This window comes from Prosthecobacter fluviatilis (genome assembly GCF_042655725.1).
Classification (GTDB): Bacteria; Verrucomicrobiota; Verrucomicrobiia; order Verrucomicrobiales; family Verrucomicrobiaceae; genus Prosthecobacter; species Prosthecobacter fluviatilis.
This window is the reverse complement of sequence record NZ_JBHSMQ010000007.1, coordinates 57,672-115,342: the sequence shown is the minus strand read 5'-3', so window position 1 is coordinate 115,342 and position 57,671 is coordinate 57,672. Positions and strand designations below refer to the sequence as shown.

At 60.8% G+C, this 57,671-nt stretch carries 44 protein-coding genes (1 of these 44 only partly in view); 24 read left to right on the top strand and 20 right to left on the bottom strand.

Annotated features, from left to right (window positions below):
• Positions 1-1,820: the 5' portion of an arylsulfatase gene (locus ACFQDI_RS18130; RefSeq protein WP_377169407.1), read on the bottom strand. Its footprint begins 10 nt before the window's first position; the window shows 1,820 of its 1,830 coding nt (coding positions 1-1,820); it begins with the start codon at positions 1,818-1,820; the stop codon falls past the left edge of the window.
• Positions 1,821-1,986: 166 nt separating this feature from the next.
• Between ACFQDI_RS18130 and rpmE the strand changes: the two genes are divergently transcribed.
• Together rpmE and prfA are read left to right on the top strand one after the other, a co-directional pair.
• Positions 1,987-2,247: a 50S ribosomal protein L31 gene (gene rpmE, locus ACFQDI_RS18125; RefSeq protein ID WP_377169405.1), complete on the top strand. Its 261-nt coding sequence runs from the start codon at positions 1,987-1,989 to the stop codon at positions 2,245-2,247.
• 99 nt (positions 2,248-2,346) lie between these two features.
• Complete coding sequence (gene prfA / locus ACFQDI_RS18120; protein ID WP_377169403.1) at positions 2,347-3,426, top strand: peptide chain release factor 1; 1,080 nt, start codon at positions 2,347-2,349, stop codon at positions 3,424-3,426.
• Between the two features lie 23 nt (positions 3,427-3,449).
• Here prfA and ACFQDI_RS18115 read toward each other — a convergent pair whose 3' ends face one another.
• From ACFQDI_RS18115 to ACFQDI_RS18085, 7 genes are all read right to left on the bottom strand, one after another.
• Positions 3,450-4,049 carry a hypothetical protein gene (locus ACFQDI_RS18115; RefSeq protein ID WP_377169401.1) on the bottom strand — a complete coding sequence of 200 codons (600 nt, stop codon included), beginning with the start codon at positions 4,047-4,049 and terminating at the stop codon, positions 3,450-3,452.
• A 25-nt stretch (positions 4,050-4,074) separates the two neighbouring features.
• The gene (locus ACFQDI_RS18110; protein ID WP_377169399.1) at positions 4,075-4,557 is read right to left on the bottom strand and encodes a hypothetical protein; all 483 of its coding nucleotides are present in this window, start codon (positions 4,555-4,557) and stop codon (positions 4,075-4,077) included.
• A 57-nt stretch (positions 4,558-4,614) separates the two neighbouring features.
• Complete coding sequence (locus ACFQDI_RS18105) at positions 4,615-6,861, bottom strand: S9 family peptidase (protein WP_377169397.1); 2,247 nt, start codon at positions 6,859-6,861, stop codon at positions 4,615-4,617.
• 84 nt (positions 6,862-6,945) lie between these two features.
• Complete coding sequence (locus ACFQDI_RS18100) at positions 6,946-7,263, bottom strand: DUF2149 domain-containing protein (RefSeq protein ID WP_377169395.1); 318 nt, start codon at positions 7,261-7,263, stop codon at positions 6,946-6,948.
• Complete coding sequence (locus tag ACFQDI_RS18095; RefSeq protein WP_377169393.1) at positions 7,260-7,859, bottom strand: MotA/TolQ/ExbB proton channel family protein; 600 nt, start codon at positions 7,857-7,859, stop codon at positions 7,260-7,262. Before ACFQDI_RS18095 ends, ACFQDI_RS18100 begins: the two co-directional genes overlap by 4 nt.
• Entirely contained in the window at positions 7,856-11,806 is a 3,951-nt protein-coding gene (locus ACFQDI_RS18090) for a cobaltochelatase subunit CobN (RefSeq protein ID WP_377169391.1), read from the bottom strand. Before ACFQDI_RS18090 ends, ACFQDI_RS18095 begins: the two co-directional genes overlap by 4 nt.
• A 7-nt stretch (positions 11,807-11,813) precedes the next feature.
• Positions 11,814-13,985, bottom strand: a complete 2,172-nt coding sequence (locus ACFQDI_RS18085) for a TonB-dependent receptor (protein WP_377169388.1) — start codon at positions 13,983-13,985, stop codon at positions 11,814-11,816.
• Between the two features lie 217 nt (positions 13,986-14,202).
• Here ACFQDI_RS18085 and ACFQDI_RS18080 point away from each other — a divergent pair, with 217 nt between their 5' ends.
• The 7 genes from ACFQDI_RS18080 (at position 14,203) to ACFQDI_RS18050 (ending at position 23,432) form a co-directional block, all read left to right on the top strand.
• On the top strand, positions 14,203-16,644 hold the full coding sequence (locus ACFQDI_RS18080) for a DUF1592 domain-containing protein (RefSeq protein WP_377169386.1): 2,442 nt from the start codon (positions 14,203-14,205) through the stop codon (positions 16,642-16,644).
• A gap of 84 nt (positions 16,645-16,728) precedes the next feature.
• Positions 16,729-17,103, top strand: coding sequence for a four helix bundle protein (locus ACFQDI_RS18075; protein ID WP_377169384.1), 375 nt, complete (start codon positions 16,729-16,731; stop codon positions 17,101-17,103).
• A gap of 43 nt (positions 17,104-17,146) precedes the next feature.
• Positions 17,147-18,529, top strand: coding sequence for a DUF1552 domain-containing protein (locus tag ACFQDI_RS18070; RefSeq protein ID WP_377169382.1), 1,383 nt, complete (start codon positions 17,147-17,149; stop codon positions 18,527-18,529).
• Positions 18,529-19,794 carry a hypothetical protein gene (locus ACFQDI_RS18065; RefSeq protein ID WP_377169380.1) on the top strand — a complete coding sequence of 422 codons (1,266 nt, stop codon included), beginning with the start codon at positions 18,529-18,531 and terminating at the stop codon, positions 19,792-19,794. Before ACFQDI_RS18070 ends, ACFQDI_RS18065 begins: the two co-directional genes overlap by 1 nt.
• A gap of 56 nt (positions 19,795-19,850) precedes the next feature.
• Entirely contained in the window at positions 19,851-21,110 is a 1,260-nt protein-coding gene (locus tag ACFQDI_RS18060) for a hypothetical protein (RefSeq protein ID WP_377169378.1), read from the top strand.
• Positions 21,111-21,151: 41 nt separating this feature from the next.
• A complete protein-coding gene (locus ACFQDI_RS18055; RefSeq protein ID WP_377169376.1) occupies positions 21,152-22,591 on the top strand; it encodes a Gfo/Idh/MocA family oxidoreductase in 1,440 nt (479 codons plus the stop codon).
• A gap of 211 nt (positions 22,592-22,802) precedes the next feature.
• Positions 22,803-23,432, top strand: coding sequence for a hypothetical protein (locus tag ACFQDI_RS18050; protein ID WP_377169374.1), 630 nt, complete (start codon positions 22,803-22,805; stop codon positions 23,430-23,432).
• Positions 23,433-23,574: 142 nt separating this feature from the next.
• Here ACFQDI_RS18050 and ACFQDI_RS18045 read toward each other — a convergent pair whose 3' ends face one another.
• Complete coding sequence (locus ACFQDI_RS18045; RefSeq protein ID WP_377169372.1) at positions 23,575-24,072, bottom strand: phosphatase domain-containing putative toxin; 498 nt, start codon at positions 24,070-24,072, stop codon at positions 23,575-23,577.
• Positions 24,073-24,206: 134 nt separating this feature from the next.
• Here ACFQDI_RS18045 and ACFQDI_RS18040 point away from each other — a divergent pair, with 134 nt between their 5' ends.
• The 5 genes from ACFQDI_RS18040 (at position 24,207) to ACFQDI_RS18020 (ending at position 30,073) form a co-directional block, all read left to right on the top strand.
• The gene (locus ACFQDI_RS18040; protein WP_377169370.1) at positions 24,207-24,737 is read left to right on the top strand and encodes a sigma-70 family RNA polymerase sigma factor; all 531 of its coding nucleotides are present in this window, start codon (positions 24,207-24,209) and stop codon (positions 24,735-24,737) included.
• On the top strand, positions 24,698-26,014 hold the full coding sequence (locus tag ACFQDI_RS18035) for a FecR domain-containing protein (RefSeq protein ID WP_377169368.1): 1,317 nt from the start codon (positions 24,698-24,700) through the stop codon (positions 26,012-26,014). The genes ACFQDI_RS18040 and ACFQDI_RS18035 overlap by 40 nt, the downstream gene beginning before the upstream one ends.
• Before the next feature lie 53 nt (positions 26,015-26,067).
• On the top strand, positions 26,068-27,792 hold the full coding sequence (locus ACFQDI_RS18030; RefSeq protein ID WP_377169366.1) for a sulfatase-like hydrolase/transferase: 1,725 nt from the start codon (positions 26,068-26,070) through the stop codon (positions 27,790-27,792).
• 77 nt (positions 27,793-27,869) lie between these two features.
• Entirely contained in the window at positions 27,870-28,649 is a 780-nt protein-coding gene (locus tag ACFQDI_RS18025; protein ID WP_377169361.1) for a PEP-CTERM sorting domain-containing protein, read from the top strand.
• A complete protein-coding gene (locus tag ACFQDI_RS18020; protein WP_377169359.1) occupies positions 28,646-30,073 on the top strand; it encodes a sulfatase in 1,428 nt (475 codons plus the stop codon). The genes ACFQDI_RS18025 and ACFQDI_RS18020 overlap by 4 nt, the downstream gene beginning before the upstream one ends.
• A gap of 26 nt (positions 30,074-30,099) precedes the next feature.
• On the opposite strand, the gene ACFQDI_RS18015 is transcribed toward ACFQDI_RS18020, so the two are convergent.
• The 3 genes from ACFQDI_RS18015 to ACFQDI_RS18005 all read right to left on the bottom strand — a co-directional run bounded on the left by ACFQDI_RS18015 (position 30,100) and on the right by ACFQDI_RS18005 (position 34,816).
• The gene (locus tag ACFQDI_RS18015) at positions 30,100-30,453 is read right to left on the bottom strand and encodes a cupin domain-containing protein (protein ID WP_377169357.1); all 354 of its coding nucleotides are present in this window, start codon (positions 30,451-30,453) and stop codon (positions 30,100-30,102) included.
• Positions 30,454-30,687: 234 nt separating this feature from the next.
• The gene (locus ACFQDI_RS18010) at positions 30,688-33,261 is read right to left on the bottom strand and encodes a PAS domain S-box protein (protein WP_377169355.1); all 2,574 of its coding nucleotides are present in this window, start codon (positions 33,259-33,261) and stop codon (positions 30,688-30,690) included.
• Positions 33,251-34,816, bottom strand: a complete 1,566-nt coding sequence (locus tag ACFQDI_RS18005; RefSeq protein WP_377169353.1) for a sensor histidine kinase — start codon at positions 34,814-34,816, stop codon at positions 33,251-33,253. Before ACFQDI_RS18005 ends, ACFQDI_RS18010 begins: the two co-directional genes overlap by 11 nt.
• A gap of 244 nt (positions 34,817-35,060) precedes the next feature.
• Here ACFQDI_RS18005 and ACFQDI_RS18000 point away from each other — a divergent pair, with 244 nt between their 5' ends.
• The 4 genes from ACFQDI_RS18000 to ACFQDI_RS17985 all read left to right on the top strand — a co-directional run bounded on the left by ACFQDI_RS18000 (position 35,061) and on the right by ACFQDI_RS17985 (position 39,518).
• Entirely contained in the window at positions 35,061-35,864 is an 804-nt protein-coding gene (locus ACFQDI_RS18000; protein WP_377169351.1) for an SDR family NAD(P)-dependent oxidoreductase, read from the top strand.
• Between the two features lie 282 nt (positions 35,865-36,146).
• Positions 36,147-36,740, top strand: a complete 594-nt coding sequence (locus ACFQDI_RS17995; protein ID WP_377169349.1) for a TPM domain-containing protein — start codon at positions 36,147-36,149, stop codon at positions 36,738-36,740.
• A 105-nt stretch (positions 36,741-36,845) separates the two neighbouring features.
• A complete protein-coding gene (locus ACFQDI_RS17990) occupies positions 36,846-37,736 on the top strand; it encodes an N-acetylmuramoyl-L-alanine amidase-like domain-containing protein (protein ID WP_377169347.1) in 891 nt (296 codons plus the stop codon).
• Between the two features lie 888 nt (positions 37,737-38,624).
• The gene (locus ACFQDI_RS17985; protein ID WP_377169345.1) at positions 38,625-39,518 is read left to right on the top strand and encodes a nuclease-related domain-containing protein; all 894 of its coding nucleotides are present in this window, start codon (positions 38,625-38,627) and stop codon (positions 39,516-39,518) included.
• Positions 39,519-39,731: 213 nt separating this feature from the next.
• Here ACFQDI_RS17985 and ACFQDI_RS17980 read toward each other — a convergent pair whose 3' ends face one another.
• The 6 genes from ACFQDI_RS17980 to ACFQDI_RS17955 all read right to left on the bottom strand — a co-directional run bounded on the left by ACFQDI_RS17980 (position 39,732) and on the right by ACFQDI_RS17955 (position 47,671).
• A complete protein-coding gene (locus ACFQDI_RS17980) occupies positions 39,732-41,732 on the bottom strand; it encodes a prenyltransferase/squalene oxidase repeat-containing protein (protein ID WP_377169343.1) in 2,001 nt (666 codons plus the stop codon).
• Between the two features lie 207 nt (positions 41,733-41,939).
• Positions 41,940-42,419 carry an ExbD/TolR family protein gene (locus ACFQDI_RS17975; protein ID WP_377169341.1) on the bottom strand — a complete coding sequence of 160 codons (480 nt, stop codon included), beginning with the start codon at positions 42,417-42,419 and terminating at the stop codon, positions 41,940-41,942.
• A gap of 12 nt (positions 42,420-42,431) precedes the next feature.
• A complete protein-coding gene (locus tag ACFQDI_RS17970) occupies positions 42,432-42,860 on the bottom strand; it encodes an ExbD/TolR family protein (protein ID WP_377169339.1) in 429 nt (142 codons plus the stop codon).
• A gap of 53 nt (positions 42,861-42,913) precedes the next feature.
• Positions 42,914-43,771 carry a MotA/TolQ/ExbB proton channel family protein gene (locus ACFQDI_RS17965; RefSeq protein WP_377169336.1) on the bottom strand — a complete coding sequence of 286 codons (858 nt, stop codon included), beginning with the start codon at positions 43,769-43,771 and terminating at the stop codon, positions 42,914-42,916.
• A gap of 47 nt (positions 43,772-43,818) precedes the next feature.
• Complete coding sequence (locus ACFQDI_RS17960; protein ID WP_377169334.1) at positions 43,819-44,757, bottom strand: tetratricopeptide repeat protein; 939 nt, start codon at positions 44,755-44,757, stop codon at positions 43,819-43,821.
• Positions 44,758-44,788: 31 nt separating this feature from the next.
• A complete protein-coding gene (locus tag ACFQDI_RS17955; protein ID WP_377169332.1) occupies positions 44,789-47,671 on the bottom strand; it encodes a tetratricopeptide repeat protein in 2,883 nt (960 codons plus the stop codon).
• Between the two features lie 334 nt (positions 47,672-48,005).
• Here ACFQDI_RS17955 and ACFQDI_RS17950 point away from each other — a divergent pair, with 334 nt between their 5' ends.
• From ACFQDI_RS17950 to ACFQDI_RS17930, 5 genes are all read left to right on the top strand, one after another.
• The gene (locus ACFQDI_RS17950; RefSeq protein ID WP_377169330.1) at positions 48,006-48,785 is read left to right on the top strand and encodes an ABC transporter ATP-binding protein; all 780 of its coding nucleotides are present in this window, start codon (positions 48,006-48,008) and stop codon (positions 48,783-48,785) included.
• Positions 48,786-48,793: 8 nt separating this feature from the next.
• The gene (locus tag ACFQDI_RS17945) at positions 48,794-49,900 is read left to right on the top strand and encodes a sialidase family protein (RefSeq protein ID WP_377169328.1); all 1,107 of its coding nucleotides are present in this window, start codon (positions 48,794-48,796) and stop codon (positions 49,898-49,900) included.
• Between the two features lie 12 nt (positions 49,901-49,912).
• Positions 49,913-51,886 (top strand): hypothetical protein, encoded by a 1,974-nt coding sequence (locus ACFQDI_RS17940; protein WP_377169326.1) that lies wholly within the window; start codon positions 49,913-49,915, stop codon positions 51,884-51,886.
• A gap of 76 nt (positions 51,887-51,962) precedes the next feature.
• Positions 51,963-52,880 (top strand): hypothetical protein, encoded by a 918-nt coding sequence (locus ACFQDI_RS17935; protein ID WP_377169324.1) that lies wholly within the window; start codon positions 51,963-51,965, stop codon positions 52,878-52,880.
• Positions 52,881-53,562: 682 nt separating this feature from the next.
• Positions 53,563-54,831, top strand: a complete 1,269-nt coding sequence (locus tag ACFQDI_RS17930) for a right-handed parallel beta-helix repeat-containing protein (protein ID WP_377169322.1) — start codon at positions 53,563-53,565, stop codon at positions 54,829-54,831.
• A gap of 304 nt (positions 54,832-55,135) precedes the next feature.
• Here the strand turns inward: ACFQDI_RS17930 and ACFQDI_RS17925 are convergent, their stop codons facing one another.
• Complete coding sequence (locus ACFQDI_RS17925) at positions 55,136-55,798, bottom strand: hypothetical protein (protein WP_377169320.1); 663 nt, start codon at positions 55,796-55,798, stop codon at positions 55,136-55,138.
• 225 nt (positions 55,799-56,023) lie between these two features.
• Here ACFQDI_RS17925 and ACFQDI_RS17920 point away from each other — a divergent pair, with 225 nt between their 5' ends.
• A complete protein-coding gene (locus ACFQDI_RS17920; RefSeq protein ID WP_377169318.1) occupies positions 56,024-56,527 on the top strand; it encodes a hypothetical protein in 504 nt (167 codons plus the stop codon).
• Positions 56,528-56,808: 281 nt separating this feature from the next.
• Here ACFQDI_RS17920 and ACFQDI_RS17915 read toward each other — a convergent pair whose 3' ends face one another.
• A complete protein-coding gene (locus tag ACFQDI_RS17915; RefSeq protein WP_377169316.1) occupies positions 56,809-57,267 on the bottom strand; it encodes a hypothetical protein in 459 nt (152 codons plus the stop codon).
• Positions 57,268-57,671 lie beyond the last annotated feature (404 nt).

The following is a 57,671-nucleotide window of genomic DNA, read 5'->3' as shown; positions in this document are numbered from 1 at the left end:
TTCAGGGTCAGCGTCACACGCCGCACCTCCATGACCGTCTGGCCGGGGATCTCCAAGGCACGCAGCGTGAGAAGTCCGCGCTTGGCGGAAAGATTGATCGTGCCCAGCGGCAGGCTGTGAAAGTCGCGCATGTAGCTCTCCCCTTTGCGCGGCGCGCGGTCCTGATCATCCTCCAGCGGCGGGTACCAGCCGGGGCCGACTTTGCCCGTCGCCAGCGCCCCCTCAAAGCTCAGCTCCACCAGCGCCCCCGCATCCGCCTCCGGGCAGGCGTAGTCGATGTTCACCTCATACTCCCCGGCGGTGTGCACCTCGATATCCCACGTCATGCTGTCCTCCTTCGTCCTCCAGTTCACAAAGTAGGAGCAGTTGGGCGCGTTGGAGCTGCGTTTCACCTCACCATGCGGGACGCCATCGCGCGCAGGCAGCATGGTGATGGGGAACTCCGTGTAGCCCACCGGGTAGGGCCGATCATCCTCAAAGGGCTCCGCGCCGGGGTTTTTTCCTTTCGGCTTCGCCTTCCCCTGCCCTTTGCCTTTGCCACCACCGGCTGCGGGCACGTAGGGCTTTCCAAACACCTCCTGGTGCCAGGCCGTCGCCTTGGCAGCGAGCTCGGCGGCGATCTGCGGCTGCTCCGCTGTCACGTCCTTGGTCTGGTTCGGATCCGCCACCATGTCGTAGAGCACGCCGCTCGCATCCAGCCGATGAGTCTCCGACCGCACGCTGAGCCTGCCGCCGTTGTAGTTCATGAGCTCACGCGGCCCGCGCTTCCACTCGCCGCCGAGCAGCAGAGTGGAAAAATCCCAGCCGTCCAGCGGCTTGGTGCTCACCGGTTTCACCCCGGCCAGCGCCGTCAGCGTCGGCAGCAGATCGATCGCCCCCGAGATCCGCGTGACCCTGCTGCCCTCCTTGATTTTCCCCGGCCAGCGCATGAACAGCGCCGAGCGCACCCCGCCCTCATCCGTGGTGCCCTTTTTCCCCTTCATGCCGCCGTTCCAGCGGAAGCTGTTGGGGCCGTTGTCACTGAAATAGACCACGATGGTGTTTTCGCTCAGCTTCAGGTCATCGAGCTTCTTGAGCACACGGCCCACGTTCACGTCGATGTTGTCCATCATCGCCAGCACGGTGCGGCTCACGGCCAGGTCTTCCTTTTCCCCCTCCTCGCCGCGCATCGTCACCGGGGAGTCTTTGAACTTGTCCCAGTGCTCGTCAGGCACGCTGAAAGGCGAGTGCGGCGTCGTCAGCGGGATGTAGCAAAAGAAGGGCTTCTCGCGGTTCGCCTCGATGAACTCCATCGCCTTTCCCACCAGCACGTCCACGATGAACCCCTTGGCGCGGAACATCCTGCCGTTGTGCTCCAGCGGCGGGTCAAAGTACTCGCCCCAGTGGCCCGCCGTGTAGCCCACGTATTCCTGAAAGCCGCGCGCATTGGGGTGGTAGGGCCACTGGCTGCCATTGTGCCACTTCCCAAACGCCCCCGTCGAATAGCCCGCAGCCAGAAAGGCGTCCGCGATGGTCTTCTCATCCGTGTTCAGCCGCTCCAGCCCGGTGGACACGCCCTTCACCCCGCCACGCGAATGGTAGCGCCCCGTGAGAAACTCCCCCCGCGTGGGCGCGCACAGCGCACAGACAAAAAACCGGTCAAACTGCGCCCCCGACTGCGCCAGCTTGTCGATGTTCGGTGTTTTCAGGTTTGTATTCCCATGGATCGAGTAATCCCCCCAGCCCGAATCATCCGCCAGCATCACCACCACATTGGGCGCCGCCGCGTGGAGGTGGGTGCAGACAAGGAGGGAGACCAGAAGGCAGAATCGGTGGAGCATGGTTGGGCGCGGAAACGGAGCCGGAGAGGTAATGCTATCAACTCCTTGCCGTTCCTGGCATTACTCCTCTCTTGACCAAACCCCGAAATCCACTACCATGCCCGTCCCCACGCCCCGGCGAAAGCTGCGTACCGCGCCTCGCCGAACCACGTGGAGCCCCACCACCATGAAAGAAAACATCCATCCCAAGACCACCGAGACGACCATCACCTGCACCTGCGGTGCCGTGTACAACACGATCTCGACCGTGCCGAACCTCCGTATCGGCATCTGCTCCGCCTGCCATCCTTACTTCACCGGTGAGCAGCGCTTCATCGACACCGCCGGCCGCGTGGACAAGTTCGCCCAGCGCTACGGCTCCATCCGCGCCCGCCGCACCGCTCCGAAGCTCGCAGCCGCCGAAGCAGCCCCTGCTGCCGAAGCCTAGCTCTCAGCCCCCGCTATTTAGTCAAACGGTGTCCATGCCTCGCGCTGGGCACCGTTTTCTTTTTGTCTCCGCTCTCCGCTTCCCCTTCCCCCCGCCACCATGGACTACTCAGGCGTCATCGCCGGTAAACGCACCCGCTTCGCCGACCTCGAAGACATCATCGGCCGCCCGAACTTCTACGACGATGCCAAGAAGGCCGGGGAACTGCTGCGCGAGCACCGCAGCCTGCAGAACCTCCTCACCCACTGGGCGGATTTTGAAAAAACGCAGGTCGAGCTGGCCGACAGCCGCGTGATGGCCAAATCCCAGGAGGACAAGGAATTCGCCGAGATGGCCGCTGCGGAAATCCCCGTGCTGGAGCAGCGCCTCGTCGATCTGGAAAAGTCCATCCAGGAATCCATCCTGCCTCCTGATCCGCTGGAAGGCCGCGACATCATCCTCGAAATCCGTGCAGGCACCGGCGGCGATGAAGCATCCCTCTTTGCCGCCGATCTGCTGCGCATGTACACGCGCTTTGCGGAAGGCCGTGGCTGGAAGATCGAGCCTCTGGACAGCAGCCCCTCCGAAGTGGGCGGCCTGAAGGAAGTCATCGTCAAAATCAGCGGCGAGGACGTGTACCGCGTGATGAAATACGAAAGCGGTGTGCACCGCGTGCAGCGCGTGCCCGCCACGGAGGCGCAGGGCCGCATCCACACCTCCGCCGCCACCGTGGCCGTGCTGCCCGAGGCCGAGGAAGTGGACTTTGAGCTCAAGCCTGATGAAGTCCGCATCGAAGTCTGCCGCTCATCCGGCGCAGGCGGCCAGGGCGTGAACACCACCGACTCCGCCGTGCAGGTGCTGCACATCCCCACCGGCACCATCGTCCGCTGCCAGGACGGACGCAGCCAGATCAAAAACAAGGAAAAGGCCCTCAGCATCCTGCGCTCGCGCCTGCTGGAAAAGAAGCAGCAGGAAGAGGCCGCCAAGTACTCCGCCAACCGCAAAAGCCTCATCGGCAGCGGCGGGCGCGAAGAAAAAATCCGCACCTACAACTACCCGCAGAACCGCGTGACCGATCACCGCATCGAGCTCACGCTCTACAATCTCGACCAGTTCATGGAGGGCCGCATCGAAGGCATCCTCCAGGCCCTGCTGGCCAGCGATCTGAAGGAGCGTCTGGCCGAGGCCGGGCTGGCGTGATGGGACAGGCGCTCAAACCCTGATCAGGAAACCCAGCTCTCGAAGGCTTCTTCGATGAGCTTGGGGCCGTCCTCGGTGAAGGCCCACAGGTGAAGACCGCCCCGGGCAAACAGCGGCCCCAGGGTGGAGCAGTCATAGTGCACGCCGATGGGGGTGTCCGCGTCCAGGTTAAACCGCTCGCGCAGCGCCGTGAAATCCACGCCTTGCTCACCTTCCTCCAAGAAGCGCGACTGCAGCACGCAGTGGCACACATACCCAGGGTCGGGGTTGATCGCCATGCAGAAGTCAAAATCCGTCTTCCGGACATAGACCAACCTTCCGCTGGTGTCCCGGATGATCTCCCGGGCGGCCACCAGGCCAGGCTCGTCCATGACAAAAACAATGATGGGTTCCTTGTCCTCCGGCCTTTCTTCAGGAGGACGCATGTGCGCAAGAACATTCCGCTCCATAATGAGCTGAGGCCCCCAGTTTTCGAGCCAGCTCAAAAGATGCCCGCCGAGAATGCGGCACTGCATCTCCTGCAACGGCGTGAGGCTCTTCCGTGCGGGGATCGGCTCTTTCTCGAAACACTCCTTCACGAGGTTCCGCAATTCGTTCGCCCAAATTTCTTTGTAGGTGCTCATGAGTGATCTCCGTCCTTGCCTGCTTTCAGCGGTGGTAGTGCGGCACAGCTGGCAGCGTGCGGGCATAATTAAACACTCCGGTTCCTGCAGCCGGGCGGAAGACAAAGCCGTCCACCGCGTGCTTGCGCGAAAACCATGCCGCCTTGGGGTGAAACGGCGCCACGGGCAGGCCGATGTATTTGCCATGCTCAGTCTCCGCAGTCGCACACTGCACCACCACCAGATTTCCCCGGTGCGTATAGACCTTGAGCGGTTGCAGCTTCTGAATGCCCGGGTCCCAGTAGGCCGCAGGCACCTCGCGCCGAAAGGTCTCGCGGTGTTTCAGCAAGGCTTCATCATACGAGGCCAGCGTGCGCCACGCATCCCTCTGCAGGCCCTTGTGAAAGGTAGAGCCCGGATCTGCATGCTGCTCCTGCATGCAACTGCTTAAAAAGACCAGCAGCGCCACCATGAAGCCCGCACTCATCCGAGTCAGCAGAGTGCTGCGTGAAGGGATCTCATTCATCATTCACATTCAGCATTGCCCCCTGAACATTCAACCTTCTTCTGAAATGCGACCGCGAGCTCATTTCACAGGCAGATGCTGATGCAGGTAGTTCGTCATCAGTTCATACAGATGACGCTGGGTGCCTTTGCCGCTGTTGATGGCGTGATCACGGTTCGGATAAGGCATGACGGTGAAGTGTTTGTTTTTCGCCACGAGTTCATTGATCAGCTTCTCCGTGCCCTGGTAGTGCACATTGTCATCACCCGTGCCGTGCACGATGAGCAGATTCCCCTTCAAAGCTGCGGCATGAGTGATGGGAGAGCCGAGCCGATAGCCTTCTGCATTTCCTTTGGGCAGCCCCATGTAGCGCTCCTCATAAATGGTGTCATAGAGGCTGCGGTCGGGCACCGGTGCCACGGCCATGGCCGTTTGATAAAGATCGGGGTAGCGAAAGATGGCGTCCAGGCTGCTGCTGCCTCCGCCACTCCAGCCCCAGATGCCCACACGCTGCGGATCGAGGAAGGTGAAGCGCTGCAGCAAAGCCTGCGTGGCCGCCGCCTGCTCCTGGGAATTGATGACACCGAGCTTGAGATAGATGCCCTTGCGCCAGTCACGTCCGTGCGGGCCGGGCGTGCCGCGTGTGTCCACACTGGCCACCACATAGCCCTGCTGCGCCAGCATCCAGTGCCAGAGCCCGCGCTGCCCACTCCAGACATCCTTCACCGTCTGCCCGGCGGGCTCGCCATAAACATGCATCAGCAGCGGATGCGTTCGCGAATTGTCCAGATCCTGCGCGGTGATGCAAAAGGCATCGCATGAGATACCGCCGCCGATGTCCACGCGCATAAAATCGACCTTCGGCAGCTTGAGCGCCGCGAGCTTTTCACGCAGCCGCTTCTGCGATCTGAGCACGCTCTTCGTTTTGTGGTCGGGAAGCGAGACCAGCTGAATCACAGGCGGCGTGGTCGCCGTCGAATATGTGTGCACGGCCCACTGTGTATCCTCGCTCAGGCTGTAGGTGTGTGTCCCCGGCTGGTCCGCAGGCGAGAGCCGCTGCGGCTCGCCATCTTTGAGACCGATGCGATAGAGATACCGCTGCGTGGCGTTCGTGGGAGAGGCGTCATAGTACAGCCAGCCGCCTTTGGCATCGACCTGCCTGACATCCATGACATCAAACTCCCCCTGTGTGATGGGTGTCACCTCACCCGCCAGGGTGGCGCGGTAGGCATGGCGCCAGCCGCTGCGCTCGCTGAGCCAGAGGAAGTCATCCCCGATCCAGCGGACGGGGTTCATGTTGTCCACCCAGGCTTTGTCCGTCTCCGTAAGCACCACCTGCGTGGCCCCCGTGGCAGGATCTGCACGCATGACATGCAGCGTGTTTTGCAGGCGGTTGAACTGCTGCAGCAGCACCGCCTTGCCATCCGGCGTCCACTCGGCATGCGGCAGGTAATGCTCACGCGGATCTCCGGGCACGGCCAGCCAGGTGATGCCACCGCCTGCGGCAGAGACCACCCCGAGGCGCGTGGCTGAGTTCTTTTCGCCTGCCTTGGGATACGGAAATGTGGTGATGCGCGGATAGCGGCCATCGGCCTGGTTCACCAGCGTGAAGAGCTTCACATCGCGGGTATCAAACTGCCAGAACAGCAGGCGCGCGCCATCCGGGCTCCAGCGAAAGCAGTCGCGCAGCTCCAGCTCTTCTTCGTTCACCCAGTCGGAAGCGCCGTTGATCAGTGTGGCGGAGCCATCCGCCGTCACAGCGGTGATCTTCATGTCCGCCAGGCTTTGCACGTACAGGTTGTTCTTCTGCACGTAGGCCACGCGGCTGCCGTCGGGTGAAAACTTGGCAAACATCAGCGTCGCGGGCGCGGCATCTCCGCCGACCTTGCGCAAAGCTCCGGTGGCCACGTTCAGCACCCAGTAGTCGCCCCGTGTGTTCTTGCGCCACACCTTGCGCGTGTTGGCAAACAGCAGCACCTGCGACTCGTCCTCAGAGAACTCAAAGCTGTCCACGCTCAGCGGCTTCTTTTCGCCAGGAGCCGTCAGCGTTTTCGCCGAGGCGATGACCGTCTGCAGGCCCGTGGCCACCTCATGGCGCACGAGATCTTTGCCGGGAATGTCTTTGCCCTCCTTGTCCTTGCCCAGCGGTTCGAGGGAAAAGTAACACGCCCCCTTCTTGCTCCAGTGCAGCGCTTCCATTTTCTCCTCCTTGTACTCTTCGTCGGTGAAGATGGAGGCCAGCGTCAACTGCGCGGGATCACCTGCAGCATGCGTGAATGTTGCCCCTTGGAGGGCGGCCAGCAGAAAACAAAGCAGGCGGAATTTCATAAAGCCGCCATTTAGCGACATTGCATGCCGCGCTTCAATCCTTGAGTTGCGCCCGTGCAGCGGAAGCAGGAGCTCCCCGCCGCTTCACTTCTGCTTGTCCTTCACGTAGATGATCTCGCCGGACTTCAGCCTGTAAGCCGTGCCCAGCCGCTCCCCTTCACCGCTCTTGCTGGCCTTGCTTTCCTGAAAGCGGTCGATCTTGGTGCGTGCGGCATCAATGCTCTCCGCCGTGGGCGACTTGTCCGCCTGAGCCTCTGACGCGGCGGTGGGCTTGGGCAGGTTGAAGTAACTCACCACGGCCAGCAGCAGAGCGGCGGCAAAGGCGATCCACACATCAAAGAGATTGATGAGACCGGTGGCGGGGTCATCCCCTTCGGAGTCGTCCCACAGGCGCTTCTTCATGGCAGGGCTGGTTTGCTGGCATTGGCGAAGAGGTGCTCCAGCGTGCTCAGATCCCGCTGATACCAGTTCTTGCGCACGAGATTCATCGTGTAGGAGCAGCAGCCCAGCAGCACGCCTACCACAGTGGCGGTGAAGGCGACCACGAGATTGCTAGAAAGCGTGGCCAGATCTCCGGAGGCCAGCCCCGTCAGCGCAGGCCCCAGCGGGATGAGCGTGCCCATGAGCCCGAGCATCGGCGCGATGCGAGTCATCCAGGTGAGGCGTGACAAGGAAGACGCAACCTCAATCTCAAGATCCACCAGACAGTGCGCCAGATCCCCCGCCCCGCCCCATTGTGAAAGGAGCTGATGCAGCCGCGCGGGCAGGCCCGTGGTGGCGGTGCTGAGAATGCTCAGCATCCGCACCTGGTCCGCGCCCTCCACGTGCGCGCGACGCAAGGCGGTGATGACGGCTCCAACCTGCCGACGCCCCAGCCACTCGCGCAGCAGACCGCCCAGCAGCATGGCGCTCCAGGCCACGAGGATGATGATGGCCGCCAGCGTGGGCAGCAGCACGGCCTCGGAGATCAGGGAAAGGAGTTGTTCGAGCAGCTTCATGAAGTGGAACCGGACTTCCTGAAGAAGCCGAAGAGCATCAAAAGCACAGCTGCGGCTCCGATCAACCAGGCGAATGAATTCCACGTCGGTTCCAGCACCGGCCCCGCAGGCTGCGGCTTGCTTTCAGCGGGCGGCGTCTGCGGCTGCGCCTGCTCTTTCGCCTCGCCGATTTGCGGTCCGCTCACTTTCTCCACCTTCGCATCCGGTGCGGCGGCGCTCTCTTGCAGCTTGGCCTTCATGGCCTGCGCCAGCGCGGCAGATTCCTGGTCTCCCGGCGCATTGAGCTTGGCGCTGACAAAATCCGCCATGCGTGTGTTCCCGCCGCTGACGAGGCCGCCGGAGTCGCCATGCACCTTCACCGAAGTGGCATAAAGCTTCGTCAAAATCTGCAACTGCTCCGGCGTGGCCTTCCACAGGTCTTTGCGCGCAGCCTCGATCAGCGTGGCGCTGATCTCCTGCATGGCGTGCGGAGACACGCGCTCAAACCATTCGGGCAAATTGAGCTTGTGCTTGTCCTTCACGAGCACGTCATAAACCTCATCCCACGTCTCCTGCGTGACGCTCTCACGCCGCGTGACGGACCAGCCAAAGGTGTTCTTGACCAGTTCGGCGATGTGCCCTGCCCCGGCGTAGTCGTGGGATTTCATTCCTTCCAGCCAGCGGCGGTTCAGCAGCTCAGATTTCAGATTGGCCGCCAGCACTTCCTCAAAGTCGCGCACCCGCGCACCGCTGGGATCGCGCACATCGGAGATGACTGCGGCGGGAGATTTGCCAGTGACCTTCTTCACCGCCATGCTCAGACCGCCGAGATACTCGTACGCGTGATGATTCGAGAGCTGGCTGGTCATGTTCGAAGCCCACACGCGCAGCACGGTGTCGGTGTTTTGCAGCGCCTCTTCATAGAGGCCGTCCACCTTCTCGCCCCACGTGTCCTGGGTGTACACAAAGCTCATGTTGTCCGTGTACACATCGGTGATCTCATCGTCCTTGTCCCACACGCCCGAGCGCGGCACGAGGTAGAGGATGTGCGTGCCGCTCATGTTTCCCGGCTTGGTGCCAAAGATGCGCGCCGCAGCATACTGCTCTGCACGCGCGGCGGAGTAGCCGCGCGTGAGCAGGCGCTCCTTGGTGGCCGCCACCGCCTCGCGCACCGGATTCACACTCTCAGCAGCCGATGCAGCCAGACGCACGGCCTTGTCCAGCAGCGCCACACGCGTGGGAAAGTTTTCTTTATACTGCCCGCCCATGGCGACGAAGACCTCCACACGCGGCCTCCCCAGTTCCTCCGCAGGGATCAGCTCCACATCGATGACGAGATTGTTCTGGTTCCAAATCGGGCGCACGCCGAGCAGCGCGAGCACCTGCCCCTCCATCACGCCAAAGTCGCGCATCGTTTCCATGCCGTTCAGATCCATCGCAATCTTCTTCGGCTTGCGTGTGCGCAGCAGTTCATCCACCAGCTTGCGCGCGGTCTCCCACGCGGGGCGCGTCGGGATTTCCTCAGGGTTGAGCGAGTACAAATTACGTCCGCCCGGTGCCGTCGCCGGATTACGAATGGGGTCCGGCCCCGGTCCCGGCTCGATGTAATGTCCACCCAGCGCCGTGAGCAAACCGGCGTGCTCCTTGCCGGCGTCCAGCAGGCGTGCGCGCACATCCCGTGCAAAGGCCACATCCTTCTCCAGGTCCGTCGTCATCCGCACATCGGCGGGCGGTGCGCCATCCAGCACGGCGCGCAGAAATGCCTCGGCTGCAGCGCGATCCTGCTGTTTGTGCTCCAAAGCCGCACGATGAATCCCGCGCGTGGAGGCCAGATGATCCAGCAGCGGCTCGCCAAGAATCTGCGCCAGATACGGCACCATCTCGGCCTCATGCGGCCCCTCACCCAGCACATGCAGGCGCAGCGGCGTGCGTGACTCCAGCAGATTGTGCAGATGCTCGTCCAGCCGCGTGACGGCGGCGTCATCCAGCACCTCGGCACCAGCGCCATGCAGCTTGGCGTCGCGTGCCTGCTGGCTCACACGCTTGCGGTACTCCTCCTTGAGCAGTCCATCTTCCAGCGTGCTGAATTTGTGAATGTCCTCGTGCAGGTTTTTGAAATCGCCATCCAGCCCGGCGGCGAGGGTAGGCGGCGGCAGGTGGTCCACCAGCGCAGCGTAGGAGCGGCGGCGCGAAAGCGTGGCCTCGCCCAGGTTGTCCGTGATCCACAGGTTCACCACCGGCATGTGACCCACGCAGATGTCGCTCCAGCAGTCTTTGGAAAGCCCCGCCTCCTTGCCCGGCAGCAGCTCCAGAGTGCCGTGCGTGCCCCAGTGTACAATGGCGTCCGCATGATACTGCTCCTCCAGCCACCAGTAGAAGGCCAGATAGTTGTGCGGGGGCGGCACATCGCGGTTGTGCAGCAGGTTTTCATCCTGCTTCTCGCCGCGCTCCGGCTGCGGCATGAGGATGAGATTTCCCATCTCCAGCTTCGGCAAAACAATGTGCGGCTCACCGTTGCGCTTCACCACCATGATGCGTCCGGGTGGCGGTCCAAATTTCTCCACCACCGTCTTCCGCGCCGCTTCGCTCAGCTTCGTGTTGAACCACTCCTCATACTGATGCAGCGGCACCAGCACCGGCTGCGATTCATCCACCAGCTTCTCCAGATCTCCCTGCACCCACGGCCCAATGTTCCGCCCACCGCGCTTCATCGCCTCGATCAGCGCTGGGGTGTTTGCCGGAGTGTCTTTCAGCGTGAACCCGGCCTCCTTCATTTTCGGCAGGAAGCGCATGAAACTCTCCGGTGCGTCAAGGAATCCGCCCGTGGGGCTGCCGCGCATCAGGTCATCCTGGCCCAGCCCTTTGTTGTAATAGATGAGTGCGATTTTCTTCTCCGCATTGCTCTTGCGCTTCAGCGAAGCCCAGCGCGCAGCACGCGCAGCGAAGGCCTCGATGCGGTCCGGGATCGGCTCATGCAGGCGGAAGCCCTGGATGTTTTCCTTCAATCCACCCACCACCACCGGCTCCAACGTGCCCCAGGACTCCTGCAGCGCCATGAACATGCCTACATCCCGGTGCGAGAGGCCGCGCGGATCCTTCAGCCATTCTTCATTCGTGGTGGCCAGCATGGAGATGGGCCGCAGGTAAGGTGCATCCAGTTCCTTCAGCAGCGCCGTGCTCTGCCACATCGCACCGTGGCGATCCTCAATGAGAATCGTCGGTGCCGCCGCACGCGTCAGCTTGGTCACGTTCTCTTCGCGATCGCCAAACACCGGCACCACATTCAGCCCCCGCTTTTCCAGCGCGGCGATCTGCGCATCGATCACCCGTAGATCATGCGTGATCCAGAATGACTGCTGCAGGATGAGCACCGCCACCGAAGCTCCCTCCACCCAACGCTGCTTGCCGCGTTTGAAGGCGATGAACTCGTTGATGTCTGAAAAGGACTCCTCCCGCGCCGGATCATAGTAACCCGAGTCCGGGATGAGCACCGGAGGCTCGATCTCCCCCGGCTGGCCGCAGTGCTTTACCATGCAGTAGCGGATCAGCCGCCGCACATTCACCGTGCCATTCGGCCGCCAGTAGGTCGGCACCGCTTCGTCCTTGAGAAGCAGCCCCGCTTTTTCGATGTCCATCTGGCTTCCGCGCGCATCCAGCGGGATCACCCGCTGCTCCGGATTCAGCGCCCGTGCCTCCTTCAGCCGCTGCGTGAGCGCAGGCGCCTGCTCCGCCTCCAGGTTCAGCACAAACACCAGCCGAAACTGTGCAGCCAGCTCCGCCTTCTGCGTCTCATTGAAGGCCTTCCCTTTGAAAAACTCCACCTGCACGCCGCTCTCACGGCAGGCTGCCTCCACCTGCGGCATCGAGCGATCCCACACGCCGATGAAGGCCCATTTCAGCGCCTCCGCAGCGCTCAGATTCCCTGCCAGCAGCAGGCAAAAACTCAGCCAGCAGAAGATGCCACGCATGGTTCTCTTAGAAGGTGAAGCGTCCGCCGACCACGACATTGAAGCCCGCCGCCTGAATCTGCTGCTGGGAGTATGCCTGGCGGTATTTGGTGTTGAAAACATTGTTCAGGTTGAGTGTGAGAGAGAACGAACGCGGCCCCTCTTCCCAGACCTTCCACCCGGTGCGGATGTTCGTCACGAAGAAACCCGGGATTTGGAAGTTCTGGTTGATCGGAGGGTTCGTCGCGCTGGGAGAGCCGTAGGCCGGATCGGTGGAGAAACCGGCGTCGATTTCATCGCTCGGATTGTGCCGGATCAGCGGCCCGGCCCAGAGTTCGGAAAGCTCCACCCAGCAGCGCTTTTCATCGCTTTCAAAGCGCACGCCAAAGTTGCCGTACAGCGGCGGAATGAAACGCAGCGGCACATTCTGAGACTGGTTCTGGCCGTAAGTCCACGTCGTGTTGTTGAAGATCGTGAAATGGCGGTCGATGTCATAGCTCAGCGAGAACTCCACGCCCGTGATGTACCCCTGCGCCGAATTCGAATTCCGCGTCGCATTGTAAGTTGTTCCACCGATCACCACCGTGCCCGAAGTGGTGGAGGTGATCAGGTCGGACAGCTTGGTGAGATAGCCCGTGAGCGAGCCATTGAGCTTTCCCGTATGCACCCGCGCACCGATTTCATACGTGATGCTCTTCTCCGGATTGATCATCGTGCTGGGCAATGAAGCGGTCTTGCTCGAAAACACCGGCGTGCCTGCACTCAGCAAATCGCTGTAAGTGGGGGAGCGGAATCCCGTGGCCACATTGGCCACCAGATCAAAGGACTTGGTCGCCTGATACACCGCACCCACGTTCCACGTCACCGCATTCCAGTATTTGTTCGCCGCCAGATCGCTGACCGTGTAGCCCGCCCCAGGAATGACGTCCAAAGGTTCCGGGTTCGAATGCAGATGCGTGTTCTCATAGCGCGCGCCCACATTCATCAGCAGCTTTTCCACGGGCTTGAAGTCCAGCGTGACAAAGGTGTCAAAGACCTCATAGGTGCCGTCCGGCGTGATGCCTGCCGGCTGGGAGACGGTGGTGACGCCCGTGGCCAGCACGGTGGAGTTCAGCATCTGCGAAGAGTTCAGATTCTCATGCCGGTAGTCCATGCCAAAGACCAGCCGGGTGCTTTTGCTCGGGCCAAAGTGCGCTGCGTTTTGAATGCCCACACCCCAGACGTCCTGGTTTGTGTCGGTGATGGTGTTGTTCAACTTCAGCGGCGCCGAAGTCGTGTCCTGGCGGCGCTCACGCACCTGGTCGTAGTACTGATAGTAGCCGTACACCTTGAGCTCGTCGCTCAGGAATCCCAGGTCCGAGGCGGTGTAGTCCAGCTTCACGATGCCGCGGCGCTCCAGCGGGCTGTAGATGCGTGGCAAACCACTGCTGGCATTCAGCTTTGACTGCACATAGCTGTTCACATTCGTGCGCTCATTGCCCACCCATGAAAGGCGGAAGACATGCCCCTTCACCGGCTGAAACGCCAGATTGGCATACCCGCCGCTGGTGTGAAAGCTGGTGGGAGCCATCGCCCCGCTGGGGGTGTGATAGTTGCCCGCATCCTGCACCGACCACCCGGCGGCAAACGCCCAGGTTTCATTGCTCGCATGCGTGTTCACCGCACTGGTAAACTCCGTGTTGTTGCTGCCGTAGCGCGAGTACACATCTCCGCCCACGTTCAGGCTTTCGGAAAACTCCCCACGCTTGGAAAACACATTGATCACCCCCCCGATGGCATCGCTGCCATACTGCACGGAGCCCGCACCGCGCACCACCTCCATGCGCCCGACGGCATCGATGGGGAACTGGTTGAAAAACGGATTCGGCCCGGAAAAGATCCCGCCGTTGTTGATGCGGATGCCATCCCAGAGATACACCAGCTTGTTGCCCATCTGGCCGCGGATCACCGGCGAGCCCTGCGCCGCCACCTGGTTCACCCACACTCCCGGCTGCTCCTGCAGCATCTCAGAGGGGCTCGTCGCCTGGTAGCGCTCGATGCGCTTCTGCTCCACCACATTGGTGGACTGCGGCACCTTCTTCTGATCCTGCGCCGTGCGGGACGCCGTGATCACCATCGTGGGCAGATCCTCCCCTTCCTCTTTCTTCGGCTTTTCAGCCGCCTGCAAATGCGCGGCAAGGAGCGCGCTCAGCGAAAACATCAATCTGGGAAAACGAAAATGGGAGACAACCATTCGTTACGCTTTGGCAGCCCCCGCACAATGCGCAACGCGTGCACCGGTTGAAAGTGCAACAATGGACAAAAATTGTCCATTCAAGCCCCTAAAAGCACTCAAAATGAACCTCACAGCTTCCTCCCCCCGAAAACTCGGGGTCGTCGCACAAAGGCTGAATCGGCCACGTATTGCTACTGACTCCATGACCCGTTTCGTTTTCAGCCTCTCCACCCTCGTTTTCATCAGCTCAGGCCTGCCAGAAGCCCTCGCCGCAACCGAGCCGTATGACGCCTTCCTGCAGAAGCACTGCATCAGCTGTCATGGCCCTGACAAGGAAAAGGGAGATCTGCGCATCGACAAGCTCTCACGCGATTTCAAACTGGGTGCGGACACCCACCACTGGGCGGAGATGATCGAGCAGGTGAATTCCGGCGAGATGCCGCCCAAAAAGGAAAAGCAGCCTACGCAGGAGGAGATCGCAGAATTTGTGACCAGTCTGGATGCGCACATCAAGCAGGGCCGCGCAGCACGCATGGCGGCCCGGCCTGCAGTGGCCCTTTATCGCCTGAGCCGGAAGGAGTATCAAAACACCGTCTATGATCTTCTCGGCGTGCGCTATGATCCGGCCAAACCGGGAGAGCTCAATGAAGACACCCTCTGGCATGGCTTTGAGCGCATCGGGTCGGAGCTGTCGCTCTCGCCCTCGCATGTGGACCGCTACTACCGCGCGGCGGAGCTGGTGCTGGACCGCGCGTTTACCGCCGCCTCAGCCGAGGCGCGCAAAGTCCACAAGACCGCCGCAGACATCCGCTACAACGGCGGCAAGGAGCAGCAGGTCGCGCTCGATCGCTTTGGCATCAAGCGCCCGCTGCGCTACCTCATGTTTCCCGGCAACACTCAGAATGCGCTCTCGCCCAACTGGTTCGGCAAGACCGGGCCGGAGCACAGCGGCCTCTACAAGCTCCGCATCCAGGCCAGCGGCATCCGCCCGCTCGGCGGCCAGACCGCCCACCTGAGCATCGGCAAGCGCACGGGCGAAGAAACGGTGGACGGCTTGATCGAGTTCGACATCACGGCCACGGAGGACAAACCCCAGGTGTATGAGTTCGAGGTCTTCCTCGAAATGCCCGCCACGCTGGACTTCTGCGTGGTGGCCACGGATGTGGTGGACCGCCGGCAGGGCGCCGCCTTCCGCAATGCGCTCAGCAGCCGGGGCGGCTACATTTTCACCCACAGCAGCGAGACCACACTGCTGAATCCGAACGCGCCGCAGATGTTTGATGACAAGGGCAACGGCCTTTTCTCCACCGTGCTGCTCGACTGGATCGAATGGGAAGGGCCGCTCGTGTCTGACTCAGAAAAGGCACGGCGCAAAGATGTGGTGCCGCCAGATGATGCCACGCCCGAGGTGGTCGCTGCGCATTTGCAGCGCTTCGCCGAGCGCGCCTGGCGTCGCCCCGTGAAAACGGAAGAGCTGGCCGAGTATTTGAAATCCTATGCTGATGAACGCGCAGCAGGCGAAAAGATGGCCGATGCCTATCGCGTCGCCTTGCAGGGCGTGCTGACCTCCCGCCACTTCATCTACATCGTCGAGGGCGACACCGTGGCCCGCGAGCAGCTCACCGACTCGGAGCTCGCCACCCGGCTTTCCTACCTCCTCTGGAGCTCGATGCCCGACAGCGGCCTCTTTGCCGCAGCCAAAAGCGGCGCGCTGAAGGGCGATGCCCTCGCCAAAGAGGTGGACCGCATGCTCGCAGACGGCAAGACCAGCCGCTTCATCGACGACTTCGCACGCCAGTGGCTGCAGCTCAACCGCGTGGGCATGTTCCCGCCGGACAAGAAGCTCTACCCCGCCTACGACGCGTGGCTGGAGGAAAGCATGCGCTCAGAGCCGGTGGAGTTCTTCCGCGAGATGTACGCCAAAAACCTGCCCCTCGACAGTTTCATTGATTCAGACTGGACCATCGCCAATGCCCGCCTCTGTGAATTCTACGGATTGCCTGAGCCCAAGTCCGGCGCCTTCCAGCGTGTGTCGCTCAAGCCTGAAAATCGTCGCGGCGGGCTCCTCACCATGGGCGCCGTGCTCGGCCTGACCTCCGACGGCACGCGCCATCGTCCGGTGCATCGTGGCGTATGGCTCAGCGAGGTCGTCCTCGGCAAGCCGCCGCCCCCGCCCCCGGCCAACGTGCCCGCCATCGAACCTCCAACGCCGCAAAGCGCCAAGGCAACCCTCCGCCAAAAGATCGAAGCCCACCGCGCCGACGCGAACTGCGCCGCCTGCCACGCCAAGATCGATCCCCTTGGCCTCGCCTGGGACAACTACGACGCCATCGGCCAGTGGCGCACCCATGAGAAAGTCCCCGCCGGTGTGGGAGCAGATCCCCTGATCAATCCTGCCGGCACCATGCCCGACGGCCGCGCATTCAAAGACGCCACCGAGTTCAAACGCCTGCTCCTCGAAGATCGCGATGAAGTCGCCCTCGCCTTCATCGAGCACCTCAGCACCTACGCCCTCCGCCGCGCCCTCTCCTTCGACGACCAGGACGACCTCAAACTCATTCAGGCGGAAGCCAAGAAGCAAGGCTATCGTATTAAAGATACTATCCGCGCCGTTGCCCTTTCAGATCTCATCCGCAAACGCTGAACTAGGACTGTTCTTCGTTCCTTGTTCTTCGTTCTTAGTTGTCCAACCAGTTCCGAACCAGCAAACCAAGAACCGCAGCCTCACATGACAATCCGTCGATTCGAAGACATAGAAGGCTGGCAGCTTGCACGAGAGCTGACGAGGCAAGTCTATGCTGTGGCCATGCGCGGGGTGTTTGCCAAGGATTTTGGACTTCGGGATCAAATGACTCGGGCGTCAGCTTCGACCATGCACAACATTGCCGAAGGATTCGATGGAGGAAGCAATGCAGAGTTCGTCAAGTTCCTGCGTTATTCACAACGTTCATGTTCCGAAGTACAGAGCCAGCTCTATGTCGCGTTTGACCAATCTTATATTTCGCAAACGGAGTTCGAATCCATCTACGAACAAGCAGCACTGACCCATGCCAAAGTGGGCGGGTTCATCCGCTATCTCTTGAACACTCCCAACGCGCGCTAACTCTTTAACAAAGAACCAAGAACAAGGAACCAAGAACACATTTATGAGCAACTATCTCTCTCAAAACTGGCTGATCGATCGCCGCCACGCGCTCAAGGCGCTGGGCTCATTCGTTTCGCTGCCCCTGCTTGAATGCATGGTGCCACTTAAAGCGGCTGCGGCTGAGAAGATCACGGCCACGCCGAAGCGCAGCGCCTTCATCTACCTCGCCAACGGCGTGCACTCGCTCAATTACCAGATCACCACGGCAGGAAAAGATTATCAATTCTCCCGCTCGCTGAAGCCGTTGGAGAAGCACCGCGATGTCATCACGCCCATCAGCGGACTTCATCATCCCGGAGCGCTGAGCCATCACCACAATTGCATCTCCGTCTGGCTCACCGGCGGCAAGCTGGGCCCGTCCGACCGCAACACGATCTCGGTGGACCAGAAGATGGCCGAAGTCTCCGCGCCCCACACGCGCTACCCCTCCATGGAGGTCGCCATCACACAAGACTCTCTGGCTTGGACCGCAGATGGTGTCCGCCTGCCCGCGATGCGGCGTTGCAGCGAGATTTTCGCCTCCCTCTTTGAAGAGCCGAAAGGCGGAAAAGCAGTGCAGCGCAGAGCCTTGCGCCGCAAAGGCAGCGTGCTGGACGCCAACCTCGCGGAAGTGCGTCAGCTTGAGAAAAAGATGGGCTCCGCAGACAAGGGCCGCCTGGAGCAGTACCTCACCTCCGTGCGTGAGGCGGAGATCCGCACGCGCCGGGCCGATGCCTGGCTCGACACTCCCCTGCCCGTCATCTCCGAGGCCGACCGCCAGCGCACCAACCGTGACATCGCCGCCACCCGGGCGGGCGATTACTTCCGCACCGTCTATGACCTCATGGTACTCGCCTTCCAGACGGACGTCACCCGCGTGGCCACCTTCAGCCTCGGCGGCGAGGGAGATGCCATCTCCATTCCTGAAATCGGCATCACCGAGTCGCGCCATCAGCTCAGCCACCACGGCGGCGACTTCGGCTACATGGAAAAGCTCACCAACTACGACACCTTCGCCATCGAGCAGTTCGGCTACTTCCTCACCCGCCTCGCGGAGACCAAGGATCTCAGTGGCAAGCCGCTCCTCGGCACCACCATGGCGCTCTTCGGCAGCGGCATGTCCTACGGTCACAGCCATGGCAATGCCAACCTCCCGCTGGTCTTCGCCGGCGGCACGGATCTCGGCCTCAAGCACGGCAGCCATCTCGACTTCAACAAAAAGGCCGCCTCCTTCCAGGGCTACGCACTCGGCGCGGACGGCGCGCTGACCACCGCTCACTACCAGCTCTGCAGCCGCCCGGCCAACTCCGACGCGCACATGAGCAATCTCCTCCTCCTCATGGCCCAGCGCTTTGGCGTGGAAATCGACCAGTTCGGCGACAGCAATCAAGTGATCGCGCTATAATGAAACAATTCCTTCTCGTTCTGGGGTCCTCGTTCCTTGTACTCGGTTCATGCACCGCATCTGCGGAGGACGCCCCCTTCCGCCCCGAGGCGGGCAAATTCCCCCCTTTGGAAAAAGCTCACACCTACCGCGGCGAGCTTGTGTTCGTGGATCACGCCACCCGCCGTGGCAGCCTTCGCGTGCAGGGCTCGGGCATGTTTTTCCGCAATGACCCACACCCCTTTGCCATGCTGCCTTATGGTATCGTGCGGTATCACGGCGCCCCGGCGGATCTGAGCGACATCCCGCTCGGCACCGTGCTGCATGTCCGCGCCTACCTCCCCCCGGACCCAAAGCTCTCATCTGTTCCGGTGCTGCCGGTGAACAACAAGACCCTCGACGCCAACCACAATCGCGGCGCCGGCATCGCCCCCGCCGAAAACCACGTCCTCCTCCTCGAAGACGAGCCCAGCCACTGCCAGCGCGAGGGCTTGGTCTGGAAGCTCAAAGATCTCGACATCAAAAACAACGAGGGAATGATCATCGCCATCCGGGAGCCAAGGCAAGGCGGCGACGCCAAGGCTGCCGAGGAGAAACTGACCTTTGATGCCGCCACCCGCGTCTGGCGCGGCAAGGAAGCCCTCACCATCGAGGACCTCGTTGCAGAAGGCATCTGGCCTGCGGAAGGAAAGAAATCCCTCGCTGGCCAGGCCGTGCAGCTCGGCATCTGCTGGAAGCCCACTCCCGACGGCATTTTCACCCGCTTTCACATCTCCGACATTTGGCTCGACGATGCCTCGTTACAACGCAGCGCCCACCAACAAGCCGAAACGCACAAGGCCTTCATCCGCAGCCGCTGGATGCCTGCGTTCATCGACGCCGTCGAGTATGGCAAGTTCGGCCGCGCCACCGTGACCGCGACCCTCTTTGGCGGCATGGACGCCGCCCTCTATGCCGATTTCACTAAAGGCAGCGGTGCCATGATGAACGCAGTCGAGAACACCCTGAAGCACACCCATGGTGCCTACGGCCCCGGCCACATGGCCTCGCGCGGCACATTGAAAGAAGTCATCAAGACACCGGGAGAATCCCCCCTCGGCAGCAGCGGCATCCAGATCACGTTTGAGACCGACCTCATCATTGAAGGCATTCGCCCTGGCAGGACCGTGCGCATCCGCCCCAATGTCTGGCCCCTCGTCAACGTCCCCCGCGAAGAATACCTCAACGACGGCTCCACCAGCGTTGACGAGCGCTTCCCCACGCCCTCCATCTTCACCAAATACTGATGACTCTTGTTCTGGTTTCTTCGAACTAAGAAGCAAGAACAAAGAACTTTGAAGACATGAGATTCGCCATCCTCACCGCCCTCGGGTGCGTGCTCAGCACCTTTGCCCCTGCCGCAGACGAGCCTTTCCGGCCTGTGGCGGGCAAGTTCCCCCCATTGGAAAAAGCCCACGCCTACCGGGGCGAGCTCGTGTTTGTGGATCATGCCAACCGTCGCGGCAGCATCCGCGTGGCGGGCAATGGCGTGTTTCGCCGGAACGATCCCCACCCCTTCGCCATGCTGCCTTATGGTATGGTGCGGTATCACGGAGCACCCGCAGACCTGCGTGACATCCCGCTCGGCACCCTCCTGCACGTCCGTGCCTTTCTCCCCCCGGACCCCCAGACCTCCGCCGTCCCCGTGCTGCCGGTCAACAACAAGGAAAAAGACGCCAACCACAGCCGCGGCGTCGGCATCGCCCCCGCCGAGAACCATGTCCTCCTTCTTGAAGACGAGCCCAGCCACTGCCTGCGCGAGGGTTTGGTGTGGAAACTCAAAGAACTCGACCTCAAGAACAACGAGGGAATGATCACCGCCAGCCGCGAGCCCAAGTCTGGCGCAGACGCCAAGGCCACCGAAGAAACGCTCACCTTCGACGCCGCCACCCGCATCTGGCGCGGTCGTGAATGCCTGGCTCCGGCAGACCTCATCGCCGAAGGGATCTGGCCCGGCAGCGGCAAGAAACCGCTCGGCAGCCAGCACGTTCTGCTCGGCATCACATGGAAGCCCACGCCCGGCTCCGTGTTCACCCGCTTCCACATCTCGGACATCTGGCTGGACGATGCCGCCACGCAGCGCGCCGCCCAGAGCCAGACCGAGGCCCACCGCACCTTCATCCGCAGCCGCTGGATGCCCGCCTGGGTGGACGCCGTCGAGTACGGCAAGTTTGGCCGCGCGACCGTGACAGCCACCCTCTTCGGCGGCATGGACGCAGCTCTCTACGCCGATTTCAAAGAACGCAGCCCTGCGCTGGTGAATGGAGTCGAAAACACCCTGAAGCACACCGAAGGCGGCACCGCCGGCCCTTCCCAGATGGCCGCACGCGGCTCCATCCTCGGCGTCACCAGACTGCCCGGAGACGCCCCGCTCGGCAGCAGCGGCATCCAGATCCGCTTTGAGACCGACCTCATCACCGAAGGCCTCCGACCCACCCGCGTCATCCGCATCCGCCCCGCAGCCTGGCCCGATGTCCACCTGCCGCGTGAAGAATACCTCGACGGCGGAAACCTCAGCCTCGACAACCGCTTCCCGACGCCTTCCATCTTTCCAAAGTATTGAGTGCTCCACGTTCTTCGTTACAATCCTTCTCACTTCCAACCATGAACACCCCTGAAAACTCTCCCGCCCCGACTCGCCGCAGCTTCGTCAAAAAGTCCCTCGCCGCAGGCCTTGGCTTCAATTTCATTCCCGCCTACCTCACCAGCGCACGCGCGGCGGACAATCCCCAGCTGCCGCCGAGCAAACGCATCAATCTCGGCTGCGTAGGCATCGGCGGCCGTGCAGGCAGCGTCATCCCCGGACTCACGGAAGGCGGCGCAGCTGTCCCCGTGGCCTTCACAGACGTGGACTTTGTCACCGCAAAGACGGAGAAAAATCTCACGACCTTCCCGGATGTGAAGCGCTTTCACGACTTCCGAGAGATGCTCGACAAAATGGGCAACGACATCGACGCCGTCAGCGTCGTCACCCCGGACCACACCCACTTCACCGCCGCCATCCACGCCATGGCACGCGGCAAGCATGTCTATGTGGAGAAGCCCCTCACCCACACCTTTGAAGAGGCGGAAATCCTCATGCGTGCGGAGAAGAAGTTCAACGTTGTGACACAGATGGGCAACCAGGGCCACACCTCCGCCGGTGCGGAGCAGTTCAAGCAGATGCTCGCCGCCGGCATCGTCGATGACATCGTCAAAATTGACGCCTGGAAGTCACCTTCCCTCTGGTTCATGAACGCCGCCGAGCGCGCGCTCGTCAAAGGCTACCCGCCCGAAGAGCCCATGCCCGAGTCCCTCAAAAGCTGGGACCTCTGGTGCGGCCCGCAGGAGGTGAAGCCCTTCAGCAAGATGTACCATCCCTTCAACTGGCGCGGCTTCCACCTCTATGGCGGCGGCATGTTTGGCGACTGGGGCGCTCACATCATCGACTTCGCCCATGATCACCTCAAGCTCGGCCTGCCCACCCGCATCACGCCATTGGCGCTCGCCGACTACAACCAGATCGCCTACCCGCTGAGCTCCGACATCCGGTTTGAATTCCCTGCCCGTGGCGAAAAAATGCCCGCCGTGGAGCTGCACTGGAAAGCAGGCGGCGACACCAAGATCGAGATCGCGGAAAAATTTGGCGATCCCGGCCCGGACGGCAAAATCACCCTCCCCAATCCCGGTGCCACCGGCTCCCTCCTGCACCGCAAGCAGGGCGACTACCTCGTGCAGCGCGGCTCCCACGACCGGCATTCCCTCGTGTATCCGCGCTCCAAGATGGTCGAGTTCAAAGACGCACTGGCCCTCCATCCGCCAAAGTACAATCACTTCCAGAGCTTCATCCAGGCCTGCATGGGCAATGGCAAAACCGAGTCCCCATTCAGCGTCGGCGGCCTGCTCACCCAGGTGCTGAACCTCGGCACCATCGCTGAATACCTGAACGTCGATCTTCAGTTTGATCCGGCGACCAAGCGCTTCATCAACAACGACGCCGCCAACGCACGCCTCTCCGGCCCGCCACCGCGCGCCGAGTGGGCCGACTGCTACAAGCTGGCATAAGGAAGCACCCTGTTCCTCCGGCCTGCGATTCGGCAGACCGGAGGACTCACCATTCCATCGGCCATGAGGCGAGCTTGTGCCGCCACATCCTCAAAACTTCCAGGCTGACAGGATCACAAAAGAGTTTTCGGAAGCTGGCCATGACCCGGCGCAGCAAGTGCCCGGCTTAAAAAGCGTTTGCCTCCTCATGCCACGGCTTCATCCTTCCGCCATGATCCGCACCCTGCTCTCCGCCGTGGCTTTGGGCATCGCCCTGCCAGCAGCTTACGCACAAACCAGCCCTGCCACCCCCGCTCAGGCTGTGGTAGACAAGGCCCTCACTGCAGTAGGCGGCAGGGACAAGCTGCTCAAGATTTTCCGCTTTGGAGAGACCTTTCATTTTGGCGACAAACCCGAGCCGCCCGAGGGGAAAAAACGCACGAGCCGGACTTCCGTCATCGAGCTGCCCAATCGCTGGTGGCTAGGCAAGAAGGAACGCGGCGATGAGCCCGCCAAAGAAGATGTGCGTGCCTGGTCGCTCGATCTGCTCGTTGATCCCAAGTCCCAGTTCGAGCCCATCGCGGAGATCACCGACGAGGGCAAGGCCTGTGAGGGCGTGCAGGTAAGCGGCAATGTGACACCGCCCATGAAGTTTTACTTCGACAAGGAAAGCCACCTACTTCATCGGCTCGACTGGCGTGGAGACTTCTACCGCTTCAGTGACTGGAAGGAGCACGATGGTCTGCGCTACGCTTCAAAGACCATCATCTACAAGCTCAAGGACGGGAAACCCTGGTTCTACCACGAGATCACCTCCATGGAGCGCCTCACCCAGCTTCCTGACGGACTGGCTAAGCCGTGATGTTGGCAAAGCCACCCCCGCTCATGCATTCTCATGCAGCGGATCGCTGTCCATACCCCGCGTTGTCTTTTATCCTGTCTGGCCACGGATAAGCGTTCAGTCTGCGGGCAGTCCGCCGACTTCATCCTCATCCTTTGCTGCCTCACTTGGCCCTGTACCTCCCCATCCACCGCTTCGCGCAGTCCACCTGCTCGCTCGTTTCCAGGCAGCACTTCCGCCGCGTACGGATCCACTTCACAGGATCGCTCCCCGCCGGGATCAAACCCGCCTTCGCACACCACGCCACGATGAACTGCCCCGTGCGCCCGCAGCCCGCCACGCAGTGTACCACCACAGGCTCACGGGCCGCATGGTGCGCATCCATCAGCGTCATAAACCTCTCCATCTGCGCATCCGTCGGCACCCCGTAGTCCGGCACATCGATGTGATAATACGCAAACTGCGGCGGCACATCCTTGCCGTTGTCAAACTCGCAGCAGTTCACCACCGCGCGAATGCCGTGCTCGTCATACAGGTCATACACATACGGGTCCGGCCACCACGACGCCGCGATCACCCCCTCCACAATCCAGGTGAAAGGCTCGGTGCGTTCAGGCTGGCCTCGTTCAGGCCAGTACCAGGGGCGGATCAATGATGGCATGGGGCTGGAGTTTTCTCATACAGCTTGATTCCCGCAAGCAGTCAATCAGCCCCTGAAGCGTTCTTAAATTCGTCCCCGTCACGTCATGTTGTTTTTTTCCGGCAACTCGCACATTCTCCGGCAGTATTCAGTACATGCCCGGCGATTTCCAAACCCATGCTCCTTTCCTCCGTCTCTACGTGGAGCATGAGCCGTCACTGCGCGGCTACGTGCGTTCGCTGGTGCCTGCCTTGCAGGATGCCCAGGATGTGATGCAGGAGGTGGCCGCCGCCTTGTGGAAGCGCTTCCACACCCTAAGTTCGCATGAAGACTTTCGCCGCTGGGCCTTCGGCGTGGCACGTCTGGAGGCCTTGGAATACCTGCGCAAGTGCCGCCGTGACCGCCATGTGTTTGGAGACGAAATGTTCGAACTGCTCGCGGCTGAGGCGGAGGAGGCTGCGGATGATCTGGTGGAAGAGCGCAAAGCCCTGGATGTGTGCCTGCAAAAGCTGCCCCATGAGCAGCGCAGCCTCGTAGAGAGCGCCTACGCACCCGGCGTGCGCATCGATATGCTGGCACAGCAGCTCGGGCGCACCGCCATGGCGCTGTACAAGACGCTCCACCGCATTCGCATGGCACTGATCGAATGCGCCAGAAAGCAGCTCTCCAGGGAGGAGCTGGCATGAGCCCGGAGCACGAAAAGGACATGGACCTCATCGCACGCTATCTCGCGGGTGCGGCCACGGCGGATGAAGTTCTTCTGCTGGAGAAACGCCTGCGGGCAGATACCGCGCTGCGTCGTGAGTTTTTAAGCCATGCCAATGTGGACTCCGCCCTGCTGGCGTCGGTCAATCCTTCGGTCCCCAGGGCCAGGCCCGCGCCGGCACGCTGGCGCACGGGGGTGAAATGGCTCGCTGCGGCTGCCGCTGTCGCACTGGGCGTATTTTGGTTGCAAGGCAACGGTGTAGAGGCCCGCGTGCTCGCATCCAGCTCCGGAGAGTGGCGGGTCGGCCAGGTGAAAAGCCTGAGTCTGCTCGACTTGAAAACCGGAACATTGCAGCTCGGCCTTACAAATGGCGTGGTGCTGGATCTCGTGGCTCCAGTGCGCATGCGCTTTGAAGATGCGATGCGCGCGCAGGTGCTGGCTGGCAGTGTGACGGCGGACGTAGGCCCTGCAGGCAGCGGGTTCACACTCGACACGCCCAGCGCTCATGTCGTGGACCTTGGCACCCGTTTCGGTGTAAACGTGCTGGATGATGGAGACACAGATGTGGCGGTGTTTCAGGGCAAGGTGGAGGTGCACGAACCCAAAGGCTCTAGTCATAATAGCAACGCCGTCACCCTGCATGCTGGAGATTCCGTGCGTGTGAGCTCGCAGGCGATCATCCGACGTCAGGCATTGATCGCGACACGCGGAGAGAGCGCCTTCATTCTCGCCCCACCTCCGCCCGATGCGTTGGTGACAGGTGTGTCTGACAACATTGAAGGAGACGACTTCCGCAGCTTTTACACCCTCCAGCGTGGCGCGATGCATCCCGGGGTACGTCCTTACTCCACGCTTGGCAGGCCACGCTGGCATGCTCTGCCCGGAGAAAGTTTTCCAGAGGAACTCCTCGGTGCAGACGTGATCGGCACTTTCTCCGCAGACCGCCATGAGCGTGAACTGCAACTCCAGGTCAAGGTCTCACGCGCATGCACGGTGTACGTGATGCTCGACTCCCGCAGCCAGGTGCCGGACTGGGTACGGCGAGACTTTACAGACACAGGCCTCCGGCTTAGCAGCGGACCGTGGGCGGACAATCCGGTCGTTCAGGGCATGACTGCGGATGGCAGCGGGGAGATTCATGTGGACTACACGGTTTGGAAAAAAATCCAGCCATCTGCAGGCTCCGTCACCCTGGGACCGCCCTATCCGGCAGGAGATGCAGTTCATCGCGCCATGTATGGCATCGCGGTGAAGTGATTTTTTCCGGCAACTGAAGACGGCAGCGGCAGTGCTTCATGCAACCAGCCATCATGCACCGCTTCATCATTCTTCTCATCGCCATCTGCCCGCTGCTTGCACCTGCGGCCCCCAACGTACTCTTCATCGCCATTGATGACATGCGGCCCGACCTTGGCTGCTATGGAGCCACGCATGCAAAGACACCCAACATCGACCGCCTCGCGGCGCGCGGCATTGTTTTTGACAAGGCCTACTGCCAGCAGGCGGTGTGCAGTCCCTCGCGCACGGCCATTCTCACCGGCCTGCGGCCCGATGTGACGAAGGTCTGGGATCTCAACACCCACTTCCGTGCTGCGCAGCCGGACTGCGTCACGCTTCCTCAGTACTTTCGTGAGAGTGGCTATCACACTGTGGCGCTCGGCAAACTGGAGCATCATGGTTTTGAAGACGGCCGCTCCTGGTCGGAGCCGCGCTGGTTTGCCAGCGGGCAGTTGGTCAGCGTGGACCCTGCCGACTGGACAAAGCACACCATCACCAGCTTCGACGGAGTACAAAGCGAGTATGCGAATCCCGTTTCCAAAACCGAGGGCAAGAAAAACTCGAAGGGCAAAATCAAGACCGGCCCAGCCTATGAGGTCAGCCCAAAGTCGGATGACGAGCTGCCTGACGGAGCCACCGCTGCCGAGGCCGTGAGACGGCTGAGCACTCTCAAAGCCAGGGGCGAGCCCTTCTTCCTCGCTGTCGGATTCGTAAAGCCGCACCTGCCCTTCGTGGCGCCCAAAAAATACTGGGACATGCATGATGCAAACGCCATTCCGCCACCGGCGATCGATCACATGCCCACCGGCACGCCGGACTTTGTAGGACATACCAACAGCGAGGTTCATGCCTACCTCGGCGTGCCAGCCGAGAATCCCATTCCTGCCGACTTTGCCAAAACTCTGCGCCACGGCTACCACGCCTGCATCAGCTACACAGACGCCCAGGTCGGACGCCTGCTGGATGCGCTGGAGAAGGAGGGCTTGGCGGACAACACCATCATCATCCTTTGGGGCGACCACGGCTGGCAGCTCGGTGATCACGGACTCTGGCACAAACACACCAACTTTGAAATCGCCGCTCGTTCCCCACTGCTCATCAGCCTGCCCGGTAGCGTCAACGCAGGCCGCCACTGCGCCGCCCCCGTGGAGTTTGTCGATGTCTATCCCACTCTCGCAGACGTCTGCGGTCTGCCCATTCCCTCTGGCCTCGGTGGCAGCAGCCTGAAGCCATACCTTCAGAATCCTGATGCGCCGATGCAAAAGCCCGCCATAAGCCAGTACCCCAAATCATCCAAAGAGCACGGCGGCTCTCTCATGGGCTACAGCATCCGCACCGAAGACTGGCGCTGCACCTTCTGGCGCAAGCGCGGAGGTGAAGACATAGGCTTCATCGAACTCTACGACGAGAAAAACGACCCGAACGAAACCGTGAACCTCGCCAGCAAGCCCGAGCATGCAGAACTCATCGCTTCATTGAAGAAACATCTGCCTCCTCCCGGCTCAGATGCGCAACCGCCCAAGACTGCCAAACCTGCTCACTCCCCCAAAAAGAAGGCGATGTCCTATGACCCCAACGAGCCCCGCGACAAACGCTATGACCGCCTCTATCCCGGCAAGGCACGGCTCACGCTTGATGAATACCTCTCAGGCCAGGGCGGCGATTCAGATTCCGCCAAAGCTCGCTTCACCAAACAGGACAAGGACAAAGACGGATTTGTGAGCCGCGAAGAGTTTATCGGCGGATCCAAAAAGTAACCCAGCCCAGAAACTGAAAAATGTTTCGAAAGACCGGCAAACGAACCTCTGGCCGGCAGTGAATTCAGACACCCACCATGAAGTCCCGTTTGTTTTATTGCCTTGCACTAGGTCTGCTCCTTTCTGCACCGCTCCACGCCTCGATCACCCTCGTGGGCTCTCCTCAGATCGCATCTGACAACGCCACAACCGGAAACACCACCTTTTCCGGCGTCACCGTGATGGCAGGTGATTATGTGGTCGTCGCCACCGCTTCAAACAAGAGTTTCGCTCAAAACCAGCTCACTTACTCGTGGTCGGGCACCGAGGGAAGTTCGGGCGTCTCCACCAGTCTCAGCGTAGAGCAAAGTTTTGCCTCCTATCTTTCCTACACCTCCGTGATCACTGCAGGCACCTATGATTTCAATGTGCTTGCTGCCAATAGTACCCTGACCGCCAGCAGCGCCCTCTACATCCTCCGCTCGGGAGCCGGGGAAACAATTACCGTGGCAAACACCGCCTCCCAGGCAAGTGCTTCCGCATCAGCCGCCAACCTGTCCTACCTGTTCGGCAGCAATCTCACCAGCGCCATGGCCATCGAAGCCGCGACAACCCGCTTTGGCGGCGCATTCACGCTCGACTCGAACTACATCACACCGAACTCAACCGCCGCATCCAGTGGCCGCCTGCTCAGCTACAGCACAGGTGTGACAGGCAGCACCTGGTCGTCAAGCAATCCCTTTACAACCACTCCTTCGGACATTGCCGCCATCGGGGCCGTTTTCACTACGACGGCGTCACTCACACCTGAGCCCTCACGCACACTGCTGCTTGCCGCCGGACTGGTGGCCATGATTCTTCGCCACCGCCGCCCATGAAATGCTTCTCCATCCTCCTTTCCGTCATCTTTTTGCTGCAGTCATGCTTTGCAGCAGAGACTCGCCCAAATGTACTCTTCATCCTTGTTGATGACTTCGGTTCCCATGATCTGGGCTGTTACGGTTCCGCACTCTACGAGACACCAAACATGGACCGCCTGGCCGCGAGCGGCGCGAAGTTCACCCAGGCTTACGTGGCATATCCTCGCTGCGTGCCATCGCGTTTTGGCATCTTTACTGGCAAACACCCCGCCCGTGTACAGGGAAAGAAAGACAGTCCTCATGTTGAACCCGACCGGGATGCAACCATCGGCCAGGCATTCAAAGATGCAGGCTACTCGACGTTTTACTGCGGAAAGTGGCATCTGGGCGAAGGTCCGTCCAATCCCGACAAGGTCGGCTTTGACACCATCGTCGCCGCGGGTGCCGCAGGTGCGACAAAGTCCCACTTTGCACCCTACAACACTTCACGCAGCAAAGGTGGTGGTGGCGGCGACGAAAAAGACGACATCGTCGGTCTCGATGACGCCCCCGAGGGTGAATACCTCGCCGACCGGCTTACTCAGGAGACCCTGAAGTTCATCGACACGCATAAGGACAAGCCCTTCTGCGCCGTGCTGGCCCACTACGCAGTGCACACCCCCATCGAAGCCAAGCCTCACCTCACCCGGCGCTACTCCGACAAGCTCGTCACGATGCCCAAGCCCGCTGCCGAATGGGAAAAGGAAAGCGCCGGCGAAAACCTCCTCGTGCAGAACAACGCCACCTACGCCGCAATGATCGAGAGCGTGGACCACGGCGTGGGCCGCCTGCTGAACCAGCTAAAAAAGCTGGGCATCGAAGACAACACCATTGTCATCCTCGCCAGCGACCACGGCGGCCTCAGCTCGCGGGGAAGCAAGCGCGAGGTGGCTACTTCAAACCGCCCACTGCGCGCAGGCAAAGGACACCTCTATGAAGGTGGCCTGCGCATCCCCCTGCTCATTCGCTGGCCCGGCCATACGAAGCCCGGCACGGAGATAGCCACTCCCGTGTGGTCGCTCGATCTGTTCCCCACTCTCGTGGAGATGGCAGGCATCGCCACACCGGCAAACGCTGGAACCGACGGCATCAGCCTCATAGGCCTGTTGCAGGGAATATCCATCCCTTCTCGCGACACCTTTTTCTGGCACAATCCCGCCCCTCGCCCCACAAGCACGGGAGACTGGTTTTCATCAGCGATTCGCATCGGCAGCCTGAAGCTCATCGACTTTCCCGAACAAAAACAAGTCGAGCTCTACGACCTCGAAACTGATGTGGGAGAATCCAAAAACCTCGCCACCGAACGCCCCGCAGACCGTGATCGCCTTCTCGCTAAGCTCAACGCCTGGCGCCAGGAAGTCGGCGCATCAACGGCTCCGAAACTCAATCGTAAGAAAAAGTGAGCCCCTCTGGATTGGAAAGCGCTCAGTTACTGAAAATAGGTATCCTCATGCGCATACGGCGGCGCACAGCAGCAAAGAAAGTGCAGCGTCTGCGTAGCGGTGATCTGGTGCCAGGCGCCGGGCGGGATGAGGATGGCGTCTCCGGGACCTACAGGGCGGGTCTCGCTGTCGATCTCCATGGTCCCCTGCCCTTCGAGGATGAAGTAAAACTCCTCGCTGAGCTTGTGGTAGTGGCGGTCGGTTGGCTGGCCTACGGGAACGGTGGCCTCGGCGAGGCTCTGATTTTGCACCGGGGCGTTGGTGCGGTCCAGGATGCTGCGGATGGTGCTGCCGTCCTTGGTGGTGAAAGGGGCCTGCTTGGAGAGCTGATTGAGGGTCATGGGCTTTCCTCCAGACTCGTTGCTACCGCCGGTCCCGCCACTTGAAAATGCACGTCCGGCAGATCATTCTGGCAGCTCTTTGACTCCGGCTCTCAAAACAAGACGGCCCTTGGCTTCCGGCCAGCACCGCAGCCGTCAGAGTGAGCCGCCTGCCATTGGAAAACAGCAGACATGCCCACCGCACGGATGCCCCGCCACGCGGACGGACCATCCGAAAAGGATTTTGTAAGCGGCCTAGGCCACCAGCCCCAGCTCTGAGGAGGGCTGGGGTGAGCGATCGGAAGCGAGCAGCTCGCCGATGGCGGTGAGGATTTCGTTGGCCGAGTACGGCTTGTTGAGAAAGGTGTTGATCTGCAGCGAGGCCAGCGCGGCGGCCTTGTCCTGCCGTCCTTTGGCGCTGCCCATGCCGCTGGTGGCAATGATCTGGATGGTGGGGTCCATCTTCTTCAGGGTGCGTGAAAGCGTGACGCCATCCATGAAGGGCATCATGATGTCGGTCAGCACGGCTTTGATCTCCCCGCGGTTCTGCGAAAACTGCGCGATGGCCTCGGTGCCGTCTCCCGCGGTGATGACTCGGTAGCCATGCGCACTGAGGGTCTTCTGCACGACATCGCGGATGACCTCTTCATCGTCCACGACGAGGATGAGCTCTCCCTGCCCGCGCGGCGCCTGCATGTCGGGGGCGGCGCTGCTCATGGCCACCGCATCGGGTGTGGCCGGGAGATAGATTTCAAACACGCTGCCCATGGCCACACGGCTGCGCAGATTGACGAATCCCTGGTGGCTTTTGACGATGCCCATCACCGTGGAAAGGCCCAGCCCGGTGCCCTTGCCTGTTTCCTTGGTCGTGAAAAAGGGATCAAAGATCTTGTCGATCACCTCGGGGGCGATCCCTTCCCCGGTGTCTGAAACACGGATCAGCACATAGGGGCCGGGCCTGGCGTCCACATTCATCGCGGCAAAGTTTTCGTCCAGACGGGTGTTTTCGATGTTCAGCGTGAGCACGCCGCCGGCAGGCATGGCATCGCGGGCGTTGACACACAGATTGAGCAGCACCTGATGGAGCTGGGTGGGGTCTCCCATGACGGGCCAGATGTCCTCGGGCGTGCTGGCCGTGAGGGTGATGTTTTTGGGAAAGGTGCCGGACATGATCTTCATCATGTCCTTGGCGATCTGGTTGATCTCCACGACGTGGCGCTGGCCGCTCATGTCGCAGTTGACGGTGAGCAGCTGCTTGATGAGGTCCGCGCCGCGCTGGGCGTTGGTCTCGATGTTGGCGAGCATTTTTTCAAAGTCCTCCGGCGGCAGGTTGCGGCGCAGCATGAAGGACGAGATGAAGATGGGCGTCAGGATGTTGTTCATGTCGTGGGCGATGCCGCTGGAAAGCCGCCCGACGCTCTCCATGCGCTGCGAGCGCAGAAACTGAGCCTCCATGTTTTTCTTTTCCGTGATGTCCTCGACCACGGCCACAAAGGATCTCACACCGTCGATTTCCAGCACGCTGATGCGTGAGCGCGTGATGAACGAGCTGCCGTCTTTTTTGCGGGAGCCCATCTCGCCCATCCAGGCGCCTTTTTCGCGCAGCACGCCAAAGAGCTCGTCCATGGCACGCCGCCCCTCCTCCGCCGGCAGGTTGCGGATGACAGAATAATGCTGGCCGATGAGCTCGCCGCTTTCATAGCCAAACATGGTGTTGCAGGAGTCGTTGCTGAACACAATAAGGCCGTCCTCATCGCAGACGGTCACGCCTTCGGCCATGCTTTCCAGCACCCGTCCCTGCATCTTGAGAGCCTCATCTGTCTTCTTGCGTCCGGTGATGTCGGTGTTGATCGCCAGCACCGACTTGGGCTGCCCGGCCGCATCGCGCACGAGCGTCCAGTGCCCCACGATCACCAGACCGCGTCCATCCCTGCTGATCTGCTGCAGCTCTCCCACCCACTCTCCTGTCTGAATGACCTGCTCGCTGGCCCTTTGGAAGGCTTCGGGGTCTTTGTACAGCAGCTGCGCCACGGAATGACCGGCCGCCTCCTGCGCGCTCCACCCATACAAGCGCTCCGCGCCTTTGTTCCAGTAGGTGATGCGATGCTCCAGATCATGCGCCAGGATGGCGTCCTGCGCCTTGTCGAGCAGGGAGGCCTGCTCGCGGAATTTTTCCTCCAGCATGCGCCGCTCGGTCATCTCACGCTTGAGCTCCTCATAGGCCTGCTCGGCTTTTTCACGATGGCGCACGGCATCCGCCATCATGCTGACGGCTGCGGCCTGCGACTCCTCCAGCTCACGTGTGCGCTCGCTGACCATGTGCTGCAGATCACCAAACTCCACCTTCGACTCCTGCAGCCGCAGCCACTTTTGCGTCAGCGCATTGGCCATCTGCAGAATCTCGATGGTGTCGAAGGGCTTCTTGAGCACCATCAGCCGGTCCTGCGGGTTGATCTTCGCCTGCATCTCGCTCCATGAGCAGTCTGAAAAGGCGGTGCAGATGACCACCTGCAGGTCTGGGCAGACCTGCCAGATGCGCTGGGTCGTTTCGATGCCGTCCCAGCCCGGAGGCATGCGCACATCCACAAACGCCATGGCATAGGGACGCCCCTCAGCCATGGCCTTCTCCACCATCTTCAGGCCTTCCTCCCCTTGGGAGGCGGTGTCGATCTCAAAGAGCATCACGGTCGGCGCGCCAAACAGCCTGGCCTCAGCCGCCTGCAGCTCCGCATCTTCAGAATCTGCGTCGCTGAGAATCTTCCGAAAATCGTCATGGATGGCCTGGTTGTCATCGATGACAAGGATGCGGCGGTTGAGATTATCGGTCATGTTTTTCATCAGATGAAGGTGGGGGATTCGACAAAGGGAGTTCCAGGGTAAAGACAGCGCCGCAGCCTAGGCCGTTGCTGTCGGCAGTGAGTTTTCCGCCCATTTCACGCGCCGCCAGAGCGCCGCTGTGCAGGCCAAAGCCGTGGCCGTCTTTCTTGGTGGTGAAGCCGTGCTGAAAGACGCGCGTCAAATTTTCTGGCGCGATGCCTGCGCCGTTGTCGATGACCTTGATCAGGACGGAGTCCCCCTCTCCCTGCAGGACCCGCACCTTGAGCAGCTTGAGATCTCCCGCCTGGGCCAGCGCCTGGGTGGCATTGCTGAGCAAATTCACCAGAATGGGCATCACTTTATGGCGGTCCAGCACGACTGGCGGCACCTCCTGGAATTCCCGCACCAGAGACACTCCATGGCGCGTGAGGCTGATGCCGCAGATGTTGATGGCGTCTTCAATGATTTCCACCACATCGAGCGTTTCATGCACCCCGGCCACACGTGCATGGCTCTGCTGCATGGAGACGATCTGCTTGATGTGCTCGATGTTGTTTTGCAGCAGCTTCACCTCGTCCAGGATGGATTTCTGGGGCTCGGCCAGATTTTCAGCCAGCTTGACGAGGTAGCCGGGCAGCTCCTTGCCGCGCGGGTCCTTGGTAAGAAAGTCCGGAAGGTCCTGCTCATGCTCCCTGAGGAGCTGGGCCACGTTTTTCAGGCTGGAAATTCTGAAATGCCGTATCTTCCCGGCCACGGTCTCCGCAGACACATTCACGCTGTTGAGCACGTTCCCGACGTTGTGGAGCACATTCGTCGCCACCTCCGCCATGCCGGCCTGCCGGGACGTCAGGACCAGTTGCTTGTGCGCCTCGGTCAGCTCCGCCGTGCGTTCGATCACCTGGTGCTCGATCTGCGCATTGATGCTCTCCAGCCTGCTGCGGCGCTTGGCCACCTCCAGGGTCTCGGTGAGGTTCTGCTGGATCGAAATCATCAGGAAGACATCTTCGATCAGCACCCAGCCGACGTGCTCCAGCCATCTCCACTGGCTCACCTCCGTCACCCCAAAGATCGACTGCGGCCACAGGACGCCGCGCACCAGATGGTCTGCTGTCACCACCAGTGTGGCCGTCACGAGCACACGCCAGTCCCGGTAGAAGGCCAGAAAAGTCAGCGAGCCAAAGATGTGAAAGTGTGTCTCAAAACGGCCGCCGGTGAGATGAATGAGCAGGGCTGACGTCAGAACCTGGGACACGGCAATGACATGGCGCGTCACCACGCGCCCAGGCCGCCGCCAGGCCAGCAGCACCGGGGGGGCGCTGATGGCTGCGCCTAGGCAGATGGCCGCCCAGACATGCCACAGCGGGAGAATGGAGGAGCCATTCCATGCCTTGGGGGAGATCCATACGGCGATGACGATGCCGCCGAGCCACTGCATGACCATGAGCTTGGCGAAGAGGCGGTCGGTGAGGATGTGGTTGCGCCTCTGGGAGAGGCGGTAAAGCCGAGCGGTGCGTTCTTCCTCGACCGCTGCCATTTCTGCGCTCTTTTTGCCTGCTACGGAGTACATGCAGAGCCTCCCTGCGGGTTCATTGTCGCAAGTGCCGCCTTTTTTGCGTCATGGAGTTCCATTAATATCATCAGATAAGCGCATATTTAACATTATTTATAATTTCTGTAAATTGATATAAGCATAGCTTTGGACAATTTTCAGGCCGATTTCGGCCGTTTGGAGGCCAGATCTGGGGGCAGCGCGGGTGCATTTGGAGGAAAGCGAGTTGCTGCCTGCGTGGCTTTTGGCTACTTCTGACCGTATGCCTGATGGATTTCCCCTCGAAAAGTGCCGTGCTGTGATCACTGGAGCGTCTTCTGGACTGGGGGCGGAGTTTGCGCGGCAGCTGGCGCCGCAGGCGGAGGTGCTGGTGCTGGTGGCGCGGAGGGGGGAGGCGTTGGAAAAGGTGAAAATGGAGCTGTCCGGGACGCGGACAAAAGTGCTGTGCTGTGTGTCGGATCTGGCAACAGAGGCGGGCCGAAGGGCTGTTTTCACGTTTTTGGCGGAAAATGGGGTGAGGCCAAATTTGCTGATCAATAATGCGGGGATGGGCGACTACGGGTGCTTTGCGGATTCGCCGACGGAAAAGACGCGGGGGCTGATTGAGCTGAACATCACGGCGCTGACGATGCTGACGCATGAGATGCTGCCGCTGATGGAGAGACCGGGGGGGATTGTGAATGTGAGCTCTCTGGCGAGCACGCTGCCGATGCCTGAGCTGGCGGTGTATGCGGCGAGCAAGGCGTATGTGACGAGCTTTTCGGAGGCGCTGGCGATCGAGCTGGCTCCGAGGGGGATCACGGTGAGCTGTGTGTGCCCGGGGCCGACGCCGACGAACTTTAGCCAGACGGCGAAGCGGGCGGATGGGAGTGACACGAACCGGGATGGTCAGGGTCTGCTGCGGATCCCGCCTGCGCAGGTGGTGGGTGAGGCGCTGGGGGCGCTGCGGGCGGCTCGGGCGTGTGTGTTTCCGGGAGTGGGGGTGTCGATCGCGGGGCGGGTGTTTCGGCTGATGCCGAGGGGGATTCTGCGGTGGGTGCTGAGAAGACGAAGTGCGAAGGTGTGAGCTGGGGAACGGATGAAGTGTTCATGCCATGCCCTTTGCGGCATGGGCGGGCGTGGCTGTTTGTCAGCGTGCGGAGGACGCTGGGGCGTATGGATGCGCTGGTGGTCGGTCGGTTTGGCGGCGGGAGTGGTGGAAGGTGGGGGAACGCTGGGCGCCAAACACAACCAACCTACGTCCGGAGCGCGGCGCGTGGTCTGAGATGGTTTCTAATGATCGTTGCGCGGGGGTGGTGGGGTGATGTACATTCGTGGTGTGCGCTGTCCTGCCTGCCGAGCTCCTGCGATGGAAACTGACGCTGCCTGCGGGCAGTGTGGGTTTTCGCTGGAGGTGGCGGATCGGGCGTTTGGGATCGCTCCGGCACTGCAGCGTCCGATCGCGGATGTGGCGGGTGTGCTGGGGGCGCTGGCGGTGAGGCGTGCGGGGCATGTGATCGCGGAGGTGGAGCGGCGGTTTCCGCAGGTGGGGATCGCGGTGGTGCTGATGGCGGTGCCGGTGGAGGCGCCGCTGCTGCCGTTTGCGTTCTGGCTGTTCAACCGCGGGAGTCTTTCGAGCGCGGTGGACAAGGGCGGGGCGAACCGGCTGGTGATGCTGCTGGTGGACACGGGCTCTGACCGCGCGATGACGATGGTGGGCTATGGCCTGGAGCCGTTTGTGCAGGAGACGTGTCTGCAATCGTGCCTGCAGGCGGCGGAACAGCCGCTGCGGCGGAGGCGGTATGGGCAGGCGATCGAGTCGTTTGCGCGGGAGCTGGACCGGCAGCTGGTGGAGCTGTGCCGTCTGGTGCCGAGGCAGTTTGGCCTGGTGGATGAGGCGCTGTGGTTGAATGCGGGGGCTGCGGGTGATGGGGCTTTGGGGATGGCGGAAAATTTGTATTGATGTAGGGTTTGAAATGTCTTGGGGGGCTGGCTTTTTCATGAGGCGGACAGGAGTGTCTGCGGTCCTCTCTGCCGGGCTTTTAAATTTTTGAATCTCTTTTGGACCATGCTGACACGTCGCTGCTTTTTATCTCTGAGTCTGATGGGCGGATGCCCTGCGCTGCTGCGTGCGGGGGAGTTTCTGCCGCAGTCGGTGACGTTTAAGGGGCGGGAGAAATTTGAGGAGGTGGTGGCGCGGGCGATGGCGGAGAACTGGGCGGCACTGCCGATGGGGGCGCGGGTGGCGCAGTTTGGGCTGGCGCTGCGGGGCATCCGGTATGTGGGGTGGACGCTGGAGATTGATGACCGGGTGGAGTCGCCTTCGGTGAATTTCACGGGGCTGGACTGCTGGACGTTTTTTGAGGTGTCGCTGGGGCTGGCGCGGATGATTGGGCGGCGGCAGCGGGCTTATGCGCCGAGTGATCTGCTCAGGGAGATCGAGTGGACGCGGTATCGCGGGGGTGTGTGCCATGGGAACTACCTGGACCGGATTCATTACCTGGATGAGTGGTTCACGGACAACGCGGCGCGTGGGAACATCCGGTCTGTGACGCGGGAGGTGGGGCCGGTGGTGAGGCTGACGGGACGTGGCAATGATGAGATGTCGCTGAATCCGAAGCTGTACCGTTATTTGAGGGCGTCCCCTGCCCTGGTGCCGCAGCTGAGGCAGATGGAGGCACGATTGGAGAAGGTGCCGTTTGATTTCATTCCGAAGGACCAGGTGGCTGCGTGTGAGGGGCGGATTCAAAGCGGGGACATCATCGGGATCGTGACGAACCGGGCGCATGTGTACTGCTCTCATGTGGGGCTGGCGCTACGGACGGCTGACGGGGCCTGCCGGTTCATGCATGCGTCGGCGACGTATAAGAAGGTGGTGGTTGATAAGACGATCCATGAGTATTTGCACTCGGTGAAGAGTCATGCGGGGATCGTGGTGGGGAGGCCGACGCAGCGTTGACGGTTGTTTGGCTGAGGAGAGCCGGAGGTTTCAATCACGGAACACACGAAATACGAGGAAGGCCGGACCGAGCCTGGAGACGGAATTTGCACCGCAGAGATTGGAAAGACGCAGAGATGAGGCGGGTGCGAGAGCGGAGGTTTTTTTAACCGCTGATGAGACGCTGATATGACGCTGATTTAGAAGCTGAGGTCGAGATGTGAGGGGGGAGATTGGCCGCAAAAAGCTCAAAACCGATCCCCAAAAAAACGGAGTCGGAGTTTGAACCGCTGAGGAGGGACTGACTGTTACGCTTTTATGATTCCTGAAAGGAATTCTGCACCGCAGAGATTGGAAAGACGCAGAGATGAGGCGGGGTTGCGAAGGAGCGGGGGCGAGAGCGGAGTTTTTTTAACCGCTGATGAGACGCTGATATGACGCTGATTCAGAAGCTGAGGTCGAGATGAGAGAGGGAGGAGATTGGCCGCAAAAAACTCAAAACCGATCCCCAAAAGACGGAGTCGGAATTTGAATCACCGAGGGGATGCTTATCGGTCACGCAGTCTGCGGCGGTGGGGCGTTGGGTGGTCGCGGTGTGTGAAGAAGGGGCGGGTTGGCTGCCAGGAGGTGCTGGTAAAATCAAGGGGAGCCGCGCTGAAGCGCGACACCCCGGGGGATCTAGGAGGACTCTGTTAAGTGCGGAGGAGTTGGTCCGGCGGTCTTGGGTGATTGGGATGCGCTGGCCGACAGGCAGGAGTGCCTGTCGTACTTCAATCCTTGACGCTGGCCAAGGGGCGAGGTGGGAGTGAATCTGGGAGAAGGCGATGGTGATATGCAGCGGGGTGAACACCATCCTTGCAAATTGACCGTGGACCGCCTCCGGAGAAGCACCTAGAAGATGAGGCATTCATGACTTCCCCAACAAGCTTATACATCATCGTGGGCTCTCTGCTGGTACCGTCGTGCGCGGTGCTGGGCATGGCCCATGTGCTGCGCTGGCGCAGGGAGAAACGCCAAAGACTGGCGCGCGCACCTATTTCTGAAAAGCTGCTGAGGCCTGCAGGAGAATCTCTGCGGCTGAGGATCGATGATCTTGCGGAGCAATTTGGAGAGCGCCTGTCCTTTGCCATGATCCTGCCGGGGGCGATGCTGGCTGCGGTGCTGCTGATGTCTCCGGATAGCAGCATTTCCCGAAGCCGTGCGGTCGCGGCGTTCGTGATCTGCACGATTTTGCTGCTCATCCTGCTGCGACGTGCATTCCAGAATCATGAGGAGCTCTCAAATTGCAGGCTGGGCTTTCATGGGGAGCGGGCTGTGGCGGAGGAGCTGAACCAGCTGATGGCTGAGGGGTGCCGCGTGTTTCACGATCTGCCGATGGAGCCGTACGGCAATATTGACCATGTGATTGTCTCCACGGCGGGTGTCTTTGCGGTGGAAACCAAAATGCGCCGCAAACGCCCGCCCCCCCAAGGGAAACGGGACTGTGATGCTGTGTTTGACGGTGAGGCCGTCCACTTTCCCACATGGACGGAGACGAGGATGGTGGACCAGGCGAGGATGCAGGCGGAGCGGCTGAGCACCTTTTTGACGAGTGCTGTGGGCGCGGCAGTGGCTGTGCAGGCTGTGCTCACGCTGCCAGGCTGGTTTCTGACGAGCCGCGTGCCACCCGGCAAGGTGCGAGTGCTTAATCCGAAGGGGATTCGAAGCATCGCTGTGGATGCGCGTGCCTTAAAGCTGAGCGCGGAGATGATCCAGCGCATCTGCCACCAGCTGGAGGCCAAATGCCGTACGGTGGAGCTTTGAAGGGAGCGGCGTTTTTGCTGGACATGAATGTCTGTGGGACAACAGCCTTGAGCGTGAGCGTTGGAGCTGCGCCACGTTCGGAATCGCAGCGGGAGTGCCTTGATGACGCTGCTGGCAGGCGTGGTGGCGGGGACGCTGGGCGACAGGCTGGAGCGCCTGTCGTACTTTCCGGAGGGGCGATTTGCCGAAGCGTGGCGGGGGCGGGCTTTTTGATTACTTGTCGAAGAAGGAGGCTTCTTCGCGGTCGCCGACTTTGAGGTAGCGGTAGTAAACTTCAAGCTGGAGGGTGCAGAGGCACTGGCGGTAGATGGGGTCTGAGGCGTCGCCTGCGGGCCAGTTGGGGCGGCCGGCCTTGAAGGAGCCGTCTGGCTGCTGGGCGCTGAGGACCTGGGGGAGGAACTGCTGGTTGTAGAACTTCCAGTCTTCGCCGCCCTGCTGGAAGAAGGCCTGGGTGTAGTAGTACCAGCAGTAGAGGTTGCAGTTTTTGTTCCAGTCGAGGGGTTCGGCGGTGATGAAGTCGGTGAGGAACTTGATGCCTTTTTTGATGGGGGTGGTCTTGCCTTTGGCCATGGTCTGGAGGCCGAGGATGCCGACGCCGGAGAGGGACCACTGGTTGTAGTGGGCGTCGCGGTTGGCTCCTCCAAAACCGCCGTCCTTGGTCTGCTTCTCTTCGAGGTATTTGGTCATCTTGGTGATGGAGCTGTGGAGTCCATCAATCTTGAGGCCGGTGTTCTTGGCGGCTTTGAGGGCCTGGAACTGCCAGCCTGCGACGGAGAGGTCTTCGCGGCTTTTTTTGCCTGCATAGAAACCGGTCTCACCGTCATAGACCCAGCTGCCGCTGTCCTGCTGGTTGTCGATGATGATTTTGACGCCCTGCTCGAAGGCTTCGCGCATGCCGGGGAGGCTCTTGCTGCCGAGGCGGGCGAGGGTGTACATTTCACCGAGGGCGTAGGTGGCGATGCCGTGCTCATAGACGGGGGCGTTGCCTTTTTCACCCTGGCTGAAGAGCTTGTTTTTGTTCTTCTTCTGCGCCTCGATGAGGAACATGATGCCCTTCATGACGTTGTCGCCGTAGAAGGGGGATTCGGGGGTCTCGCAGCGGCCGAGGTAGCAGAGGAGGGCGAGGCCGGTCATGGCGCACTTGTTGGTGCGGCCCCAGGAGCCGTCTGCGTTTTGCTTGCCTTTGAGCCATTCGAGGGAGGCGGACACGGCGGCCTCGCACTCGGGGGTGCCGCCGTTTTGACGGAGCTTTTCAAGGCGCTCCTGCGTGGAGCAGCGGCTGCGCATGGAGGGTGGCAGGGTGACGAAACCGCCTGCGGCTCCCATGCCGCCCATGCCTTTGCCAAAGCCGCCGCCGGCTCCGGCCATGCCGAAGCCTCCGGCTCCGCCGAGGGCGCCGCCGCCCATCATGGCGCTGACGTCTGGCATGTCGAGGGAGTCTGGCGGTGCCTCGGGCAGCGAGATGGCTGCGTTGACGCTGGTGCTCACCAGCTTCTTCATGGGCATGTTTTTGTTGATGGAGCTGCGCTTCTTCTGCTGCACTTTGTGCTGCAGGTCGGCGCTGGCTGCGGCGCCCTGGGCGGTGCCGCCGCCGGGGAGGAAGTCCACCTGCTTGTCCATGACGCCGGACTGGAAGACGATGAAGAGGGCGAGGACGCCGAGCCCGGCGTGGATGAGGATGCTGAGCAGGAGGGAGCTGGCACCGGCTTTGCGCCAGAGCTGCACGAACTTGTTCGGCGGCTTGGCGATTTCGATGTGGGTGAGCGCGGGCGGGTGGTAGATCTCGCCGACGTGATGCTCGGAGGCGGGTGAGGCTTCGGCTTCGCCTTCGTCTGCCGGGGTGGCGGGGGCGGCTGCCGTGACCACGGGGGCACTGGGGACGGGCATGGCCGGGGCTACAGCGGCAGGCACTGGCATGGCTGCGACGGGCACGGCGGTGCTGACGGGCCTAGGAGCCGGTGCGGATGTGGGGACGGCACCGGTGGAAGGCACGGGTGGCGGCGGCATGGCCGGCATGGGCATCTGCGGCATGTAGCCTGGAGGGTAGCCGGGCATCTGGGGCGGGTAGCCCTGGGGCATGGGGTAGCCGGGGGGATAGCCAGGCATCTGCGGTGGGTAGCCCTGAGGATAACCCTGCGGGTAGCCCTGGGGATAGCCGGGCATCTGGGGCGGATAGCCCTGGGGCATGGGGTAGCCGGGGGGATAGCCGGGCATCTGTGGGGGGTAACCCTGCGGAGGAGGATAGCCCTGGGGATACCCCTGGGGCGGCAAGGGCTGCGTGGCTCCTGGATTTGGAGGCTGCGGCGGGTTTTGCGGTGTTCCTGGCTGCGAAGGATTCATGAAAGCGTGCTTTTCAAAAATAGAAGACCGATCTGCCGCCCATTTCTTGGGGGCAGATCGTGAAAAAAAATGGAGTCCTGATCAGAACCCTTCGTCGCCACCGACGGTGAAGGTCACGTTGGCGACCTTGGCGACTGCGAGGGCATTGAGCACGTCGATGACGCGCTCATAGGTGGCCTGCTCTTCAGCCTGGATGGTGACGATGACCTTGGCGTTGCGGTTGTCCGCCTCCTGCTTGAGACGCTTGAGGGTGCTGATGAAGTCGGGTAGGGACTTGTCAGGACGGTTGCTGTCGAACTCCTCTTCATTGAGGGTGACGGCGCCTGATTCTTCAACTCCGACGATGATTTCATCGGGCATTTCCTGGGGGGCGTCGGCACTGGGCGGTGCGAGGCCGGGAAGCTGGCTCTTGAGCTCGCGCTCCACCTTCACGGAGCCGACCATCACCATGAAGAAGAGCATGATGACGAACACCACGTCGATCATGGGAGCGATCTGGAAGCCGACAGCAAGCTGTTCAGACTCGATTTCGCGATGCTTTTTTTTGCCGGGGGCAGACATGAGGGGATGGAATTACTCTTTGTTCAAGGCGGAGAAGGAGATGTCATCAATGCCCGCCTGGGCGATGACGCTCATGACGCGCTGGATTTCGATGGCGGGGAGACGTTTGTCTCCGCGAATGACGGCACGGTACTTGGCGTTGGCGTCGTGACGTGCCCGGAGCTTTTCGACCAGGGGCTCCACGACATCATAGGAGCTGTTTTCGAAGAGGATGGTGGCCTTGCCATTCGTCCAGCGGACGTTGATGTTGGCCTCGTTCTGAACGTCCTTTTCCTTTTTCTTGGCGTCTTTGGCGACGGGGAGCTGGATCTCCTTGTCGATACTCAACACCTGTGCCGAGGTGATGCTCATGAAGAAAATGAGCAGCACCAAGAGCACGTCAATCATCGGAGCAATCTGGAACTCCGGTTCGCCATCACCACCGCCGCCGCCGCCGCCCATAGTGTTAGAAGGTCAAGGGTTGAGTATTGTGTAAGAGAAAGGATGGGGTGAGATCAGGCGGCAGAAACAGCCTGAGCGTCGCCTGCGACCCAGTTTGGAATGGCGGCGTAGAACTCTTCTTCACCGACGTGGGCGTCCTTGAGGTGGTGGTAGGGCATCTTGCGGAAGAGGCCCATGACGATTTCCTGGAGATCGCTCATGGAGACCTGGAGGCGATTGCGGAGGAAGTAGAAGAACATGAAGGCAGGAACGGCGATGAAGAGACCGGAGGCGGTAGCGATAAGCACCTCACCGATAGCGCCGGAGAGCTTGGCGGGGTCCCCTGCACCGCTGGTCTTCAGGGTGGAGAAGGCGCGCATCATGCCCGTCACTGTTCCGGTGAGACCGATCATAGGGGTGCAAACACCGATAACGGAGAGGTAGTTGATGCGGGTCTGGATGGCGGCGTTGACCTTGTTGAGCTCGGTGAAGAGAGCGGCTTCGGTGGCTTCATGGCCGTCACCGAGGAAGCTGAGGCCGACACGGGTGGTGTTGGTGAAGGGAGAGGGGCTGCCTTTGCAGAACTGGTAGGCGCCGACGTAGTCACCGGCACGGAAGAGGTCCTGAACCTGGGCGACCTGGGCGGGAGGGGCGGCCTTTTTGATGCCGGTGCGCATCCAGAGATCCACGGTGAGCCAGACGAGGGCGATGGAGCAGGCGGTGATGGGGTACATGACCCAGCCGCCTTCGATGAAGCGGTCGATCATGGACTCGGTGTGGACGGCCTCAGCGCCGCCTTCCGGGGGAGCGGCGTCTTCAGCGTAAAGGTTGAACGAAGTGAGGACTCCCAGGGCCAGCAGGACGCAGAGGAACGCGCGGGCAGGGCCGTGTGGGATGTGGCGGGTCATGTTGGTGGCAGTGTTGGTTTGCATGGGGAAGTGATTGAGGCTTTGGAAAGGGTTCAGACTTGGGAAACGGTTCAGGCTTTGGGCTTGGAGTCGGCGGCTTTGGCGGGTTCGCCTTCCTTGGGTTTGGCAGCGTCCGACTTGCCGTCTGCGGCGGCGGCTTCCGCCTCCTCTTCGGGGACATTCTTCATTCCGGCAATGGCGGCTTTCTCCTTGGTGGCGGTTTCTGCGACGGGGGAGCCGGGGTAGGACTCGCTGATGCGGGCGAGGAAGGCGTTGGCGTCTTCGTAGCGCTTCATCTTGATGAGGGTCTTGGCGGCGTTGAGCTCGGCCTCGGGGACGCGCTGCATCTGGGTGCCGTAGAAGACGGGGATGCGGAGGTAGGCGAGGAGGGCCTTTTCCCATTCCTTTTTGCGGGTGTAAACGTCTGCCATGATGGCCCAGAGGGAGGCGCCGATGGCGGAGTCGTCGGTTTCCTTGAGGATGCTCTGGGCTTCGACGATGATGCCGGTGTAGTCGGAGGTGGTCTGGCGCTCGATGTCGAGCTGGATGATACGGAGGCGCATTTTCTGAGCGTCGGAGAGCTTGAGTGCGCGGAGGGAGGGGAGAGATTTGACGACGTCGTCGAACTTGCCGCCCTGATTGAGGGCTTCGATGTAGCCGAAGAAGATGTCCACGTACCAGTTGCCTTCGATGCCTTCGAAGTTTTCGAAGAAGTCCTTTCCTTTCTTGAGGACGGCGATGGCGTCGTCGGTCTTGCCCTTGGCGAGGAGGTCGGCGGATTCGGTGAGCTCAGCGGGATAGGGCCACTCGAGGGAGTCGATGTTTTTCTTGTCGATGATGCTGGTGGCCTTGTTTTCACCGATCTGGACGGTGCGTACGATCTTGCCGTCCTGAATGGAGAACTCGGAGGAGAAGACGCGGTTGCCGTCCTTGAGGACGATGGCCTGGCCGAAGGCGGAGCCTGCGGCGAAGACGGCGAAGAGGAGCAAAAAGCGGGCGAACGATTGCATGGGGGTCGTGGGATGGGCTCGCATCTGAAAATTACATGGTCGGGAGGAGTTTTTCAGCCTCTTTCTTTTCCGGCTGATTCTCGAGGTCCTTGCGGCCGATCATCTCCTGGAGGGTGGCCTTGGCTTCGTCAGACTTGCCGAGAGCCTTGAAGGATTTGGCGCAGAGGAGGTAGGCCTTGGCCATTTCATCCTTCCATTTCTGGTGTGCGATGAAGACGCGCTGGAAGTAGGCGATGGCGGCCTCGTGCTTGCCATTGAGGGACTCGATCTCCCCGAGCATGCGGAGGGCGTTGGCGGTGGCGTGGCCGCGCCATTCCTTGGTGTTGGCGACCTGCTCAAAGATCTTCTTGGCGTCTTCGTACTTCTTGAGTTTGACGAGGGTTTTGGCCTCGCCCTGGGTGGCGTCGAGGACGTGGGAGCTGCCGGGGTAGTTGTTGAGGGCGTCGCGGAAGAGCTCGAGGGCTTTGTCGTACTCGCCTTTTTCAAAGGCGATCTCTGCGAGGCCGACGGGTGCGCCGTCGGAGAATTCGCTGTCCTTGAAGAAGTCGCGGAGGCGGATGTAGCAGCCGGTGGCTTTGTCGAGGTCGCCTTTCTTGCGGGCGCTGTCGCCGACGATGTTGAGGAGCATGGGGCTGAGGTCGTCGGGCTTGGCGACTTCGATGATGATGTTGAGGTACTTTTCAGCCTTGTCCGGAAGCTTCATGGTCTTGGCGAGCCAGGCCTTGGCGAAGAGGATGCGCATCTGGGCGGTGCCGTTCATGGCGGCCTGAGGCGGGCTGAGGAGGGCTTCGAGCTGCTTTTCGACGTCCTCAAAGGTGAGATCCGGCGCGGGTGGCGGTGCGGGAGCGGGTGCGGCTTCGCCGGGCTTGGCGGCGGCTGGGGCCGTGGAGGCGGCAGCGGCGCGGCGGCGCTTGGGTGCGGAGATGGAGACGAGCTGCTGGATGAGGCCTTCGACCTGCTGATTGGCGACGATGGGGATGCGGGTCTTGATGTGCTCTGCGAGGAGCTTTTTGGCGTCGTCGACCTTGCCTTCCTTGATGTTGGCGCGGCTGATCCAGAGGATGGCCTTGAGGGAGAGGTCGTCGTTGTTTTTGTGGGTGTTGTAGTAGCGCTGCCAGATTTCGGAGAGCTCCTTCCACTTGCTGGCGCCGACGTAGAGGTCTGTGAGCTGGTCGAGGGAGTAGTTGAGGACGTCGTCGGACTTTGCCTTGTCGACGGCGAAGGCGAACTGGATCATGGCGTTTTCATAGTCCGCGCGCTGATTGTAGATGTCTCCGAGGAGGGCGTGGACCTGGCCGATGTTCTGGTCGTTGGGCTTGTCTTTGACGATGCTGAGGAGCTCGGATTCGGCGGCTTTTTTGTCGCCGCCCTGGAAGTCGATGAAGGCGAGGCGGTAGCGTGCGTCGACGACGTACTGGCCGGCGGCGTTTTCCTTGATGTAGGTCTTGAGCGCCTTGGTGACGCTCTTGGAGTCGTTTTGGTAGAAGTAGGTGAGGGCGATGCGGTACTGGATGTCGTCCTTGTAAGTGGTGGTGGGAAACTCCTGGAGGATGGTTTCGTAGGTGGTGCGGCATTCGTCGAAGCTCTGGAGCTCAAACTGAACGCTGCCGATGAGGAAGCTGAGGCGCTCCTTGTCAGCCTTGGGGAAGCTTTTGGCTTTTTTCCAGGCTGCGATGGCCTCCTTGAGCTGCTTGTTCTGGTAAGCGAGCATGCCGAACATCATGGAGACTTCGCCGACCATGTCGCTGTCCGGGAAGGCTTCGATGAACTCCTCGCAGAGCTGGCGGGACTCCTTGATGCGCTTGAGGGAGGAGTTGACCATGATGAGGCCGTACATGCACTTGTCGCGCTGGGCGAACTGCTTGAAGTCCTTGACGACGACTTCGAAGGCGAGGATGGCCTGCCAGAGGCGGGAGGGGTCGCCGACGCCGCTCTCGCTGGGGGCGCCCATTTCATAGTAGCAGCGGCCGAGGCGGTAGTAGAGGGAGGCGTCGTAGTCGGTGCGCTTCTCGATTTCGGCCATGATTTCCTTGTTGGCCTTGAGCTTGGTTTCGATCTCGTCTTTGCGGACGCCTTTGGCGGTCTTGAGCTGGGCTTCGAGCTTGGCGATCTGCTCGTTCTGGATGCGTGAGATTTCGGCCTTTTTGCGAACGAGCTGATAGGCGCCGAGGGCCTCCTTGTAGGCCTTCTTTTCCATCATTTCATCGCCGAGCTTGAGATAGATGTTGTTCATCTGGGCGATGCTGTCGCCGCCGGAGGCGAAATTGCGCACCTTGTCCATGAGCGCGGTTGCCTGGTCGAGCTGGCCGCTGGCGACGTAGATGTTGGCGGCGAGCATGGCGGCCTGGATGGACTCTGCGCTGCGGATGCCGTCTGCGAGGACGTTGGTGAGGATTTTGAGGGCCTCCTCCTTTTTGTCCTGCTTGTTGAGGGTGTCTGCAATGATGAGGCCGGCCTCGGCCTTCTTTTCGGGGGATTCGCGGACGACGTTGGTGAGGACTTCGATGCCTTTGTCCTCCTTTTTGCTGGCGATGTAGGAACGGCCGAGGGCCATGTTGACATCGATGATGGCGGAGCCTTTGGGGAACTCCTTCACGTAGGCCTCAAGGGCCTCGATGGCCTTGGGGTAGTCGTTGAGGTTGTAGTAGCAGGCGCCTTCGGTGAAGAGGATGCTTTCGAAGGGCTTGTTGTTGAGGTTCTTCTTGGCAATGGCGAGCTTTGAGAGGGCCTCCTGATACTTGGCCTCGGCGAAGAGTGCGCCGGCGGCATTGATGAGGGCTTCGGTCTCCTGCTGGATGTTGAGGGCAGCGGGTGCTGCGGGGGCCGCAGGAGCGGGAGCAGGTGCAGGCGGAGCCTGGGAAAATACAGGCGTGACAGCGGCCAAAGCCAGGGCGGCACAGAAAAGGGGTCTCATGAGTTGCAGGGAGCGTTGCAGATCAGCGCAAAATAAGAAAAAACTACAACGACGCACAAGCTGGAATTCATGCTTGTGGTCGCAAGCGATGTGGTTTTTTGGCTGGGCGTCTGGAGAAACTGACATTTTTCAAGAAAGGGATTTGAGATTAGCAGGATGGATATTTTTGTCACGGGAGAAAAATCAAAAGGACAAATTCTATCCAAACGGATTCTTTTGAAGCAGAGTGACCCGGCGAACGAGCGAAAGGCCTGAACGCGAGCCCCTGGCGTTCATTGAAGACGACGTCAACATGGCTCGACATCGGGTGAATGTGATTCAATGATGCGGGAGCATGAACCTGCCTGTACTCGAAGTCACTGATCTCACTTTCCGCCGCGGCCGCCCGATCCTGAAAGGGATCTCATGGAGGGTGGAGGCGGGCGAGCACTGGTGCATCCTGGGGCCGAACGGGTGCGGGAAGACGTCGCTGATCAACCTGATCACGGGCTATGACAGTGCGACGGGCGGGAGCCTGAGGATCGGGGAGAGTGTGTTTGGGGATGATGACTGGCGGGAGGTGAGGCGAAGGGTGGGGCTGGTGACGAACACGCTGACGACGTACCTGGAGAGCGGGGAGCCGGTGATCGATGTGATCTCAAGCGGGAGGGAGGCGAAGCTGAACCTGATCGAGGAGCCGCCGGCGGCGGTGCGGCGGGAGGCTGCACGGCTGCTGAAGCAGGTGGGGTGCGAGTACCTGAAGGAGGCGGTGTGGGGGCCGCTCTCGCAGGGTGAGAAGCAGAAGGTGCTGATCTGCCGTGCGCTGATGGCGAAATTTCAAGTGCTGATCCTGGACGAGCCGTGCGCGGGGCTGGACCCGGTGGCGCGGGAGAACTACCTGAGGTGGATGGAGTCGCTGGCGGTGCAGCCGGACTCCCCTTCCCTGGTGATGGTGACGCACCATGTGGAGGAGATCCTGCCGAGCATCACGCACTGCCTGCTGCTGAAGGACGGGCAGGTGCATGCGGCGGGGACGAAGGAGGAGGTGCTGAACAGCCGGAACCTGAGCGAGATTTATGGGGCTCCGCTGAAGCTTGGGAGGCGCAAGGGACGTTACTGGCTGCATCTTGCCTGACTCCAGCCATGAAACGATGCTTCACCGCCCTGCTGATCCTGACGGTTTTCACCCACGGGGCGGAGGTGGTGTTTGAGCGGGTGCCTGAGGGCGGGGTGCAGCCGCAGGTGGCGGCCACGAGCGCCGGCACCCTGCATCTGGTGTATCTGAAGGGGGACCCGCGGGGTGGCGATGTACGCCATGCGGTGAAAAAAAGAGGGGCTGCCGGGTGGAGCGCGCCTGCCACGCTGAACAGCACGCCGGGGACGGCGGTGGCTGCGGGAACGATCCGGGGGGCGCAGATGGCTGTGGGCCGGGACGACTCCCTGCATGTGGTGTGGAACGGCCCGGGCGGCAAAAACGTGCCTGCGCCTCTTTATTACTCCCGGTCTCTGAACGGCGGGGCGAGCTTTGAAACGCAGCGTGACCTGCGCGCGGACACGCAGGCTCTGGATGGCGGGGCATCGGTGGCGGCGAGCGCGAAGGGGGAGGTCTTTGTGGTCTGGCACGGGGCGCCTGCAGGAGCGGAGCCCGGGGAGATGCACCGGCGGGTGTTCATTCTGAAATCGGGCGACAATGGCGGCAGCTTCTCCAAGCCGGTGGTCGCGAATGCCGATGATCCGGGGGTGTGTGCGTGCTGCTCTCTGAAGGCGTTTGTGAGCCCGGGCGGGGAACTGCTGACGCTGTACCGTGCGGCGCGCAGCCCGGGGCAGCGGGACATCACGCTGATGACATCACGGGATGGCGGGGGGACTTTTGAGCACCGAAACGTGGGGCCGTGGGCGATCCAGGCGTGCCCGATGAGCAGCGCGAGTGTGGTGGCGGCGGGGAGGAAAACGCGGGCGGCGTGGGAGGCGGAGGGCAAGGTGTACACGGCGCTGCTGGATGAGAGCTCGGCGGCGCTGGCGGTGTCTGAGGACAAGGCGAGGCACCCTGCCCTGGCGGTGAATGCGCGGGGTGAGACGCTGATCACGTGGAGCGTGGGGACGGGATGGCAGAGAGGCGGGCAGCTGGGCTGGCTGGTGCTGGATGCTGCCGGCAAGGCGACAGGCGAGCGCGGCATGAAGCCGGGGGTTCCGGTCTGGGGCTTCAGCGCGGCGTATGCGGAGGGCGACCGGTTTGTGATTCTCTACTAACAAATAACAGCCATGCGCACGGTCTTCCTCCTTTGCTGTGTGTTTGCCGCTTCTTTGAGGGCGCAGAGTCCGAGCGGCCTCTTCACGCTGCTGCACACGAAGCCTTTTGTGGCGGAGGTGACGAGCGTGAGCAGCAGCGCGGGAGGCTTCAAGCTGGCGCTGCGGGCGGATGATGGGGCTGAGAGCAGCTATGAGTACCGCAGCTCGAACCCGACGAGGGAGCAGCAGTTTGTGGCGCAGCTCAAGGAGCACCGGCGCTACGCCTTTCCGCAGTGCCTGATGGATTTCCTGGGGCTGGATGAGACGGTGAGGCTGGTGCGCATCCTGCCGAGGACTGCCTCATTGATGCCCACCGCGCCCAGTGTGCCGAGCGGGCTGATGGATCTGGGGCGCGAGCATCCCTTCCGTGCGACGGTGCTGGACGCAGGGCTGGGTGAAAAGAGCTGCGCGATGGTGCTGATGGGGGCGGATTCGCGGCTGTATCTGGCGAGCGGGCCGTACCCGAGCGATGTGGCCCCAAAGGTGGCCGAGAGGCTGAAGCGCGGGGAGACGTATGAGTTTCCTGCGGCGCTGGAGGATGTGCTGCTTTCCGAAGATCAACGCGCGGCGAGGGCGCGGCCGAAATCGGCTGAGATCGCGGTGCTGGGGCGGTACATCGGGGCCTGGAGCGGGACGGTGGAGGGGGATGCGACTGCGAGGGTGCAGATGAACTGCCACTGGCTGGCGGATGGCACGGGCATCTGGCGGGAGCTGCACTTTGCCCGTGAGGGCGCGGAGGAATCGCCCACGGTGGACATTGCGCGCATCCTCTATCATTCGGGCGCGAAGGCGTATGTGAGCGCGGATCCTGCGGCGGGCGGTGCCACGGCGCTGACGAGCACGTGGGATGAGGCGACGCGGACTTTCACCTCGGTGCTGCCCGCGCCAGAGAGCGGACAGACGCGGATCAACACGGCGACCTTTACGACGGAGGCGCGGATCGACTGGAAAACGGTGACGCGGGATGCGAGCGGCAAAGTGATGGCGACGAAGCGCGGGAGCTATGTGCGCACGGCCAGGAAGGTGCCGCCGGTGAAACTGCCGGCGGCGGCGCCGAAGGTCGCGCTGGAGTCGCAGCCTGCCGGAGGAAATGGCAGCTATACGGCGATGAGCAGCACCACGGGCATGCTTTCGATGGTCACAGCAGGGCAGCAGAAGGTGGTGGCACCGCGTGCGCTGATGGAGCCTGTGATCGACACGGATCTTTTCAAAATGCGCGAGCTGCCGCCGTTTCGTGGGAGGGTGACGCACCTTGAATTCAACGCGGACTCGATCAGAGCGACGGTGGAGCGGGTGGATCAGCGGCAGGTGAAGATCCACCACACGCGTGATGCGGACTGGGATGAGGCGGTGAAGATGGCGAAGCGGCTGAGGCCGGGCACGATGCATGAGTTTCCAGCGGCGCTGGCGGAGGGGTACCAGCCGCCGGCGGAGGGATCTGTGGCACTGCCGAGCACGGATGCGATGCGGGCGCTTTCGGCCTTCATCGGCGAATGGAGCATGCACTGGACGGCGGGACCGGGCCGGGACCGGAATGACAAGATCACGGTGAACTACTTCTGGAGCCATGACGGCACGGGGCTGTGGCGGGAGGTGCATCTGCCGGAGGGCATCCGCACGGGCTCCGGCACGGGCGGTGCGGCGCAGGGGGATGCGAGGCCTTATGTGGAGGCGTCTCTCACGACGTATGATCCGGCGACGCAGAAGTATTCTGAGACCTACTCCTCCTCACCCAAGGGGGACGGAAGTGTGGACGTGGAGTGGGATGCGAAAACGCAGACGTATTCGCTGCTGATGAAGGCGGCGCCATCGGCTGCCGGCCTGCAGAACCGCGGCATGCGGCGGATTGTTTCGCCGGAGAGGATCGAGTTTCACACGAAGACGATGACGGCTGATGGGAACGTGCTGAGTGAGAGCGGCGGGTATTACAGGAGGATCGGGCCTTGATTCCGAAAAGCGGGCGTGGAGAGAATGACAAAAGGCTTGTCATTTTTTCCGCCACCTGATAATTCGGGCGGATTCCATGAGCACGCCCAGCAAGCCTCTCCGCCAGCCCGGCCTGATCGTTTACCTGTGCGGGCTGGCCACTTCGGCGCTGGTGCTGTGGGGGGTGCAGGTGGCGAATGAGAACGGTGAGAACATCATGGGCTGGTATGCGAACGGGATCATCCCTGCGGGGGCGTTTCTGGTGGGGATCGCGAGCGGCGTGGGGTATGCGGTGGGGTCGCGGCTGCTGCAGGTGAAGCTGAGCAAGGCGTTTGTGTTTGGGATGATCACGACGGCCATTGTGGATTACTTTGCGGCGCACTACCTCACGTATCTGAATGTGATTGAGCTGCATCACATCCCGGCGGAGCGCTACGGCTTCATCGACTACTTCCGGGAGATCAGCGAAGGCATGGCCTTCAAGGACAAGCACTCCGGCGAGCCGGGGAGCCCGCTGGGGATGTGGGGCTATGTTTACAAGGTGCTGGAGATCGGGGGCTACTCGGTGGGGGCTATGTTCCCTTCCCTGATGGTGTTTGGGATGCCGTACTGCAAGGGCTGCCAGCAGTACCTGAAGAAGCACCGCACGGGGTACCTGCATGCGCCTGAGCCGTGGAGCGTGGTGAAGAAGCTGAAGAAGAAGGAACGCCTCGCCGCGCTGCAGGCGTCGATCAAAGACCTGATTGGACGCGCGAATGAGTTCACCGGGCCGATTGCTGCTGCGCCGCTGGCGGAGACGGAGGCGGCACTGGCGACGCTGGATCAGACGATCAACAAGGATGCTGCTGCGCGCATCACCTACACTTTGAAGAAGTGTCCGAGGTGTGATGCGCACCATCTGGAACTGAGCCTGTTTAATTACACGGAGGACAAGAAGGTGGCGAACTCGAACGTGGCGAAGATTGACAAGACGAAGGTGGTCGCTGCCGATTCAACGGAAGCGGCGGCGGCTTAAGGGGGATCGCTGATGCAGACTTGGGTGAGGGAGGTGGGGCGAGATGAGATGTCTTGGGTATGAACGCGGAGGCAGGGACTGCGAGATCAAGCGCCTCTTTGGTGGGCGCGCATGCTTCGATTTAGCATTCCACCACCATGCTTCATGTTATGAATGGCGCACATAATGACTGGCATGAATGGCACTCGGTTAAGCGCATGGATTTGTGGGATGGGGAAGGCTGGCCACTTCAGCAAGCCGTGCTTTTGGAGTGCGGTCGCGCAACGACGAAGGAGTGAAGCTACCGCTTTCGAGGGGTTCACGGCAGGCGTGGGAGCTGGGGCTGGCGGGGGCGTCACCGGCTGCCGCTTTCGGGTATGTGCTGGCAGGCGGAGTCTCCGAGCACGACCAAAGCGGTAGCTGCGTTCGTTCCTCACTCCGCGACCGCACTCCATATCGGAGGCTGCAGTGCGCTCTATGGCATGCGTGGCCAAAACGCCGCCAGCCAGACCTGCAAAATGAACGGCACCCCGCCTTGAACGAGCGCCATTCTTGCCTGGCATGTTTTGTGGGTGGAGCGAGGCATCAGGGATGTTCGCCCAGAGGCCGACAGAATGTCGGCGCTCCCAGGACAGAGGGCTGAGGCGCGAGTTTTGAGAGGAGATGGGGAAAGCCGAGGGGGCTGAGGGGCGTTGGTTCGGGGATGAAACGATTTTTGCTGTGCCTGATGTTTGTGAGTCCCCTGCCCTCGGCTGAGCGGCCTGGGGTGACGGTGCCGCGCCAGACGAGCGGTGATGCTGCGGTGCAGCCGAAGTGGGAGGAGGGGCTGAGGATCACGGTGGGGGTGAAGGATGCGGACATCGTGGGGAGTGACCAGCGGGCGATCCAGGCGGCGGTGGACTCTGTGGCACGAATGGGCGGCGGGACGGTGCACATCCAGGCGGGGACGTACCGGCTGCGGAATGCGGTGTATTTGCAGTCGGGGGTGAACCTGACGGGCGAGGGCGAGAAGACGGTGCTGATCAAAGAGCCGTCTGTGATGACGCCGCTGAAGCTGGACAGTGACTGGTATGACCAGGAGATCACGCTGCACGATGCGAGCGGATTTCGCGTGGGGGACGGGGTGTGCCTGCGGGCGAAGGATGCGAAGACGGGACGGCAGACGGTGATCAAGCGGACGCTGGTGGCGAGGAGCGGCAACCGCTTCAAGCTGGACAAGGCGCTGCGTGAGAACCTGTGGCAGATGAACGAGGCGACGTGCGCGACGCTGTTTCCGCTGCTGAGCGGTGAATTGGTGAACGATGTGAGGATCGAGAATCTGGTGCTGGACGGCAACCGTGAGCACAATGCGGAGCTGGATGGCAACTATGCGGGCTGCATTTTTCTGCAGGACTGCAACCGTGTGCACATGAGCGGGGTGACGGCGCGGAACAACCACGGGGACGGGATCAGCTGGCAGATCTGCCATGATGTGGTGGTGGAAAACTGCGTGAGCGAAAACAACAGCGGGCTGGGTTTGCACCCGGGGAGCGGATCGCAGCGGCCGATCATCCGCAACAGCACGCTGCGTGGGAATGACATCGGGATTTTCTTCTGCTGGGGCGTGAAGTATGGGCTGGCGGAGGGGAACCGGATCGAGGGGAACCGCGTTGGGGTTTCGATCGGCCATCGGGACACGGACAATCTGGTGACGGGGAACACGATCCGGGGCAGCAAGGTGAACGGGCTGCTCTTCCGCCCGGAACGGGGGCCGGACTTTGCGGGGCATCGCAACCGGATCGAGAAGAACCGCTTCATCGACAACGCGCCGGAAGGCGGGGCGGTGATCGACATCCAGGGTGGGACGGAGGCGATCACGATCAGCGGGAACGAGTTTACGGAGACGCGGGGCGGGAAGGCGCGTGTGACGGTGAAGCAGGGGCCGGAGACGAAGGGGATCGTGATTGAAGGGAGCCGGAGCGAGGGGTTTTAGCTAGCTGCGTGCATGCGCAGAGGTTTGAAACTAAACCCACACGTGTGAGGCAGCCGCGATGTGAGGGAAGGCAGGAACCGACGCGGATTGGGTTGGAGAAAGAAGAGCTGCTGCGACGAAACGAAAGTCGGCTTGGCTTTGGGAGATTGCCCGATCACGCGGCTCTTTGGTCGGCGCGAATTCTTCATTTTTGCTTTGGAATCCAATGCTTTATGACATTCATGACGTACATAATGCCTGGCATTTTTTCTTACGCAGTGGATGGCTTGAAGACCCACTATGCCCGGATGCCAGGGGCTTTACTTCACTTTGCAGGTTTAATCAGCGTGGGCAGTGCAATTGGATGATACTTCCTCACGAAGTCAGCATAGAATGCCAGCGCTTCCTCAATGGTCGGATCTAACTCTTCTCGGGTCTTTCCCGTCTCCAAATGATACCATATCCATCCAGTTGTTGAGTTGTGGAAGTAGCGATTCGTGACATCGAGATCGCGAAGGATTTTCAGATTATCAACTTCCTTGTGATCCTCATCATGCTTTATCCCCTCTTGATGCATTCCAATGTTCTGTGTGGCAATCTGGCGTGGGAAGTCCTGGCGCTTGATCTCATCGAATGCAGTTCCGTTTTGATCTATCCTGCAGTAAGCGAACTGAGTCAGTCCCTCAGTGAGATTGATTTGTTTATAGATTAAATAGAGAGCGCCCTTCCAAGATCGCAGACTGACGGGATGCTGTAGGTCATAGTATCCAGCTTGACCCCTGTGATAAGCCCCCGCCCAATAGACTGTCTTGCCATTCCACTGGCAACGAAACCATGCCCGTCCTTCTTGGCCTTCAATGCGGAGCCATTCGCCAGGTGCAACTTCGACTTCGCCATTCCAGTTTGCGGTAGGCCTGTTACCCCCGCAGCCCGTCAAGTAGGCCAAGCAGATGAATGCAGCAGTGAACAGCCAGTGTAGAGTTCTCATCGAAGCAATGTTGATTTTTTCACCGTCTGATAGCCTTGAATTTATCTTGCGTACATAATGCCTGGCATTTTTTCTCTTTTTCTCAACAGCAAACGAAGGACCGTAGTCATAAAGATGAAAAGCATTGGGAGGCGGGAACCGTTAAGACTGATCCTGTAACCGGAACGGTGCTAATAAATAAATACGGACGGCCTCGACTTCAGAGCGACAAATCCAAGGTTGATTATGAATAATCGTCAGAAAGAAACCCGCCGTCTAACAGCACTTCCTCTTTACCTTAAAGAGCTTTCCACGTTGGTGGGGAGAATCGTGCATGAAAGCGAATTATCGCCATTTACACAAATGGAAATTGTTCGTGAAAAGCTACGCTCCGTATCGAAGGGGTCTTGTCGTTCAGTCACTCTGCCATTCGAAGCGCGAACGGGAGTTGAGTTTGCTCAAATAATTGATCAACTTAGGAGGCTTAATTCTTCGTCGATCTACTTGTGGCCGAGCCGCGCAAATGAATGCGGGCTTTTAGAGGTCGCTGATTTGAATCAGATTAAATTCTCCTTTCCGTTCGACCTTAATCCAGACGGTATTTTAGTTGTAGCCACTTCGGATGGCAACGATTCGATGTTGCTGGAATGGAGCGATGATGAGCGTGGCGTGAGGATGCTTGAAGTTGAGTTCCGAGGTCCGAATTGGAGCAAACCCCAAATTGAAATTGAACCACGCCCCAAGCAATAACGTTGCGGTGGAGCCAGGTCAGCCAGCTTGTGAGAACGCCCGGAACGAACCCGCCGGAGAGTGGCGACGAACGCGGAGGCGTTGAATTGAACGTATCCGTCATCCATGCCCCCGTCGCAACGGTCTTGATTGTGCCGGTCCAACTACATCGGCAGGACGGCTGACTGAGCCAGCGCCTGGCGCAGCGATGCCTGCTCCGTGGCCCAGGCCTTGAGCGTGAGCCGGAGTGCATAATGCCTGGCATTTTTTCCGACCGCAAACGCGGTGGATGGCTCGTGGGTTCATTTTTCATTGCCCTTAATGACTATTTCGTGCGGAAATCTGTCAATATCGAAATGGTCGATCACCATTATGGTGTTGCCGTCTATCAAAATAGTTACGTCCCAAACTTTTGCAAAATCCCCCCATATTTTCCTGAGTGAAACCGAGTCTTCACTATGCGAAATCCCAAATTTCCCAACACGCCCCGTTGCAATCACCACCCTTAATTCTTTTGCCAGATACCTAGCACTATTAATTTCAAGTTCCGGAAGTTTTCTTTGCATTACTTCTTGCAAGGCAAAACAAGATAGAAAGAAATCGTCTTCATTGATATTGAATGGATTAAAAACTATCGAATCAAACGCCGACGCTAGCGTGTACTTCTCATCCGCCGAGGTTTTTTGAGAACAATATGACAGATCTAGGATAAGCATTGTCAAAACAGCTAACTTAAACCCAAGATTACTTATTGTTTTCATGCACTTATTTTGCGTTGTATTCCGACCTCAGATGACGCACACAATGACTGGCATTTTTTTCTCGTGGGTTCACAATTTCATCCACCGATTGATTGCATAAACTTAGCCAAAACATTCCAGTCACCTTGATGCGTTGCGGCGAATTTTTCTGGTGAAAATTTGATGTACTCAATTCGTTCTATATTCCATTAATAGCACAGGAGTTCGATTTTAAACTCTCTCAACATCTGAGGAATGTTATGCACATGATTTGCTTCACATCTTACTGCATCAACATTGGATGCGTTGTCTCTGATGAGAAGAATTGAACGCTCCAAAATTGACATGAGCGCAAGCTTTGCGTTTTGTTCGGCATTCATCAATAAGCAGCCAGCTTTGCATAATGCCTGGCATTTTTCTTGATT

Excerpts from the sequence above, each read along its gene's own strand:
- rpmE (WP_377169405.1), top strand. The coding sequence starts at position 1,987 with ATGAAAGAAAACATCCATCCCAAGACCACCGAGACGACCATCACCTGC.
- prfA (WP_377169403.1), top strand. The coding sequence starts at position 2,347 with ATGGACTACTCAGGCGTCATCGCCGGTAAACGCACCCGCTTCGCCGAC.
- ACFQDI_RS18115 (WP_377169401.1), bottom strand. The coding sequence starts at position 4,049 with ATGAGCACCTACAAAGAAATTTGGGCGAACGAATTGCGGAACCTCGTG.
- ACFQDI_RS18110 (WP_377169399.1), bottom strand. The coding sequence starts at position 4,557 with ATGATGAATGAGATCCCTTCACGCAGCACTCTGCTGACTCGGATGAGT.
- ACFQDI_RS18105 (WP_377169397.1), bottom strand. The coding sequence starts at position 6,861 with ATGAAATTCCGCCTGCTTTGTTTTCTGCTGGCCGCCCTCCAAGGGGCA.
- ACFQDI_RS18100 (WP_377169395.1), bottom strand. The coding sequence starts at position 7,263 with ATGAAGAAGCGCCTGTGGGACGACTCCGAAGGGGATGACCCCGCCACC.
- ACFQDI_RS18095 (WP_377169393.1), bottom strand. The coding sequence starts at position 7,859 with ATGAAGCTGCTCGAACAACTCCTTTCCCTGATCTCCGAGGCCGTGCTG.
- ACFQDI_RS18090 (WP_377169391.1), bottom strand. The coding sequence starts at position 11,806 with ATGCGTGGCATCTTCTGCTGGCTGAGTTTTTGCCTGCTGCTGGCAGGG.
- ACFQDI_RS18085 (WP_377169388.1), bottom strand. The coding sequence starts at position 13,985 with ATGTTTTCGCTGAGCGCGCTCCTTGCCGCGCATTTGCAGGCGGCTGAA.
- ACFQDI_RS18080 (WP_377169386.1), top strand. The coding sequence starts at position 14,203 with ATGACCCGTTTCGTTTTCAGCCTCTCCACCCTCGTTTTCATCAGCTCA.
- ACFQDI_RS18075 (WP_377169384.1), top strand. The coding sequence starts at position 16,729 with ATGACAATCCGTCGATTCGAAGACATAGAAGGCTGGCAGCTTGCACGA.
- ACFQDI_RS18070 (WP_377169382.1), top strand. The coding sequence starts at position 17,147 with ATGAGCAACTATCTCTCTCAAAACTGGCTGATCGATCGCCGCCACGCG.
- ACFQDI_RS18065 (WP_377169380.1), top strand. The coding sequence starts at position 18,529 with ATGAAACAATTCCTTCTCGTTCTGGGGTCCTCGTTCCTTGTACTCGGT.
- ACFQDI_RS18060 (WP_377169378.1), top strand. The coding sequence starts at position 19,851 with ATGAGATTCGCCATCCTCACCGCCCTCGGGTGCGTGCTCAGCACCTTT.
- ACFQDI_RS18055 (WP_377169376.1), top strand. The coding sequence starts at position 21,152 with ATGAACACCCCTGAAAACTCTCCCGCCCCGACTCGCCGCAGCTTCGTC.
- ACFQDI_RS18050 (WP_377169374.1), top strand. The coding sequence starts at position 22,803 with ATGATCCGCACCCTGCTCTCCGCCGTGGCTTTGGGCATCGCCCTGCCA.
- ACFQDI_RS18045 (WP_377169372.1), bottom strand. The coding sequence starts at position 24,072 with ATGCCATCATTGATCCGCCCCTGGTACTGGCCTGAACGAGGCCAGCCT.
- ACFQDI_RS18040 (WP_377169370.1), top strand. The coding sequence starts at position 24,207 with ATGCCCGGCGATTTCCAAACCCATGCTCCTTTCCTCCGTCTCTACGTG.
- ACFQDI_RS18035 (WP_377169368.1), top strand. The coding sequence starts at position 24,698 with ATGCGCCAGAAAGCAGCTCTCCAGGGAGGAGCTGGCATGAGCCCGGAG.
- ACFQDI_RS18030 (WP_377169366.1), top strand. The coding sequence starts at position 26,068 with ATGCACCGCTTCATCATTCTTCTCATCGCCATCTGCCCGCTGCTTGCA.
- ACFQDI_RS18025 (WP_377169361.1), top strand. The coding sequence starts at position 27,870 with ATGAAGTCCCGTTTGTTTTATTGCCTTGCACTAGGTCTGCTCCTTTCT.
- ACFQDI_RS18020 (WP_377169359.1), top strand. The coding sequence starts at position 28,646 with ATGAAATGCTTCTCCATCCTCCTTTCCGTCATCTTTTTGCTGCAGTCA.
- ACFQDI_RS18015 (WP_377169357.1), bottom strand. The coding sequence starts at position 30,453 with ATGACCCTCAATCAGCTCTCCAAGCAGGCCCCTTTCACCACCAAGGAC.
- ACFQDI_RS18010 (WP_377169355.1), bottom strand. The coding sequence starts at position 33,261 with ATGACCGATAATCTCAACCGCCGCATCCTTGTCATCGATGACAACCAG.
- ACFQDI_RS18005 (WP_377169353.1), bottom strand. The coding sequence starts at position 34,816 with ATGTACTCCGTAGCAGGCAAAAAGAGCGCAGAAATGGCAGCGGTCGAG.
- ACFQDI_RS18000 (WP_377169351.1), top strand. The coding sequence starts at position 35,061 with ATGCCTGATGGATTTCCCCTCGAAAAGTGCCGTGCTGTGATCACTGGA.
- ACFQDI_RS17995 (WP_377169349.1), top strand. The coding sequence starts at position 36,147 with ATGGAAACTGACGCTGCCTGCGGGCAGTGTGGGTTTTCGCTGGAGGTG.
- ACFQDI_RS17990 (WP_377169347.1), top strand. The coding sequence starts at position 36,846 with ATGCTGACACGTCGCTGCTTTTTATCTCTGAGTCTGATGGGCGGATGC.
- ACFQDI_RS17985 (WP_377169345.1), top strand. The coding sequence starts at position 38,625 with ATGACTTCCCCAACAAGCTTATACATCATCGTGGGCTCTCTGCTGGTA.
- ACFQDI_RS17980 (WP_377169343.1), bottom strand. The coding sequence starts at position 41,732 with ATGCCCGGCTATCCCCCCGGCTACCCCATGCCCCAGGGCTATCCGCCC.
- ACFQDI_RS17975 (WP_377169341.1), bottom strand. The coding sequence starts at position 42,419 with ATGTCTGCCCCCGGCAAAAAAAAGCATCGCGAAATCGAGTCTGAACAG.
- ACFQDI_RS17970 (WP_377169339.1), bottom strand. The coding sequence starts at position 42,860 with ATGGGCGGCGGCGGCGGCGGTGGTGATGGCGAACCGGAGTTCCAGATT.
- ACFQDI_RS17965 (WP_377169336.1), bottom strand. The coding sequence starts at position 43,771 with ATGCAAACCAACACTGCCACCAACATGACCCGCCACATCCCACACGGC.
- ACFQDI_RS17960 (WP_377169334.1), bottom strand. The coding sequence starts at position 44,757 with ATGCAATCGTTCGCCCGCTTTTTGCTCCTCTTCGCCGTCTTCGCCGCA.
- ACFQDI_RS17955 (WP_377169332.1), bottom strand. The coding sequence starts at position 47,671 with ATGAGACCCCTTTTCTGTGCCGCCCTGGCTTTGGCCGCTGTCACGCCT.
- ACFQDI_RS17950 (WP_377169330.1), top strand. The coding sequence starts at position 48,006 with ATGAACCTGCCTGTACTCGAAGTCACTGATCTCACTTTCCGCCGCGGC.
- ACFQDI_RS17945 (WP_377169328.1), top strand. The coding sequence starts at position 48,794 with ATGAAACGATGCTTCACCGCCCTGCTGATCCTGACGGTTTTCACCCAC.
- ACFQDI_RS17940 (WP_377169326.1), top strand. The coding sequence starts at position 49,913 with ATGCGCACGGTCTTCCTCCTTTGCTGTGTGTTTGCCGCTTCTTTGAGG.
- ACFQDI_RS17935 (WP_377169324.1), top strand. The coding sequence starts at position 51,963 with ATGAGCACGCCCAGCAAGCCTCTCCGCCAGCCCGGCCTGATCGTTTAC.
- ACFQDI_RS17930 (WP_377169322.1), top strand. The coding sequence starts at position 53,563 with ATGAAACGATTTTTGCTGTGCCTGATGTTTGTGAGTCCCCTGCCCTCG.
- ACFQDI_RS17925 (WP_377169320.1), bottom strand. The coding sequence starts at position 55,798 with ATGAGAACTCTACACTGGCTGTTCACTGCTGCATTCATCTGCTTGGCC.
- ACFQDI_RS17920 (WP_377169318.1), top strand. The coding sequence starts at position 56,024 with ATGAATAATCGTCAGAAAGAAACCCGCCGTCTAACAGCACTTCCTCTT.
- ACFQDI_RS17915 (WP_377169316.1), bottom strand. The coding sequence starts at position 57,267 with ATGAAAACAATAAGTAATCTTGGGTTTAAGTTAGCTGTTTTGACAATG.